The sequence below is a fragment of the Pseudomonas sp. GW821-FHT09D08 genome (genome assembly GCF_059416305.1).
On sequence record NZ_JBWKOX010000005.1, the window covers coordinates 55937 to 110799 of the forward strand.

58 protein-coding genes and 1 tRNA gene (2 of these 59 running past the window's edge) are annotated in these 54863 nt (G+C 62.3%); 44 read left to right on the top strand and 15 right to left on the bottom strand.

Going from position 1 to position 54863, the window contains the following annotated elements; translation table 11 throughout:
* Nucleotides 1–608: the 3' portion of a CaiB/BaiF CoA transferase family protein gene (locus tag AC07OP_RS11700; protein WP_495102832.1), read on the top strand. 568 nt of this gene lie to the left of the window's left edge; only the last 608 of its 1176 coding nucleotides appear in the window; its start codon lies beyond the left edge, outside the window; its stop codon occupies nucleotides 606–608.
* Between the two features lie 27 nt (nucleotides 609–635).
* On the opposite strand, the gene AC07OP_RS11705 is transcribed toward AC07OP_RS11700, so the two are convergent.
* On the bottom strand, nucleotides 636–1130 hold the full coding sequence (locus AC07OP_RS11705; protein ID WP_027606355.1) for a SprT family zinc-dependent metalloprotease: 495 nt from the start codon (nucleotides 1128–1130) through the stop codon (nucleotides 636–638).
* 129 nt (nucleotides 1131–1259) lie between these two features.
* Nucleotides 1260–1862, bottom strand: coding sequence for a Yip1 family protein (locus AC07OP_RS11710; protein ID WP_027606356.1), 603 nt, complete (start codon nucleotides 1860–1862; stop codon nucleotides 1260–1262).
* Between the two features lie 264 nt (nucleotides 1863–2126).
* Between AC07OP_RS11710 and ttcA the strand changes: the two genes are divergently transcribed.
* Both ttcA and AC07OP_RS11720 read left to right on the top strand, forming a co-directional pair.
* The gene (ttcA, locus tag AC07OP_RS11715) at nucleotides 2127–2951 is read left to right on the top strand and encodes a tRNA 2-thiocytidine(32) synthetase TtcA (RefSeq protein ID WP_141606713.1); all 825 of its coding nucleotides are present in this window, start codon (nucleotides 2127–2129) and stop codon (nucleotides 2949–2951) included.
* Between the two features lie 80 nt (nucleotides 2952–3031).
* Complete coding sequence (locus AC07OP_RS11720; protein ID WP_027606358.1) at nucleotides 3032–3703, top strand: DNA-3-methyladenine glycosylase I; 672 nt, start codon at nucleotides 3032–3034, stop codon at nucleotides 3701–3703.
* A gap of 7 nt (nucleotides 3704–3710) precedes the next feature.
* Here AC07OP_RS11720 and AC07OP_RS11725 read toward each other — a convergent pair whose 3' ends face one another.
* From AC07OP_RS11725 to arsC, 3 genes are read right to left on the bottom strand one after another with little or no spacing between them, the layout of a single operon-like run.
* Nucleotides 3711–4118, bottom strand: a complete 408-nt coding sequence (locus AC07OP_RS11725) for a DUF2069 domain-containing protein (RefSeq protein WP_092488786.1) — start codon at nucleotides 4116–4118, stop codon at nucleotides 3711–3713.
* Nucleotides 4102–4716, bottom strand: a complete 615-nt coding sequence (gene wrbA, locus AC07OP_RS11730; RefSeq protein ID WP_495102833.1) for an NAD(P)H:quinone oxidoreductase — start codon at nucleotides 4714–4716, stop codon at nucleotides 4102–4104. The genes AC07OP_RS11725 and wrbA overlap by 17 nt, the downstream gene beginning before the upstream one ends.
* Nucleotides 4713–5066, bottom strand: coding sequence for an arsenate reductase (glutaredoxin) (gene arsC, locus AC07OP_RS11735; RefSeq protein WP_065940055.1), 354 nt, complete (start codon nucleotides 5064–5066; stop codon nucleotides 4713–4715). Before arsC ends, wrbA begins: the two co-directional genes overlap by 4 nt.
* Nucleotides 5067–5181: 115 nt before the next feature.
* On the opposite strand from arsC, the gene AC07OP_RS11740 reads away from it, so the two are divergent.
* Nucleotides 5182–5643 (top strand): TlpA disulfide reductase family protein, encoded by a 462-nt coding sequence (locus AC07OP_RS11740; RefSeq protein WP_032889653.1) that lies wholly within the window; start codon nucleotides 5182–5184, stop codon nucleotides 5641–5643.
* A gap of 140 nt (nucleotides 5644–5783) precedes the next feature.
* Here AC07OP_RS11740 and AC07OP_RS11745 read toward each other — a convergent pair whose 3' ends face one another.
* From AC07OP_RS11745 to AC07OP_RS11760, 4 genes are all read right to left on the bottom strand, one after another.
* Nucleotides 5784–6188: an META domain-containing protein gene (locus tag AC07OP_RS11745; RefSeq protein ID WP_108572692.1), complete on the bottom strand. Its 405-nt coding sequence runs from the start codon at nucleotides 6186–6188 to the stop codon at nucleotides 5784–5786.
* Complete coding sequence (locus AC07OP_RS11750) at nucleotides 6185–6625, bottom strand: hypothetical protein (RefSeq protein WP_495102834.1); 441 nt, start codon at nucleotides 6623–6625, stop codon at nucleotides 6185–6187. Before AC07OP_RS11750 ends, AC07OP_RS11745 begins: the two co-directional genes overlap by 4 nt.
* Nucleotides 6626–6696: 71 nt before the next feature.
* On the bottom strand, nucleotides 6697–7686 hold the full coding sequence (locus tag AC07OP_RS11755) for a 2-hydroxyacid dehydrogenase (protein WP_414887577.1): 990 nt from the start codon (nucleotides 7684–7686) through the stop codon (nucleotides 6697–6699).
* A 23-nt stretch (nucleotides 7687–7709) separates the two neighbouring features.
* Entirely contained in the window at nucleotides 7710–10463 is a 2754-nt protein-coding gene (locus AC07OP_RS11760; RefSeq protein ID WP_065948339.1) for a response regulator, read from the bottom strand.
* A 205-nt stretch (nucleotides 10464–10668) separates the two neighbouring features.
* Here AC07OP_RS11760 and AC07OP_RS11765 point away from each other — a divergent pair, with 205 nt between their 5' ends.
* The gene (locus AC07OP_RS11765; RefSeq protein WP_065940050.1) at nucleotides 10669–11397 is read left to right on the top strand and encodes a response regulator transcription factor; all 729 of its coding nucleotides are present in this window, start codon (nucleotides 10669–10671) and stop codon (nucleotides 11395–11397) included.
* Nucleotides 11387–12754: a sensor histidine kinase gene (locus tag AC07OP_RS11770; protein ID WP_495102835.1), complete on the top strand. Its 1368-nt coding sequence runs from the start codon at nucleotides 11387–11389 to the stop codon at nucleotides 12752–12754. The genes AC07OP_RS11765 and AC07OP_RS11770 overlap by 11 nt, the downstream gene beginning before the upstream one ends.
* 3 nt (nucleotides 12755–12757) lie before the next feature.
* Here AC07OP_RS11770 and AC07OP_RS11775 read toward each other — a convergent pair whose 3' ends face one another.
* On the bottom strand, nucleotides 12758–13273 hold the full coding sequence (locus AC07OP_RS11775; RefSeq protein ID WP_027607322.1) for a DUF2062 domain-containing protein: 516 nt from the start codon (nucleotides 13271–13273) through the stop codon (nucleotides 12758–12760).
* Nucleotides 13274–13408: 135 nt separating this feature from the next.
* Here AC07OP_RS11775 and AC07OP_RS11780 point away from each other — a divergent pair, with 135 nt between their 5' ends.
* The 8 genes from AC07OP_RS11780 to murB all read left to right on the top strand — a co-directional run bounded on the left by AC07OP_RS11780 (nucleotide 13409) and on the right by murB (nucleotide 20264).
* The gene (locus AC07OP_RS11780) at nucleotides 13409–15634 is read left to right on the top strand and encodes a ComEC/Rec2 family competence protein (protein WP_495102836.1); all 2226 of its coding nucleotides are present in this window, start codon (nucleotides 13409–13411) and stop codon (nucleotides 15632–15634) included.
* Nucleotides 15635–15743: 109 nt separating this feature from the next.
* Nucleotides 15744–16379: a MotA/TolQ/ExbB proton channel family protein gene (locus AC07OP_RS11785; RefSeq protein WP_027607320.1), complete on the top strand. Its 636-nt coding sequence runs from the start codon at nucleotides 15744–15746 to the stop codon at nucleotides 16377–16379.
* On the top strand, nucleotides 16376–16804 hold the full coding sequence (locus AC07OP_RS11790) for an ExbD/TolR family protein (protein WP_027607319.1): 429 nt from the start codon (nucleotides 16376–16378) through the stop codon (nucleotides 16802–16804). The genes AC07OP_RS11785 and AC07OP_RS11790 overlap by 4 nt, the downstream gene beginning before the upstream one ends.
* Complete coding sequence (gene lpxK / locus AC07OP_RS11795; RefSeq protein ID WP_495102837.1) at nucleotides 16804–17814, top strand: tetraacyldisaccharide 4'-kinase; 1011 nt, start codon at nucleotides 16804–16806, stop codon at nucleotides 17812–17814. The genes AC07OP_RS11790 and lpxK overlap by 1 nt, the downstream gene beginning before the upstream one ends.
* A gap of 23 nt (nucleotides 17815–17837) precedes the next feature.
* Complete coding sequence (locus AC07OP_RS11800; protein WP_003174668.1) at nucleotides 17838–18023, top strand: Trm112 family protein; 186 nt, start codon at nucleotides 17838–17840, stop codon at nucleotides 18021–18023.
* Entirely contained in the window at nucleotides 18020–18784 is a 765-nt protein-coding gene (gene kdsB, locus AC07OP_RS11805) for a 3-deoxy-manno-octulosonate cytidylyltransferase (protein ID WP_065927093.1), read from the top strand. Before AC07OP_RS11800 ends, kdsB begins: the two co-directional genes overlap by 4 nt.
* Nucleotides 18784–19248: a low molecular weight protein-tyrosine-phosphatase gene (locus tag AC07OP_RS11810; RefSeq protein ID WP_115488830.1), complete on the top strand. Its 465-nt coding sequence runs from the start codon at nucleotides 18784–18786 to the stop codon at nucleotides 19246–19248. The genes kdsB and AC07OP_RS11810 overlap by 1 nt, the downstream gene beginning before the upstream one ends.
* Complete coding sequence (gene murB / locus AC07OP_RS11815; RefSeq protein ID WP_495102838.1) at nucleotides 19245–20264, top strand: UDP-N-acetylmuramate dehydrogenase; 1020 nt, start codon at nucleotides 19245–19247, stop codon at nucleotides 20262–20264. Before AC07OP_RS11810 ends, murB begins: the two co-directional genes overlap by 4 nt.
* Before the next feature lie 63 nt (nucleotides 20265–20327).
* Here murB and AC07OP_RS11820 read toward each other — a convergent pair whose 3' ends face one another.
* A complete protein-coding gene (locus AC07OP_RS11820; RefSeq protein ID WP_115488832.1) occupies nucleotides 20328–20999 on the bottom strand; it encodes a Bax inhibitor-1/YccA family protein in 672 nt (223 codons plus the stop codon).
* 152 nt (nucleotides 21000–21151) lie between these two features.
* Here AC07OP_RS11820 and AC07OP_RS11825 point away from each other — a divergent pair.
* From AC07OP_RS11825 to AC07OP_RS11865, 9 genes are all read left to right on the top strand, one after another.
* A tRNA-Ser gene (locus AC07OP_RS11825) sits at nucleotides 21152–21242 on the top strand.
* A 102-nt stretch (nucleotides 21243–21344) separates the two neighbouring features.
* Nucleotides 21345–21542, top strand: coding sequence for a hypothetical protein (locus AC07OP_RS11830; protein WP_495109909.1), 198 nt, complete (start codon nucleotides 21345–21347; stop codon nucleotides 21540–21542).
* A complete protein-coding gene (locus AC07OP_RS11835; protein WP_495102839.1) occupies nucleotides 21539–22102 on the top strand; it encodes a YuaE family lipoprotein in 564 nt (187 codons plus the stop codon). The genes AC07OP_RS11830 and AC07OP_RS11835 overlap by 4 nt, the downstream gene beginning before the upstream one ends.
* A gap of 342 nt (nucleotides 22103–22444) precedes the next feature.
* Complete coding sequence (locus tag AC07OP_RS11840) at nucleotides 22445–23341, top strand: hypothetical protein (protein ID WP_495102840.1); 897 nt, start codon at nucleotides 22445–22447, stop codon at nucleotides 23339–23341.
* Between the two features lie 30 nt (nucleotides 23342–23371).
* A complete protein-coding gene (locus AC07OP_RS11845; protein ID WP_495102841.1) occupies nucleotides 23372–23656 on the top strand; it encodes a hypothetical protein in 285 nt (94 codons plus the stop codon).
* A 101-nt stretch (nucleotides 23657–23757) separates the two neighbouring features.
* The gene (locus AC07OP_RS11850; protein WP_495102842.1) at nucleotides 23758–24390 is read left to right on the top strand and encodes a hypothetical protein; all 633 of its coding nucleotides are present in this window, start codon (nucleotides 23758–23760) and stop codon (nucleotides 24388–24390) included.
* 501 nt (nucleotides 24391–24891) lie between these two features.
* Entirely contained in the window at nucleotides 24892–25641 is a 750-nt protein-coding gene (locus AC07OP_RS11855) for a hypothetical protein (protein ID WP_115488836.1), read from the top strand.
* A 79-nt stretch (nucleotides 25642–25720) separates the two neighbouring features.
* Nucleotides 25721–26197, top strand: a complete 477-nt coding sequence (locus AC07OP_RS11860; protein ID WP_495102850.1) for a GAF domain-containing protein — start codon at nucleotides 25721–25723, stop codon at nucleotides 26195–26197.
* Between the two features lie 166 nt (nucleotides 26198–26363).
* Nucleotides 26364–26633 carry a hypothetical protein gene (locus AC07OP_RS11865; RefSeq protein ID WP_065941792.1) on the top strand — a complete coding sequence of 90 codons (270 nt, stop codon included), beginning with the start codon at nucleotides 26364–26366 and terminating at the stop codon, nucleotides 26631–26633.
* Nucleotides 26634–26886: 253 nt separating this feature from the next.
* Here AC07OP_RS11865 and AC07OP_RS11870 read toward each other — a convergent pair whose 3' ends face one another.
* The 3 genes from AC07OP_RS11870 to AC07OP_RS11880 form a co-directional block, all read right to left on the bottom strand.
* Nucleotides 26887–27393 (bottom strand): hypothetical protein, encoded by a 507-nt coding sequence (locus AC07OP_RS11870; protein ID WP_495102843.1) that lies wholly within the window; start codon nucleotides 27391–27393, stop codon nucleotides 26887–26889.
* A gap of 64 nt (nucleotides 27394–27457) precedes the next feature.
* Nucleotides 27458–28084 carry a helix-turn-helix domain-containing protein gene (locus AC07OP_RS11875; RefSeq protein ID WP_495102844.1) on the bottom strand — a complete coding sequence of 209 codons (627 nt, stop codon included), beginning with the start codon at nucleotides 28082–28084 and terminating at the stop codon, nucleotides 27458–27460.
* Nucleotides 28085–28088: 4 nt separating this feature from the next.
* Nucleotides 28089–28247 carry a hypothetical protein gene (locus tag AC07OP_RS11880; protein ID WP_495102845.1) on the bottom strand — a complete coding sequence of 53 codons (159 nt, stop codon included), beginning with the start codon at nucleotides 28245–28247 and terminating at the stop codon, nucleotides 28089–28091.
* Between the two features lie 240 nt (nucleotides 28248–28487).
* Here AC07OP_RS11880 and AC07OP_RS11885 point away from each other — a divergent pair, with 240 nt between their 5' ends.
* The 3 genes from AC07OP_RS11885 to AC07OP_RS11895 all read left to right on the top strand — a co-directional run bounded on the left by AC07OP_RS11885 (nucleotide 28488) and on the right by AC07OP_RS11895 (nucleotide 32198).
* Nucleotides 28488–30605 (top strand): TonB-dependent receptor family protein, encoded by a 2118-nt coding sequence (locus AC07OP_RS11885; RefSeq protein WP_495102846.1) that lies wholly within the window; start codon nucleotides 28488–28490, stop codon nucleotides 30603–30605.
* A gap of 121 nt (nucleotides 30606–30726) precedes the next feature.
* Nucleotides 30727–31269 carry a sigma-70 family RNA polymerase sigma factor gene (locus tag AC07OP_RS11890; protein WP_027607302.1) on the top strand — a complete coding sequence of 181 codons (543 nt, stop codon included), beginning with the start codon at nucleotides 30727–30729 and terminating at the stop codon, nucleotides 31267–31269.
* Nucleotides 31266–32198 (top strand): FecR family protein, encoded by a 933-nt coding sequence (locus AC07OP_RS11895; protein ID WP_495102847.1) that lies wholly within the window; start codon nucleotides 31266–31268, stop codon nucleotides 32196–32198. The genes AC07OP_RS11890 and AC07OP_RS11895 overlap by 4 nt, the downstream gene beginning before the upstream one ends.
* On the opposite strand, the gene AC07OP_RS11900 is transcribed toward AC07OP_RS11895, so the two are convergent.
* Complete coding sequence (locus AC07OP_RS11900) at nucleotides 32195–34012, bottom strand: sigma-54-dependent Fis family transcriptional regulator (RefSeq protein ID WP_495102848.1); 1818 nt, start codon at nucleotides 34010–34012, stop codon at nucleotides 32195–32197. The genes AC07OP_RS11895 and AC07OP_RS11900 overlap by 4 nt on opposite strands.
* 263 nt (nucleotides 34013–34275) lie before the next feature.
* On the opposite strand from AC07OP_RS11900, the gene AC07OP_RS11905 reads away from it, so the two are divergent.
* From AC07OP_RS11905 to AC07OP_RS11990, 18 genes are all read left to right on the top strand, one after another.
* A complete protein-coding gene (locus tag AC07OP_RS11905) occupies nucleotides 34276–35370 on the top strand; it encodes an ABC transporter ATP-binding protein (RefSeq protein WP_027607299.1) in 1095 nt (364 codons plus the stop codon).
* On the top strand, nucleotides 35370–36467 hold the full coding sequence (locus AC07OP_RS11910; protein WP_495102849.1) for an ABC transporter ATP-binding protein: 1098 nt from the start codon (nucleotides 35370–35372) through the stop codon (nucleotides 36465–36467). Before AC07OP_RS11905 ends, AC07OP_RS11910 begins: the two co-directional genes overlap by 1 nt.
* Nucleotides 36464–37330, top strand: coding sequence for a carbohydrate ABC transporter permease (locus AC07OP_RS11915; RefSeq protein WP_025858174.1), 867 nt, complete (start codon nucleotides 36464–36466; stop codon nucleotides 37328–37330). Before AC07OP_RS11910 ends, AC07OP_RS11915 begins: the two co-directional genes overlap by 4 nt.
* Nucleotides 37331–37340: 10 nt before the next feature.
* Complete coding sequence (locus tag AC07OP_RS11920; protein ID WP_003174634.1) at nucleotides 37341–38141, top strand: carbohydrate ABC transporter permease; 801 nt, start codon at nucleotides 37341–37343, stop codon at nucleotides 38139–38141.
* A 10-nt stretch (nucleotides 38142–38151) separates the two neighbouring features.
* Complete coding sequence (locus tag AC07OP_RS11925) at nucleotides 38152–38424, top strand: DUF2160 domain-containing protein (protein WP_027607297.1); 273 nt, start codon at nucleotides 38152–38154, stop codon at nucleotides 38422–38424.
* A 162-nt stretch (nucleotides 38425–38586) separates the two neighbouring features.
* On the top strand, nucleotides 38587–40329 hold the full coding sequence (locus AC07OP_RS11930) for an ABC transporter substrate-binding protein (protein ID WP_027607296.1): 1743 nt from the start codon (nucleotides 38587–38589) through the stop codon (nucleotides 40327–40329).
* Between the two features lie 1323 nt (nucleotides 40330–41652).
* Nucleotides 41653–42321: a haloacid dehalogenase type II gene (locus tag AC07OP_RS11935; protein WP_065940281.1), complete on the top strand. Its 669-nt coding sequence runs from the start codon at nucleotides 41653–41655 to the stop codon at nucleotides 42319–42321.
* Between the two features lie 23 nt (nucleotides 42322–42344).
* Nucleotides 42345–43619 (top strand): NAD(P)/FAD-dependent oxidoreductase, encoded by a 1275-nt coding sequence (locus tag AC07OP_RS11940; protein WP_495101804.1) that lies wholly within the window; start codon nucleotides 42345–42347, stop codon nucleotides 43617–43619.
* Nucleotides 43620–43714: 95 nt separating this feature from the next.
* Nucleotides 43715–45352, top strand: coding sequence for an ABC transporter substrate-binding protein (locus AC07OP_RS11945; protein WP_495101803.1), 1638 nt, complete (start codon nucleotides 43715–43717; stop codon nucleotides 45350–45352).
* A 13-nt stretch (nucleotides 45353–45365) separates the two neighbouring features.
* Entirely contained in the window at nucleotides 45366–46322 is a 957-nt protein-coding gene (locus AC07OP_RS11950) for an ABC transporter permease (protein WP_495101802.1), read from the top strand.
* A complete protein-coding gene (locus AC07OP_RS11955; RefSeq protein WP_027607459.1) occupies nucleotides 46319–47194 on the top strand; it encodes an ABC transporter permease in 876 nt (291 codons plus the stop codon). Before AC07OP_RS11950 ends, AC07OP_RS11955 begins: the two co-directional genes overlap by 4 nt.
* Before the next feature lies 1 nt (nucleotide 47195).
* The gene (locus AC07OP_RS11960) at nucleotides 47196–49037 is read left to right on the top strand and encodes an ABC transporter ATP-binding protein (RefSeq protein WP_495101801.1); all 1842 of its coding nucleotides are present in this window, start codon (nucleotides 47196–47198) and stop codon (nucleotides 49035–49037) included.
* Entirely contained in the window at nucleotides 49034–49342 is a 309-nt protein-coding gene (locus AC07OP_RS11965) for a (2Fe-2S)-binding protein (protein WP_065940275.1), read from the top strand. Before AC07OP_RS11960 ends, AC07OP_RS11965 begins: the two co-directional genes overlap by 4 nt.
* The gene (locus AC07OP_RS11970) at nucleotides 49324–50703 is read left to right on the top strand and encodes an FAD/NAD(P)-dependent oxidoreductase (RefSeq protein WP_495101800.1); all 1380 of its coding nucleotides are present in this window, start codon (nucleotides 49324–49326) and stop codon (nucleotides 50701–50703) included. Before AC07OP_RS11965 ends, AC07OP_RS11970 begins: the two co-directional genes overlap by 19 nt.
* Nucleotides 50700–51854 (top strand): NAD(P)/FAD-dependent oxidoreductase, encoded by a 1155-nt coding sequence (locus AC07OP_RS11975; RefSeq protein ID WP_495101799.1) that lies wholly within the window; start codon nucleotides 50700–50702, stop codon nucleotides 51852–51854. The genes AC07OP_RS11970 and AC07OP_RS11975 overlap by 4 nt, the downstream gene beginning before the upstream one ends.
* Nucleotides 51851–53008 (top strand): acetylornithine deacetylase, encoded by a 1158-nt coding sequence (gene argE, locus AC07OP_RS11980; RefSeq protein ID WP_115486991.1) that lies wholly within the window; start codon nucleotides 51851–51853, stop codon nucleotides 53006–53008. The genes AC07OP_RS11975 and argE overlap by 4 nt, the downstream gene beginning before the upstream one ends.
* A gap of 117 nt (nucleotides 53009–53125) precedes the next feature.
* Nucleotides 53126–54586: an NAD-dependent succinate-semialdehyde dehydrogenase gene (locus AC07OP_RS11985; RefSeq protein ID WP_495101798.1), complete on the top strand. Its 1461-nt coding sequence runs from the start codon at nucleotides 53126–53128 to the stop codon at nucleotides 54584–54586.
* A gap of 20 nt (nucleotides 54587–54606) precedes the next feature.
* Nucleotides 54607–54863, top strand: the 5' end (the start) of a protein-coding gene (locus AC07OP_RS11990) for a tartrate dehydrogenase (RefSeq protein ID WP_115486993.1). The gene runs 835 nt beyond the window's last position; 257 of the gene's 1092 nt are visible here — the first part of the coding sequence; its start codon is at nucleotides 54607–54609; its stop codon lies off the right edge, out of view.

A 54863-nucleotide genomic window follows, 5' to 3' on the forward strand; every position in this document is an offset into this window, starting at 1 on the left:
GCGGGGTCGGCCAATACCTGGATGTGAGCATGACCGATTGCTCGTTCAGCCTGAATGCCATGGCCGGCGCGGGTTACCTGGCGTGTGGTGTAGAGCCTGAGCGGGAGAGCCATGTGCTCAATGGCGGAAGTTTCTACGATTACTACCGCTCGCGAGATGGGCGCTGGATGTCGGTCGGCAGCCTGGAACCGGCTTTCATGCAGCAGTTGTGTGAAGCGTTGGGCCGCCCGGAGTTGGCCGCGCAGGGCTTGAAGCCTGAGCAGCAGCCGGCGCTTAGGCAGGCCTTGCAGGTGGAGTTCGAGAAGCGCAGTTTCGAGCAGTTGTGCGAGCTGTTTGCCGGGGCGGATGCCTGCGTGGAGCCGGTGCTGACGCTCAGCGAAGCCGTGGCCCATCCGCAGTTGAAGGCGCGGGTGCTGGTCAGCCAGGTGCCCAGGGGCGATGGCTCGAGCCAGGCGCAGATGGCCTGCCCGTTGAAGTTTTCGGAAGGGTTGCCAGCGCCCCGGCACATTGGCGTCGCCGTGGGCGCGCACAGTGATGAAGTGTTGGCGGAGCTGGGCTTGAGCCCGCAGCGCATCAGCGAACTGCGCAGCTCCAAGGTGATTATGTAGTGGCTGGGCTTGCTCCCGATGAGGCCTTTATTCCACCCTGGTTTCGCCGGTAAACACCAAGGTCTGCCGACACCGCCTGCACAGATACCGCCGCCCCTGAGCCACCATGCCATGGCGTTGCGATGAAAACGGGAAGTCGCTGTCGGCACACGGGCACCGGTAGATATAACGGGTCACCTGGCGACGCTTCACGGCATAGGTGTGGCAGCGGTCCGGCGGCAGTTCGTAGACCCCACGCATGATCAGTTGCCATTCCTCGCCATGGGGCTGGATGCGCTCGCCAAACAATTGGTGGGCAATCAGGTGCGCCACCTCATGGGCCACGGTCTGTTTCAGGAAGTGTTGGCTGTTTTCTCGGTACAACTGTGGGTTGAAGCGCAGCAGGTTCTCGTGCAAATGCGCGACACCGGCCTTCTGACCCCGCAGCTTGAGGCTGACCTGGGGGCGTTTGAAGCTTCGTTTGAAAAAGGATTCGGCTTGCAGGAAACAATCTTCGACGCGGGTATTGAGTTGCTCGGGCATGCTGTACATATCTCCAGAGACGTCCAGTATGCCGCAAAACCGAGTGTTTCCGAATCTGTCAGGCGCCGAATGGTCATCCATCACGCACAAAGCCACCTTGCGGTGGCCTTGCCTTTGCCATTGAACGGGTCAGTTCGTGTAGATCGGCCCCACGCCCAGGCCCCAGACGATCACGGTAAACGCCATGATCGCCACCAGCACCACCAGCCCTACGGCCAGTATCGAACTGGAAAACAGGAAGCCTTCATCCGGGTCGATGCTCATGAAGGTCGGTACGCCGACATACAGCAGGTACACCGTGTAGCAGATCGCCGCAGTGCCCACCACCATGCCCAGCCACATATGCGGGTAGAGCGCCGCCAGCCCGCCGATGAACAGAGGTGTCGCGGTATAGGTGGCAAACGCCACGCACCGCGCCATGCTGGGGTTGGCGTCGTAGGTGCGAGCCATCCAGTGGATGAACGCGCCCATGACCGCGACGCCGCCGAGCATGGCCGCGTAGGACATGAGAGTCATCCACAGCGCACTTTCCTGGGTCAGCATGACCGGGGAGCGGTTGCCGATGACCCAGCCGACCTGGGTGGTGCCGATAAAAGCCGATACGGCGGGGATCGCCGCGAGAATCAAGGTGTGAGTGAGGTACATGTGGCCGATGCTTTCTTCTTTATCGCCACGAATTTCCCGCCATTCCTGGTCGGGATGGGTAAACAGCCCCACGACGTGATGGATCATGCCAGTCACTCCTGTCGTTATTACCATCGCCCCCCATCGGAGCGCCCACGGGCCAAATGGCCACAAAGGTCTGGATATATGTGTGCGACCTCAAGTCGCAGTATAGGAAGGGATGACCGGAATAACCGTAAGGCCTTTAGAGCAAATTGCGCTGTAAACAGGGGGCATAATCGCGGCGGGGTCTTTTACTGTTAGCCCTTTAGCTGTTTTTTTTGCGTAAAATACCCGGCTTTTCGTCACACACCTCCAGCGGATCCAAGCGCCATGGGCACTCTTACGGTCAACCAGAACAAACTGCAAAAACGCCTGCGCCGCCTGGCCGGTGAGGCAGTCGCCGATTTCAACATGATCGAGGACGGCGACAAGGTCATGGTCTGCCTCTCCGGCGGCAAAGACAGCTACACCATGCTCGACGTGCTGCTGCACCTGCAAAAGGTCGCGCCGATCAAGTTCGAGATCGTTGCCGTCAACATGGACCAGAAACAACCGGGCTTCCCCGAGCACGTGCTGCCGGCCTACCTCAAGGCGCTGGGCGTCGAGTACCACATCGTTGAAAAAGACACCTATTCGGTGGTCAAGGAACTGATCCCTGAAGGCAAGACCACCTGCTCGCTATGCTCGCGCCTGCGCCGTGGCACGCTCTACACCTTTGCCGATGAGATCGGGGCGACCAAGATGGCCCTGGGTCATCACCGCGACGATATCGTCGAGACCTTCTTCCTCAATATGTTCTTCAATGGCTCGCTCAAGGCCATGCCGCCCAAGCTGCGTGCCGATGACGGGCGCAACGTGGTGATCCGCCCGCTGGCGTATTGCAACGAGAAGGACATCCAGGCCTATTCCGACTTCAAGCAATTCCCGATCATCCCGTGCAACCTGTGCGGCTCCCAGGAAAACCTGCAGCGCCAGGTGGTCAAGGACATGCTGGTGGATTGGGAGCGCAAGACCCCGGGGCGTACCGAAAGTATTTTCCGCAGCCTGCAGAACGTGCAGCCGTCGCAATTGGCCGACCGCAACCTGTTCGACTTCACCAGCCTGAAAATCGATGAGACTGCCGCGTCGCGTTTCGTCAATGTTGTGAACCTCTGAGCTCATTCAACGCTCTGACACACGGCGCTCGCGGGCGCCGTTTTCAATTCCATTGCCAGCATTCAACAGCAGGAGAGGGCATGCGCGATTACAAGTGGCTGCACGAATATTGTCTGAACCGCTTCGGTTCAGCGGCCGAGCTGGACGCCCACCTGCCGGTGCCCAAGACCCCGGCGCAATTGCGCAAGATCAGTGATGATCGCTACCTGTCGACCTTGGCGCTGCGCGTGTTTCGCGCCGGCTTGAAACACAGCGTGGTGGATGCCAAGTGGCCGGCCTTCGAGCAGGTCTTCTTCGGCTTCGACCCGGAAAAAGTCGTGCTGATGGGTGCCGAGCACCTGGAGCGGCTGATGCAGGACACGCGCATCATTCGTCACCTGGGCAAGCTCAAGAGTGTGCCGCGCAATGCGCAGATGATCCTGGACATCGAGCAGGAAAAAGGCAGCTTCGGCGCATTTATCGCCGACTGGCCGGTGACCGACATCGTCGGGTTATGGAAATACCTGAGCAAGCACGGTCATCAGCTGGGCGGGCTGTCGGCCCCGCGCTTTTTGCGGATGGTGGGCAAGGATACTTTTGTGCCGAGCGATGACGTGGTGGCGGCATTGAATGCGCAGAAGATTGTCGACAAGGCACCCACCAGCCTGCGCGACCTGGCCACGGTGCAGGCTGCGTTCAACCAGTGGCATGCCGAGAGTGGGCGGCCGATGTGCCAGTTGTCGATGATGCTGGCCTATACGGTGAATCACTGACGGGGTTCTAGGGTGTGGCCAGCCGGCGGTTCAACTGGTGCCGCCAGCGCACATACAGCAGCGCCGTGCAAAACACCGCCAGGCTGGCCAGCATCTCCAGCACCCCGAACCACTGCCGGTTCGGGTCATACGCCGCCAGCGCGCCCTTGATGAAATACAGGTTCACCGCAAAGCACATCCATGAATGCCCGCGCGTGCTGCCGATGATCATCCCCGGCGCCAGCACCAGCAGCGGCACCAGTTCGATCAGCAGGATCACCCACGGGCGTGCCCCGTGCAGGTCGGCGACGAACAGGTAGTAGCCGCACAACAAACCCACCAGGGCGAAAAACGCCAGCAGGCTTAACGCGCGTGCCGCCTTGACCCGTGGCTCCAGCCACGCTTGCGGCGGTAGAACCTTAGGCTTCCTGGCCACGGCCGTTCTCCAGCAGCGTGGCGGTCTTGGCCAGGCGCAGGCCCAGGGCCCGGCACAGGGTGATTTCATGCGGGTCGAGCAGGCGCTTGCCATCCGGCCCGGCATGGTGGCTGGCGCCGTACGGTGTGCCGCCGCCCTGTGTGTCGAGCAGTGCCTGTTCGCTGTAGGGCAGGCCAGTGATCAGCATGCCGTGGTGCAACAGCGGCAACAGCATCGACATCAGCGTGGTTTCCTGGCCGCCATGCAGGCTGGCGGTGGAGGTGAACACCCCGGCCGGCTTGCCGACCAGCGCACCGGTGAGCCACAGGTTGCTGGTGCCATCGAGGAAGTACTTGAGCGGCGCGGCCATGTTGCCGAAGCGCGTCGGGCTGCCCAGGGCCAGGCCCGAGCAGTTTTTCAAGTCATCGAGGCTGGCGTACAGCGCGCCTTCGTCCGGGATGCTCGGCGCCACGGCTTCGCATTCGGTGGAGATCGCCGGTACGGTGCGCAGCCGCGCTTCCATGCCGCCTTGCTCGATGCCCCGGGCAATCTGCCGGGCCATTTCGCTCACCGAGCCATTGCGGCTGTAATACAACACCAGCACATACGACGCAGTCACGGCAGGATCTCCAGCACGTTCTCTGGCGGACGGCCAATGATGGCTTTATCGGCGGTTTCCAGGATCGGGCGTTCCATCAGCTTGGGGTGTTCGGCGATCGCGGCGATCAACTGCGCTTCGCTGAGGCTGGCGTCGGCCAGGTTGAGGGCCTTGTATTCGTCTTCGCCGGTGCGCAGCAGTTGGCGGGCGCTGATGCCCAGCTTGGCCAGCAGTGTCTTCAATTGTGCGGCATTCAGCGGGTTTTCCAGGTAACGCACCACGGTGGGGGCGAGGCCTCGGGCTTCCAGCAGTTCGAGCGCACCGCGGGATTTCGAGCAGCGCGGGTTGTGATAAAGCGTCAGATCGGTCATGTGCGGGTCGCATCTTGCGTAAGGTGGCGGGTATTCTACCTGCGCGGCGTCCTGTCCTTAAACCGTAAGAGGCGATAGGTCGCAGCCAACGTTCATTTTTGCGAAGGATTACCCCATGACAAGGCGACTGATCGGTGCATTGGCGATCATCACAACCCTGCTGCTCAGCGGCTGCGGCAATGACTACGGCGTTGACCAGTACGGCCAGAAGGTCGCGGCCGAGCGCCTGGACAAACAGTGGCTGGTGGTCAACTACTGGGCGGAATGGTGTGGCCCGTGCCGTACGGAAATCCCTGAGCTCAACGCCCTGGCGGAACAGTTGAAGGGGCAGGGCGTGGGGGTGTTCGGGGTCAACTTCGACAATGTGCAGGGTGCAGAGCTGAAGGAAGCCAGCGACAAACTGGGGATCAAGTTCACCGTGCTGGCACAGAACCCGGATGGGATCTTCGAGATTCCGCGCAGCGAAGCGTTGCCGGTGACCTATATCATCGATGACAAGGGCAAGGTGCGCGAGCAGTTGATGGGTGAGCAGACGGCGGAAGGGGTGCTGGCCAAGCTCAAGGCCTTGCGCGGCTAGAGTATTGTCCTCGATCAAATGTGGGAGGGGGCTTGCCCCCGATAGCAGTGTGTCAGTCAATACATTTGTGACTGTTACACCGTCATCGGGGGCAAGCCCCCTCCCACATTTAAATCTCACCAATCTGTAGATCGGTGGAATCAGCCCTCTTCGAGCCACAGGCGAATCGGCTTGCCTTCGGCCGGCCAGAAGCGAGTCTGCTCGATCGGCGAGATGTCCCAGCGCTGTACGCCTTGCAGGGCCTGGAAGAAGCGCTGTTCCTGCTCCATCAGGGCCTCGGCGCAGAGCTTGCGGGTGCTGCCGAGCTTGCCGAAGCTGAGTCTGTCGCCCTCAAGGGTGTACGGCGCGAACCAGTGGTTGCAACCGCCGTTGCCGTAGGCACGCCCATCGGCGCCGAGGGTGACGGTCAGGTGTGCGTAATCCATCAACGGCCGCTCACCAATCCACTCCACCACGTAGCTGTGATCCTGCTTGAGCTTGGCCGCGTCACCGGCGCAGCCACTCAGAGCCGCACCGACGGCGGCGAGCAGAAGCAGGCCTTTCATTGCCCGGCCTTCTGACACTTCGGGCAACGGTGCTTGTCGCCTTCGCTGGTCCAGCCCAACTCGGCAATGCGCGCGTTGGCGGCCGGTTGCAGCGGCTCCTTGGTCAGCTTGGTTTCCACCGCGAATTCAAACTCCAGCACGGTGTCGCAGCTGTCGCAGTTGACCTTCCAGGTGTGAATCTCCAGCTCGCCGAACTTCGGCCCGCGGGCCATGGCGACCCACTGGCCGGCAGGGCGGATGGAGTAGCGCGCGTCACCTTCGACGGTAAGGCGCATGGACAAGGTTTTACTGCCGCGCAGGGTGACGATCAGCACGTCGTCATGCTTGATCGAGCCACCGTTGCCGGTGACCTGGTAACGGCCCGGCACCAGGGCACGGCATTCGATCAGGGTGTGTTGCGGGCTCAGCAAGCTGAAGCGGAAATCGTGTTCGGCCATGGATCCTCCAAATAGGCGCGGCATCCTATCACGGGTGCCTGCTGATCATGAGCCTGGTATGTGACCGCTGATCATCCTTCGACGAGGTTCTGCGCCCGGCCATCGGCCCATGCCGCAATATTGGCCAAGGTAGTGCCGGCAATCGCCGCCAGGGCTTCGCGGGTGAGGAACGCCTGGTGTGCGGTGACGATCACGTTGGGGAAGGTCAGCAGGCGCGCGAGCACATCGTCCTGCAAGGGCAGGTCGGAGCGGTCCTCGAAAAACAGCTGGGCTTCCTCCTCGTACACATCCAGCCCCAGGTAGCCGAGCTGGCCGTCCTTGAGTGCTTCGATCAGCGCCGGCGTGTCGACCAGGCCACCGCGACCGGTGTTGATCAGCATGGCGCCGGGTTGCATCCGCGCCAGGGAGTGCGCATTGATCAGGTGCTTGCTGTCGGCGGTCAGCGGGCAGTGCAGGCTGATGATCTGGGCCTGGGCCAAGAGCTCCGGCAGGCTCACATAGTCAGCGCCGAGGGCCTGGACCTGGGGGTTGGGGAACGGGTCGTAGGCGAGCAGCCGGCAACCGAAGCCCGCCATGATCCTGGCGAACGTGGCGCCGATCTGGCCGGTGCCGACCACGCCGACGGTCTTGCCCACCAGGTCGAAGCCGGTGAGGCCATGCAGGCTGAAATCGCCGTCGCGGGTGCGGTTGTAGGCGCGATGCAGGCGGCGGTTGAGGGCGAGGATCAGGGCCACCGCGTGTTCGGCGATCGCATGGGGCGAATAGGCCGGGACGCGCACGATGGTCAGGCCCAGGCGTTTGGCGGCAGGCAGGTCCACATGGTTGTAGCCGGCCGAACGCAACGCGATCAACCGCGTGCCGCCCTTGGCCAGCTGTTCCAGCACCGGGGCACTGAGGTCGTCGTTGATAAAGGCGCAGACCACCTCGTGGTGTTCGGCCAGGGCGACGGTATCGAGGTTGAGCCGGGCGGGTTGGAATTGCAGTTCCAGGCCGCGCGGCAAGGGTTCGCCGAGGAAACTGTCGCGGTCGTAGGTCTGGCTGCTGAAAAGAATCACGCGCATCAAAGGCTTCCTTTTTGATGAATTCAGGCGCTGACCCGCGCTTCACTGGCCAGCCGTGCAATGGCCATGTCCAGCTCGTCCAGCGCGGTCATGGCCTTGGCGTCGTCCTGCTTGAGCAGGGTTTCGGCGCGCTGGCAGGCGGCGCGCAGTTGCGGCACGCCACAGTAGCGGGTGGCGCCGTGCAGGCGGTGGACGCGTTCGATCAGGGCCAGGTTGTCCTTGGCCTCACGGGCGACGTGAATGGCCTGGCGGTCGGCTTCCAGGGAGGCCAGCAGCATGGCCAGCATGTCGGCCGCCAGGTCCATCTTGCCGGCGGCTAGGCGCAGGCCTTCCTCGTGGTCCAGCACCGGCAATTGCACCCCGGGGCCCAGGCCTTCGACGGCGCGCTCCGGCACCTGGTTGCGCAGGGCCAGGCCGGTCCATTTCAGCACTACCTGGGCCAGTTGCCGTTCGCTGATGGGTTTGGTCAGGTAATCGTCCATACCGCTTTGCAGCAAGGCGCGCTTCTCGTTGGCCATGGCATGGGCGGTGAGGGCGACCACCGGCAAGGGCGTGCCATGGCGCTCGCTTTCCCACTGGCGGATCGCCTCGGTGCTCTGACGTCCGTCCATGCCCGGCATCTGCACGTCCATCAGCACCAGGTCGAAGGTGTCCTGTTTCACCGCGTCGACCGCCGCGTAGCCGCTTTCCACTGCACGGACCTGCGCGCCCATGTCTTCCAGCAGGGTCTGCACCAACAGCAGGTTTGCCGGGTTGTCGTCGACACACAGCACACGCGGCGCACGGCTGGACAACGGCTCGCCCGGTTCACTGCGGGACGGCCGCGGGCTGATCAGGTCGGACAGCGCACGGCGCAGCTTGCGGGTACACGCCGGCTTGGCCTGCAACTGGCTGTTGGGGTTGGGTACCGACTCGTTGAACAGCATCTGTTCGGTGGTGGGGCACAGCACCAGCACCTTGCAACCCAGGTGTTCGAGGTCCCACAGGTGCTGGTTGAGGCGCTCGGGCGGAATATCGTTGGCGGTCACGCCGAGTACCGCGAGGTCGATAGCCTGCTCGGTCTGGTGAGCGCTGGTGATGCCGTTGGTCAGGCTTTCCAGGGTATTGAACGGCGTTACTTCCAGGCCGCAGTCTTCCAATTGGTGCTGCAGGGCCTGGCGCGCCAGGTCGTGGTTTTCCAGTACCGCCACGCGATGGCCCAGCAACGGCGCGCAGGGCAGGTCTTCGACGTCGTCGCGGGTCTTGGGCAGGTTCAGGCTGATCCAGAATTCAGAACCTTCGCCCGGCGTGCTGTCGACGCCGATTTCACCGCCCATTTGTTCGATCAGGCGCTTGGAAATCACCAGGCCCAGCCCCGTGCCGCCGGGCTGGCGCGACAGTGAATTGTCGGCCTGGCTGAACGCCTGGAACAACGCCCGCACGTCCTGGCTGGACAGGCCGATGCCGGTGTCCTGCACGCTGATGCGCAGTTGCACGCTGTCTTCCTGCTCGTCCTCGATCATCGCCCGGGCCACGATGGTGCCTTCGCGGGTGAACTTGATCGCATTGCTGATCAGGTTGGTGAGGATCTGCTTGAGCCGCAGCGGGTCGCCCACCAGCGCCAGCGGCGTGTCGCGGTACACCAGGCTGACCAGTTCCAGTTGCTTGGCATGGGCGGCGGGAGCGAGGATGGTGAGGGTGTCTTGCAGCAGATCCCGCAGGTTGAAGGGAATGCTGTCGAGCACCAGCTTGCCGGCCTCGATCTTCGAGAAATCGAGGATTTCGTTGATGATGCCCAGCAGGTTGTCGGCGGATTTTTCGATGGTGCCCAGGTAGTCAAGCTGGCGCGGGGTCAGCTCGCTTTTTTGCAGCAGGTGGGTAAAACCGAGTATGCCGTTGAGCGGCGTGCGGATTTCATGGCTCATGTTCGCCAGGAACTCGGACTTGATGCGGCTGGCCTCCAGGGCCTCCTTGCGCGCCAGGTCCAGCTCGATGTTCTGGATCTCGATGGTTTCCAGGTTCTGGCGCACGTCTTCGGTGGCCTGGTCGATGCTGTGCTGCAGTTCTTCCCGGGCATTTTGCAGGGTTTCGGCCATGCGGTTGATGCCCGATGCGAGTTGATCCAGCTCCTGGCTGCCCAAGGGTGGCAGGCGGGTTTCCAGGTTGCCGTCCTTGAGTTGGGCCACCGCTTGCTTGATCAGGCCAATCGGCGCGTTGATCGTACGGCTGATGCGCAAGGCCAGGGCCGCGGTGCAGATCAGGCCGATGGCAATCAACAGCAGGCTGGCGAACAGGCTGCGATAACCGCGCAGCAACATACCGTTGTGGGACAACTCCACCTCAACCCAGCCGAGCAGGCGATCGGCTTCATCGGGGATCAAATCGCCCGCCAGGTTGCGATGGCGACCAAACACCGGCAGCAGGTAGCGTGTGGCGTCGTTGCCGGTGCGTTGCAGCAGGTGGGAGCTGTTGCCGACCGGCGGCTGGTTGAGCATGGTCGGGCCGGCGTGGGCCAGGGGCGTGCGGTCCGGCGCGAGGAACGCCACGGTGCGCACGTCCGTCTGTTCCAGGGATTGGGTGGCGATACGCTCCAGCAGGTCGGTATTCCTGCTGCCCATGGCCGGAGCCACCAGGGGCGCCAGCTGCTCGGCGATCATTTCGCCGCGTTGCAGCAGTTGGGCCTGCAACTCCGAGAGCTGCATCCAGGTGAAGTACCCTCCCAACAACAAGGCCATCAGGCTGGTCGGTAATAAGGTCAGCAACAGTACGCGGCCTTTTATCCCCATTCTTTTAAGCACGCCACTCTCCTGCTACCACACTGATATCAATCTTCCGCGCCGGCATCCGGCCCGCGCCACCTGCGCAGTGTAGCCATTTGCGCGGCCTGGAATCTTGCAAATTAATGACAGAGGGCAATCTTCGGGCCGTTGGGCACTGTGTGGCGATTGCCTGCGGCGGGGTTATCTTGAATAATCAGTGATTGAGAATGACTTGCAGACGCTAATGAATCCCGCGGCAGTTGGCCTACCCCGTATCCTCACAATTGAAGATGACCCCGTGCTGGGTGCCTATGTGCATGAGCATTTGGGGCGCTGTGGCTTCCAGGTCACCTGGTGCCAGAACGGTCAGCAGGGCCTGGAGATGGCGCGCGACCAGGCATTCGACGTGGTGTTGATGGATATTCTGCTGCCGGGCCTGGATGGCTTGTCGATCCTCACCCATCTGCGCCGGAGCCATTCGATTCCCGTGATCCTGATGTCGGCCCTGGGCGCTGAAACCGATCGCGTCAGCGGTTTTCGCCTGGGGGCCGATGATTACCTGCCCAAGCCCTTCAGCATGGTTGAGCTGCGCGTGCGTATCGAAGCCATCCTGCGTCGGGTGGCCCTGGATCGGCGCCCGTTGCCGACGCTTGCGCCCGTGCGCGAGGACACCCGCACGCTGCGTTTCGATGATGAGCTGTGCGATGTTTTTCATCAAGGCCACTGGGCGGGCCTGACCCGCAGCGAATATCGCCTGCTGGAAACCCTGCACCGCAACGCTGAAGAAGTCCTCAGCAAAGCCTTCCTCTACCAGCACGTGTTGCAACGGGGTTATGCGCCCCATGATCGCAGCCTCGACATGCATATCAGCCAGATCCGCCGCAAGCTCAAGGCCATCGGCTACACCGAGCGTGAGGTGCGCACGGTGTGGGGCAAGGGCTATGTGCTGAGCGGTCACGACGATGGGCTTTGAGGCATCGCTGAAACGGCTGCCGGGCAGGCACTCGTTATTCTGGAAGCTCGCCTGCCTGCTGATCGCCTTCTGTTTGCTGATGATCTGGCTCAGTTGGTCCTGGGGTCGGTACATGGAGCAAAAGAACGCCTACCTGTCCGATGAGGCCAGGAGCACCTTGAGTGGTTATGCGGCAGGCGCCGAGCAGGCCTGGAACCAGGGCGGCAATGCCGGCGTCGATGCGTGGCTGCAGGCAATGGGCAAGCGCGAAAGCACATGGATCGGGGTGATCGGCAATGACTTGCAGTCGTTGAGCAGCTACCCGCTGACCGACACGGAAAGCCAGCGCCTGACCTTCCTGCGGGGCCTGGACTGGCCGGTCAGTCGCCACGTCAAGGGGTTGCCGTGGTTGAAGATCCCGTTTGCGGTGGACCCGGGCGCCGGTTCGCTGGTGATTGAACTGCCGCAGCGCTTTATGCCGGGGCGCTACCAACTGTTCTGGCGGGTGGTGACCAACGGCGTGATTCCCGGCCTCTTTACCTTATTGCTGTGCATCGGTCTCTATCGGCTGCTGATCATGCCCCTCAATCAACTGCGCGAGCAGGCCAACGCATGGCGTGCCGATCAGTTGAATACGCGGATGTCCCACGACGCCACCAGCCGCCAGGACGAATTGGGCGAGCTGGGGCGCGCGTTTGATCATATGTCCGAGCGCTTGCAGGGTACCGTGATGCTGCAACAGCAGCTGTTAAGGGACATGTCCCATGAACTGCGCACGCCCTTGAGCCGTTTGCGGGTGGCTTGTGACAGTGAGCAGGATCTTGCGCGCCTGCGTGAGCGGCTGGGTCGGGAGATCGACGCCATGCAGCGCCTGGTGGAAGACAGCCTGCAACTGGCCTGGCTGGATACCGAGCGGGCGCCGCTGCCCAAAGAAGATATTCAGGTGCAAGCGCTGTGGGACATGCTGCGCGAGAACGCGTGCTTTGAAAGCGGTTGGCCGGCATCGCGGCTGCCCTGCCTTCTGGGCGCCGACAGTTGGGTGAGGGGCAACCTGAATGCCCTGGCCCAGGCCCTGGAGAATATCCTGCGCAACGCCATACGCCATTCCCCGGCGGAGGGGGGCGTGTGCCTGGATGGCTGCCGCGAGGGGGAGTATTGGCACCTTTGGTTGGAAGACCAGGGCGGGGGAATCGATGAGCAGGATCTGGAGCGAATCTTTGCGCCGTTTACGCGGCTGGACGGTTCGAGGCCCGGCGATGGTGGCTTCGGGCTGGGCCTGAGCATCGCGCGTAATGCCGTGCAACGCCAGGACGGCAGCCTGTGGGCGGAAAATACCGGCCAGGGCCTGCGTGTGCACCTGCGGTTGCCGGCGCGATAGGTCTCAGCCTCGGCGCTGCTTGCGCTTTTTCCATTGGTGCGCGACCCACCAGCGCCAATACCCCATGGTCAGGCAGTAGGCCAATGCGCCCAGCACCAGCCCCAACACCACCGAACCCAGCAGGAAGGGTTGCCACAGCGTGCTCAACTGGCCGCTGATCCACTCCCAGGTCAGGTCGTCGGGCAGGCTGCGCGGTGGCACATTCATCAGCCAGGCGCCGGTCATGTAGGTGCAGATGAACACCACCGGCATGGTGATCGGGTTGGTCAGCCATACCAGGCTGATAGCGATGGGCATATTGCCGCGCACGGTGATCGCCAGCACTGCCGCCAGCAGCATCTGCAACGGGATCGGGATAAACGCCGCGAACAAACCTACGGCCATGGCGCGTGCCACGGAGTGCCGGTTCAGGTGCCAGAGGTTCGGGTCGTGCAGCAACGTGCCAAGAAACTGTAATGACTTGTGTTCCCTGATACTGGTGGGGTCGGGCATGTACCGTTTGAATAAGCGCCGAGGCATAGGGGGTCCAGGTCAGTTCGAGGGGCAAGTATGCCCGCATTCTATAAACAGAAAATTCAGACTTTGTGACAAAACATCATAGGACACGCTGGGCCCTCGTCTAAGACTGAGTGGATCACTTGAAAAGGAGGGTTCATGAAGACAGGGATGTTCGCGCTCGCGCTGGGGTTGCTTGCCTTGCGCTTTCTACCGGCGCTGCCGCCGACGGGATGGCTGATAGCCATGCTGGTGCTGGCATTGATGCTATTGCCCTTTCGTACGTCGCCACTGGCATTTTTCCTGTTGGGCTTGAGCTGGGCCTGCATCAGTGCGCAGTGGGCGCTGGATGATCGACTACGGCCGGTGCTGGATGGCCAGACGCGATGGCTGGAAGGCCGTGTAACCGGGTTACCGCAGCAGACAGAGACGGGCGTGCGTTTTGAGCTGGCCGACAGCCAGGCGCGCAACGCCCGGTTGCCCAAGCGCATCCGGGTGTTTTGGCACGGCGGGCCGCCGGTACGCAGTGGCGAGCGCTGGCGTATGGCCGTGACGCTGAAACGGCCTGCCGGGCTGCTCAATTTTCATGGTTTCGATCAGGAGGCCTGGCTGCTGGCCCAGCGCATTGGCGCCACCGGCTCGGTGAAGGATGGTGAGCGCCTGGCGCCGGCGCGTCATGCCTGGCGTGACACTGTTCGCCAACGCCTGATGGCGGTGGACGCCCACGGCCGCGAGGCGGGCCTGGCGGCTTTGGTGCTGGGGGATGGCTCCGGGCTGGCGGCCGAAGACTGGCAGGTGTTGCAGGACACTGGCACGGTGCACCTGCTGGTGATTTCCGGCCAGCACATTGGCTTGCTTGCGGGGTTGATCTACGGGTTGGTCGCGCTACTTGCACGCTACGGCTGCTGGCCCCGTACCTGGCCGTGGCTGCCGTGGGCGTGCGGCCTGGCGTTTGCCGCCGCGCTGGGGTACGGCCTGCTGGCAGGGTTTGGCGTGCCGGTGCAACGGGCCTGCGTCATGGTGGGGCTGGTGTTGGTGTGGCGCCTGCGCTTTCGTCATCTGGGGTTCTGGTGGCCGTTGTTGCTGGCACTCAATGGCGTGCTGATCCTGGAGCCACTGGCCAGCCTGCAACCGGGATTCTGGCTGTCCTTCATGGCTGTCGCAGTGCTGGTCCTGGGATTTGGTGGGCGCTTGGGGCCGTGGAGTGTCTGGCAGGCATGGACACGTCCCCAGTGCTTGATTGCCGTTGGTCTGTTTCCTGTGTTGCTGGTGCTCGGCTTGCCCGTCAGCGTCAGTGCGCCGCTGGCCAACCTGGTTGCCGTGCCGTGGATCAGCCTGGTGGTGTTGCCCCTGGCCTTGCTGGGGAGCGCATTGTTGCCGCTGCCGTATGCCGGGGAGGGTTTGTTGTGGCTGGCGGGCGGGGCGCTTGACGGGTTGTTCCGGGGCTTGGCATGGCTCGCTGGGCAAATGCCTGCCTGGATACCGGCCGAGGTGCCCCTGGGTTACTGGCTGATCAGCCTGGTCGGCGCGGTGCTGTTACTGCTGCCCAAAGGCGTGCCGTTTCGGCCACTGGGCTGGCCGCTGCTGTTGTTGGCCGTGTTTCCACCCCGCGAGCTCGTGCCCCATGGGCGGGTGGAGGTGGTGCAGCTGGATGTCGGGCAAGGTCAGGCCTTGATCCTGCGTACCCGCCATCACACGTTGCTCTACGATGCCGGCCCGCGTTCGGGGACGGTTGACCTCGGTGCCCGCGTGGTAGTGCCTGCGTTGAAAAAGCTCGGCGTCGGGACGCTGGATATGATGCTGCTGAGCCACGCCGACGCCGATCATGCCGGTGGGGCGTCGGCTGTGGCCCGAGGGTTGCCGATCCGGCGTGTCGTGGGCGGTGAAACCGAGGGGTTGCCCGCGTTTCTCGCCACCCAGCCCTGTGTCAGCGGCGAACGGTGGGAGTGGGACGGTGTGGCATTCGAGCTGTGGCAGTGGCCTGATGCGATTGATGGTAACCCCAAGTCCTGTGTTCTGCAGGTCCAGGCCAATGGTGAGCGGCTGCTGCTCACGGGGGATATTGATCGGGCTGCCGAGCGAGCATTTCTCGCGTCTTCGTTGGCCGTGCGCACCGATTGGCTGCAATCCCCTCACCATGGCAGCCGCAGTTCGTCGTCGTGGCCTTTTCTACAGCGGCTGGCGCCCACGTCGGTGCTGATTTCCCGTGGGCGTGGCAATGCGTTCGGCCATCCTCACCCGCAGGTGGTGGAGCGCTACCAGCGACTGGGCAGCCAGATATACGACAGTGCCGAGCAGGGCGCGGTGCGTGTGCAATTAGGGGCTTTCCAGCCACCGACTGTTGCGCGTAGTCAACGCCGTTTTTGGCGCGAAACGTTACCCTGAGCCGGCCATGCCAAAGACTGGCGCCTGGGACAGGCGGGTCCATGGCCGACGAACCCCGCCGCCGAACCTATATGGTAAAGTGGCGCACTTTTTCGAGGGGACATTCACTGTGTGGGAATTGGTCAAATCTGGCGGCTGGATGATGTTGCCGATCATCCTGAGCTCCATCGCCGCACTCGGCATCGTTGCCGAACGTTTGTGGACCCTGCGCGCCAGTCGCGTCACCCCCGAGCATCTGCTGGGGCAGGTCTGGAGCTGGATCAAGAACAAGCAGCTGGACAAGGACAAACTCAAGGAACTGCGCGCCAACTCGCCGCTGGGTGAGATCCTCGCCGCCGGCCTGGCCAATTCCAAGCATGGTCGCGAGATCATGAAAGAATGCATCGAAGAGGCCGCCGCCCGGGTTATCCATGAACTTGAGCGCTATATCAACGCCCTCGGCACCATCGCAGCCATGGCGCCGTTGCTCGGCTTGCTGGGGACGGTACTGGGCATGATCGATATTTTCAGTTCTTTCATGGGCTCGGGCATGACCACCAACGCGGCCGTGCTGGCCGGCGGTATCTCCAAGGCCCTGATTACCACGGCGGCGGGCCTGATGGTCGGTATTCCTTCGGTGTTCTTCCACCGTTTCCTGCAGCGGCGCATCGATGAACTGGTGGTCGGTATGGAGCAGGAAGCCATCAAGCTGGTGGAAGTGGTGCAGGGTGACCGTGATGTGGACCTGGTTGGGGGCAAAGCGTGAAATTTCGCCGCAAGCAACGGGAAAATGTCGACATCAACCTCGCGTCGTTGATCGACGTGGTGTTTATCCTGCTGCTGTTTTTTGTCGTCACCACCACCTTCACCCGGCAGACCGAACTGCGTGTCGACCTGCCGGAAGCCGTGAGTGGTTCGCCGGCCGAAGACCAGGAAGTCAAGCAACTGGACATCGCCATCAGCGCCGACGGGGCGTTTTCGGTGAATAACCAGGTACTCGAGAAAAACGACCTCGCCAGCCTCATGGCGGCCCTGGAGAAAGAGTCCGGCGGCGATACCAAGATGCCGTTGTCCATCAGTGCCGATGGCAAGACCCAGCACCAGGCCGTGATCACGGCGATGGACGCCGCCGGCAAGCTCGGTTTCAGCCATCTGCGCATGAGCACTGTCGAGGCGGCGAGCCAACCCTGATGGCCATGTCCGATCGTTTGCTCAAGGCTTGGTATGAGGGCCATCCGGCGCTCGCGTTGTTGCGTCCGCTGGAATCGTTGTATCGCCGGGTGGTGCAGCGCAAGCGTGCGCGGTTCCTGGCGGGAGAGGGCGAGATCTATCAATCGCCGGTGCCGGTGGTGGTGGTCGGTAATATCACCGTGGGCGGCACCGGCAAGACGCCGTTGATCCTGTGGTTGATCGAACACTGTCGGCGCAGTGGCCTGCGCGTCGGTGTGGTCAGTCGCGGCTATGGTGCCAAGCCACCGCAGTTGCCCTGGCGCGTCGAGGCCAGCCACAGCGCCACGGTGGCGGGTGACGAGCCTTTGCTGATCGTGCAGCGCTGCGGTGTGCCCCTGATGATCGATCCCGACCGCAGTCGTGCGGTGCAGGCCCTGCTTGCCAGCGAGGCCCTCGACCTGATCCTCTCCGACGACGGCCTGCAACACTACCGCCTGGCCCGTGACCTGGAACTGGTGCTGATCGACGCCGCCCGGGGTCTGGGCAATCGCCGTTGTCTGCCGGCGGGGCCATTGCGCGAACCGGTTGAGCGTTTGCACAGTGTGGATGCACTGCTCTACAACGGTGCCGGCTCGGATCGCGACGATGGATTTGCGTTTCGCCTGCAACCCACCGCGCTGGTCAACCTGCACAGCGGTGAGCGCCAGTCGGTGGCGTACTTTCCTGAGGGGCAGCAGGTACATGCGGTCGCCGGTATCGGTAATCCACAACGTTTCTTCAACACCCTTGAAACGCTACACTGGCAGCCGATTCCCCATGTTTTTGCCGACCACGCGCCCTACAGCGCCGAGGTCTTGAATTTTACCCCGTCATTGCCACTGGTCATGACCGAGAAGGACGCGGTGAAGTGCCGCGCCTTTGCCCAGCCCGACTGGTGGTACCTTGCGGTGGATGCGGTGCCGTCGCCGGCGTTCGTCGCCTGGTTCGACACGCAGCTGATGCGCCTGCTGCCCGCCCGTCTTTTGCCTTAAACGCTTTTTTCCAGGAAACACTCATGGACACCAAACTGCTCGACATCCTCGCTTGCCCGATCTGCAAAGGCCCGCTCAAGCTCAGCGCCGATAAAACCGAGCTGATCAGCAAGGGCGCCGGCCTGGCGTACCCGATCCGTGATGGCATCCCGGTGATGCTGGAAAGCGAAGCCCGCACCCTGACCACCGACGAGCGCCTGGATAAATGACCACAGCCTTTACCGTTGTCATTCCTTCCCGCTACGCCTCGACACGCCTGCCGGGCAAGCCGCTGCAACTGATCGGCAGCAAGCCGATGATCCAGCTGGTGTGGGAACAGGCCTGCAAAAGCAGCGCTGAGCGTGTCGTGGTGGCCACTGATGACCCGCGCATCATCGAGGCCTGCAAAGGGTTCGGCGCCGAAGCGGTGCTGACCCGTGAAGATCACAACTCCGGCACTGACCGCCTGGCCGAAGTGGCCACGCAGTTGGGCCTGGCGCCAGACGCCATCGTGGTCAATGTACAAGGCGACGAACCGTTGATCCCGCCGGGCGTGATCGACCAGGTGGCCGCCAACCTGGCTGCCCATGGTGAAGCGCGTATGGCGACCCTGGCCGAGCCGATTGAAGACATCGACACCCTGTTCAATCCGAACGTGGTCAAGGTGGTCAGTGATGTCAACGGCCTGGCGCTGACCTTCAGCCGTTCGACCTTGCCCTGGGCGCGCGACGCCTTCGCCAGGAACCCTGACCTGTTGCCGGAAGGCGTGCCGTACCGTCGCCATATCGGCATCTACGCCTATCGTGCCGGTTTTCTGCATGACTTCGTCAGCTGGGGTCCGTGCTGGTTGGAAAATACCGAATCCCTGGAGCAACTCCGAGCCCTTTGGCACGGCGTACGCATCCACGTGGGCGATGCTCTGGAAGCACCGCCTGCGGGTGTCGATACCCCGGAAGACCTTGAGCGCGTCCGTCGCCTGCTGGGGGCCTGATGGAGGTTCTGTTTGTCTGCCTGGGCAATATCTGCCGCTCGCCCACCGCTGAGGGCGTACTGCGCCATAAATTGCGCGAAGCCGGGTTGGCGGGGCAGGTCGACGTAGCGTCCGCCGGCACCGGCGAATGGCATATCGGCAACCCGCCGGACCAGCGCAGCCAACGTGCGGCACTGGTGCGCGGCTACGATTTGTCGGCCCAGCGGGCCCGGCAGGTCTCCCGCGCCGACTTTGCACGCTACGACCTGATCCTGGCCATGGATCACAGCAACCTGCGCAACCTCAAGGCCATGCAGCCCGGCCAGGGCAAGGCGGAGCTGGACCTGTTCCTGCGGCGCTATGAGGCTGAAGTGGACGAGGTGCCGGATCCCTACTATGAAGGCGAACAAGGCTTCGAACGGGTCCTGGACTTGATCGAGCAGGCGTGTGATTTACTGGTGATCGAATTGAAGGGACGGTTATGACCTTGCAAGTGCGGGCGCAGGTGTCGCTCAAGCCATTCAACAGCTTTGGCATTGATGTGCGTGCCCAACTCTTCGCCGAGGCCCGCAGTGACGCCGATGTGCGCGAGGCACTGGCCTATGCGTCGACCCAGGCGTTGCCCTTGCTGGTGATCGGCGGTGGCAGCAACTTGCTGCTGACCCAGGACATTCCTGCCCTGGTGTTGCGCATGGCCACCCAGGGCATTCGGGTGCTACAGGATGATGGCATGCAGGTGGTGGTCGAAGCCGAAGCCGGCGAAGCCTGGCACCCGTTTGTACTGTGGACCCTGGAACAGGGCTTCTGCGGCCTGGAAAACCTCAGCCTGATCCCCGGCACCGTCGGTGCTGCCCCCATGCAGAACATCGGCGCCTACGGCGTGGAAATCAAGGACGTCTTTGTCGGCTTGACCGCCCTCGATCGCCAGACCGGCGAGTTGCGCGATTTCAGCCTGGAAGAATGCAACTTTGCCTACCGCGACAGCCTGTTCAAGCACGAAACCGGGCGCTGGCTGATCCTGCGGGTACGCTTTGCCCTGAGCCGCGCCAGCCACCTCAAGCTCGACTACGGCCCAGTGCAGCAGCGCCTGGCAGGGCAGGGGATCACCGAGGCGACACCGAGCGATGTCAGTCGCGCGATTTGCAGCATCCGTAGCGAAAAATTGCCCGACCCGGCAGTGCTTGGCAATGCCGGCAGCTTCTTCAAGAACCCGCTGGTGTCCAAGGCCCTGGCTGAAGAGTTACAGGCGCAGTATCCGGACCTGGTGGCTTACTCGCAGGCGGATGGGCAGATGAAGCTGGCCGCTGGCTGGCTGATCGACAAGGCCGGCTGGAAGGGCTTTCGTGACGGCGACGCCGGCGTGCATGCCCTGCAGGCGCTGGTGCTGGTCAACTATGGCGGCGCCACAGGCCACGATATTGCCAACCTGGCCCAACGTATCCAGCGGGATATCGCCCAGCGTTTCAAGGTCGAGCTGGAAATGGAACCCAACCAGTACTGATACCCCGAAAACAAAAATGCCCCGCATCTGTCGATACGGGGCATTTTTTATGCAGCGAGTAAATCAGTCGTCGCGGCTCATGATGCCGAAGATCTGCAACAGGCTGATAAACAGGTTGTAGATCGACACATACAGGCTGACGGTCGCCATGATGTAGTTGCGCTCACCGCCGTGGATGATGGCGCTGGTCTGGAACAGGATGCACACGGAGGAGAACAGCACAAAACCCGCGCTGATCGCCAGTTGCAGGCCGCTGATCTGGAAGAACATGCCCGCCACCACCGCCGCCAGCAACACGAAGAAGCCTGCGGTGATGAAACCACCCAGGAAGCTCATGTCCTTGCGGGTGATCAGCACGTAGGCCGACAGACCACCGAACACCAGGGCGGTCATGGCAAACGCCGAGCTGACCACTTCCGCACCGCCGGCCATGCCGAGGTAACGGTTGAGGATCGGGCCGAGGATAAAGCCCATGAAGCCGGTCAAGGCAAACGCCGACACCAGGCCCCAGGCCGAGTCACGCAGCTTGTTGGTCAGGAAGAACAGGCCATAGAAACCGATCAGTACGACAAAGATATTCGGGTAGCCGACGTGCATCTGCTGGGCCACGAACGCCATTAAGCCGCTGAATGCGAGGGTAAGGGCGAGCAGTCCATAGGTGTTGCGCAACACGCGGCTGACTTCAAGCTGCTCAGCCTGCGCGTTACCATTCACTGCGTAATTCTGTTCGCGCATGGCGACACTCCTTCGGTTTTGAAACGTTCAGTCGCAAAGATCATAACAGACGCTCTGTAACAAGCGATGGCGAGAGTTTGACAGTGTGTTTCATTCGGGTATTATGGCGCCCGCTGAGACAGGATGGGCTATCCTAATCCTGTGATGCACAAGGGAAATTGGCAGAGTGGTTGAATGCACCGGTCTTGAAAACCGGCGAACGTTAATAGCGTTCCCAGGGTTCGAATCCCTGGTTTCCCGCCAAGATTCAAACGAAAGCCCCGCGATTGCGGGGCTTTTGTGTTTCTGGGGTTTGGCGATCTTCTGCTTACTGTGCCCTGTAGCAGACTCGTGCAGCTAATACTGATGATTGCCGATGCAGCCCGGGACCTGAATCAAGCAACTGAAGCCACTTCCACTGGCTCATTAAATTCGTGGTTTTTCCAGCCAGCTTTTGCTCGTCATCTTTTTATTTTTTTACTACTATCGTTCATCTGCGCACTCAAGGAAGAGAGGCTGAGCGCCTTGAGGCTGGTAGAAAAATTACACTCGATGATTGAATGAGTTACTACTTTTACCCAGAACCTAACGACTCAGCCATCCGTAATTACCTCTTGGTGGAACCGATGGATAAAATGTGTGGCATCGTTGTAGTGGTAGGGCTTGCCCTCTCTGGATGCGCTACGAAAACTCCCGAAAAACCTGATGTGACTCCACCTCCTGCCGTCGTCCAGGAAGCACCGCCTGAAGTCGCACCTTCGACCCCAGAAAAGTGGACTGTGCGATATGAGGCTGCACCTGCGAACGCCAGTGTTGACGCCCCGAAAGCAGCTTCTCCGGAGGCGGCTCAGTCAGAATCAGAAACAAACTTGAACCAAAATCGCGCTGAGCAATGCCGTAAAGAATTGGATGTTTTAAAGGTCTACAACAAAGCGTCTTACGATAAATACGAGGCGCAATACCAGGCCATTGCTGCCAAGACTGCCAAATACATGGAAATTAAAGACTCATTGGGTCCCGATTTAAACTACATGGTTATGCCGGCTTATCAATTTCAAATTCGTGAGTTCTGCTTCCGAGTTAAGACCCGTCTGTCGGAGCTTGTGCTTCGCCAAGCCCGATAATGATTCCGCGTCCGGGGACGTCTTTTGCCCGCTAGGGAAACGCTGAAAAAGACTTCCATCTCGGGTGAAACAAGCGCTGCATTGTCCGAAAGATGACGAGGGTCCCAGGCGTGGTTTCCCGCCAGGACTTAAACGAAAGCCCCGCCTTAGCGGGGCTTTCGTGTTTCCGGCCCCAATGTCGCGAACGTTGTGAACCCGTTGGCATTAACCCATATGCGCAGGGAACGATGTTAATGGGCCATGTTCCAACCTGCCGTGCCAAGCCTGCCCAGTGGGGGCACGGCTCAATCGGCTCCGCGTAAACCGCGGCGCGCGCTACCCCATTACAAGGACGCAAGCGTTATGCAGTCATCCCCCTCCCAAGCGCCTTCCGCCACCGGCGAACTGATCGCCAGTTTCCGTCACGGCAAGGGTTTTCTGATTTTCAGTGTGATATTTGGCGTTGTGTTGTTAGGTCTCGCCGGGTTTGTGTTGTATCTGGGCACGATCCTGCCACCGGGCAATGAAGGGCCGGTCAGCCTCCAGACGTCCCGTGGCATGGCCTTCAACTTCAGCAGCCCCCATACCTTGATTTACGCCACCAGCGCTTTGCTGGCGGTTCTCGGGCTGGGTGTATTTGCCGCTTACGCCTGGCACAGGAAACTGCGTGCGCCGCTTTACGACGTGTATGAACATGGTATCGAGCGCATCATCAACGATCAGCGCGAATACACCGCCTTTGCCGAGATTGATGACCTGTATCTGTTTGGCTCCGGGCAAACCGTGCTGACCGGCATGATCACCAACCTGGCCTACCGTCGTAATGCCAGCGAGCCGTTTCATCGAGTGATCGAGAGCCTCAAGGGCTTTCACGATTTCCAGCAGTTGGTCCGTGAGCTGCACGTACGTGCACGTCTGCCGGGGGTGCTGGCGACGCTGGAGGCGGGTGGGGCGGTCAGGTTCAATTGCATCAGCTCCGGGCAGGTCTGGGGCAAGCGCGTCAGCGGCAACTTCCTCAAAGTCACCACGACGCCGATTGTGGTGAGCCAGGATCTCCTCGAATACCAAGGGTGCAAGGTGCCGATGTCGTCGCTGCGTACCGTCGACCTCAACGCCTGGACCGAAAAGGTGGTGATCAAGGACGAGAGCGGCAAACCCGTGTTGTCGACCATCGCCACCGGCATTCTGAGCCACGACCTGTTCCTCAACACACTCGATGCCGTGTTTGCGGCTGAAGAGCAAGCACGCGAGCCGGCTTGAGCCAATCGTGTCATTCATGAGGATTAAACGATGATCTATCGCGGCGCAGGCTGGCTGACACTGTTCACGCCGGTGGCCATGGTGTTGTTGCTGATGGGGGTGTGGCCCGACCCCAGTGTCAAACCCGGCAATACCTCACTGATGCAACTGTTGATGGGGGTGGGGATTGGCTCGGCCATCAACACCGTGCTGGGCTTTGTCCTGAATCGGCAGGTGCATGAAGATGGCGTGCACCATCACTTCTTTTTCATGCCCATGCAGTGGCCGGCGCTGGCGATCATGATTGTCTGCGCGGTGATTGCCCTGCTCAAGTAAGGCTGCCCGTAGGCGGGCGTCCAACTAACGGTTTGAGGGGAATGCGAAGGTTCCTGGCTTTTCGCCCATTATTGAACGCTGCAACCCCTGGAGCCTGCTGGATGAACCGTCAAGACCCACCTCACCGCGTCGCCACGCTTCCTGGAGCGCCAAGCACTGGAAACCCTGTCGCGCACCCACCCACCTGGTATTACGGCCCTGATCTACCGAGCGTTGGCGGCAGTGGTCGGGGGATCCTGGGGTTCTACATTGCGCTACTGATGCTGTTGCCGGGCTACGGGCTGGTGATGTTGCTCCTGGCTGGGCTCGGAGCGCTGCAGGGCGCGCCGGCCAGCGCTGAATCGAGTTTTACGACGTCGACGCTCATCCTGTTCATGCTCGGTACCGCATTGCTCATCGGTGCGATGTTTGCCTGGATGGCCTCTACGCCTCATGTGGAGGCCTTTACGTTCGATGAAAACCAGCAACTGCTTAGCCTCACGGTTATCCGTCGTGGCCGCGGGCCCTACGAAGTGCGCGTGCCATTCAGCAACATCATTTACGTCTGCCCCTATGTCCTCGCCCGGTTTGATCGCTATGGGCATTTCCACCTCGTGGGTCAGGGACCCAAGGACAAGGTTTTCGAATATCAGTTGGGTGAGGGTATCTCTCTGGACGAAATGGCGTTCCACGCTGAATGGTTGCGGGGAATGATAGGGGCGCGGATGCACGAGCTGGTGAATCTGGATAAATGAAACATTCGCGTTAATACCAGACGCGTAGTGTCGGGCCGTCCGCGCTTGAAACCCGCGCGAACGCTACTGCGGCAGCAATGGCATTTAAGTTGATGGGCCCAAATACAGGGCGAAAACTGCCCCAGCCACACTCGCAGCTGATCTTAAAGGCAGTGACCCATGGCTCAGCAGAAAAGCTGAGCCACCGATAGCAGGCAAATCACCTGGACAAAAATCTGAGCTCGAATGGGATGTTTCATCTGTGCGACCCTCCTGTACAGCTGCGGGGGAGAAGTGCCGTACGCGATGTAGATCCTCCCTGGATCGCCAACAACACTCGCAACTGTTCCATTGAGTATAGGCCCTGAAACGAATCTTTCACGATTGGGCCGATTCAGCGCCCGGCATGCTCTGCTTACAACTATCTGCCCAGCCCATCGCACTTTTTTTCATTTCTCCAATCTATCTTTGTCCCAGCCCTGCCGATTTCCCGCGCGGGCAAAAGAACCAGATCGGGTGCCGATGGCTCGCACGTTACTTTTATTCAAGACTCGACAAGTGCGTCGGCCACTGTGGCTGGCCGTGGTGTTAATGCTCTGCGCCAGTGGCTGTACCCAGCAGCAGGGACGCGACATCGCCAAGCAGTTCAGTAACGGCAAACCCGATGAATTCTTCCAGACCAGTGTCGATCGCATGGCAACCCTGGGCATGCGCGACAACTTGCAAAGCCTGTATTTGCTCATGAACAAGCTCTACCTGCGCAACCCCAACCAGTGGCGCCAGTCGGGTTATCCGGATGCGGTGAGCGCTGCGCGGGAGATCCGCCTGGCCATTGAGCAGCGCCGCTCGTTGCCCGCACTCGGGGAGCGTCGCGACCTGGCGGCGCTGAGTTACTCCTTGAGCCCCGAGTTTCAGGGCGATCGGGTCGGGGCGTTTATCTATGCCATCGGCAGCATGATCGTGACCGCCCACGGTGGGCGTACCGAGTTCTACATTACCGACTCGATCAACCCGCAGTTCGTCAGCAACGCCGCGCGCAATATCGAGAAGGCCACCTGGCTGCTCAGCAAGCGCCAGGATGCAAATGGCGTCCTGCTCCTGTTTTCCAACGAGATCTCGGAGGAGGGCAGCAACCTGAGTTTCGCCGTCGAGTTCGGCAAGATTGTTGCGCGCCTTGACCTGTTGACCCAGATGCTCGACGAGCGCTACCGCCGTATTGGGCTTAACTATGCACAAAGCCTGTTGCTGATGAATTTCCTGCCCGTGCAGTAATGCATTTCGTCGGCAGTGAGTTAAGCCGTACCACCGATGGCCGATGCAATGATGACGCCTGTGACTTGAGGAGAGTGTTATCAAACATCTAACGGTTGAAGAGTTGGACGCCATTACGGAGATTGAAACCACGTCCAACATTTTGCGACTCACCACGCGTTTGACTGGAATGCGGTTTTCCGCCATTTCCAAGATGACCGAGAGTCACTGGGTGGCCTGTGCCGTGCACGATGAGTTGCATTTCGGGCTGGAGGTGGGCGACGAGTTGCGGGTCGAAGCCACCCTATGCAACCAGGCACGCGCCAATCGCAAGTCGATCATCATCGAGCACGCCAGCAAGGATCCGGTGTTCTGGGAGCATCCGTTGCCCAGGGCCCATGGGTTTGAGAGTTATATCTCGTTGCCCATTGTGTTTTCGGATGGCACCGTCTTCGGCACTTTGTGCGCCCTGGATGTGTTGCCCAAGCAGCTTGAGAACCCACAGATGTTCGAAATCCTGAGCATATTTACGCGGCTTATCGGCACCACCTTGGAGTTGCAACGCAGCCGGGCATGAGCCGAGCTTATTTTGCCGGCGGCAAGCCTTTTAAGCGTTGAATGTGGCCTTGGGGAGTGCTGTTTCTCTTTCTGCTGTAGGAATTTGCCTATCTTGCATCCCGATGCTTGAAACACCTGTCTGTGCACAATAGCCTCGGATTTTTCTGAAAAAACGAGGCCCTACCTTGGGTAAGCGAAAAACGGCTTGGCCGACGGACCGCGAAATACGCCTGCGCTTTATCCTCTTCGCTGTGATCGACGCTGCCAGCGTTCAGGGCGTTCCCTCCGAGTTGTTGCTGCCCGCGCATAAACTGCTGCGAGACTCGCCGACAGAAGCGCAGTTGCTCGCCGCTCTGGATGAAATTCTTGCCGCTGATGAAATGCATGGGTTCAGGTTGCCACCGGGGTCGGAGGCCGATGAATTGATGCAGTCGCTGGAGAAGCCCGACGGCTAGGGGCATCCGTTAGACCGTTTATTTCCTTAAGGTTGGACGAGATTCCTCAATCGAATATCCATGACGTCCATTCACGCCAGGGAACGGATGCAAGTAACGCAATAGCGTCCGATTCATTGTCATCGCACCTGTTGCAGCTGTCTTGTTCGACCAAGCGTCCCCGGGAGCATCCATTCCTGCTGCTCTGCCGGCGTCTTGCGCAGCCCTCCGGCCTCTCTAGAATCGGCGCCAGAACCTAGCCATTTCCTGTCGATTACGGAGTTTCGAACATGATGAATGCAATGCAGATGCCGATGAACACCTCCATGCCAATGATGCCGATGATGGGCATGCCGATGATGATGGCAACCATGAAATGCGAAATGGCCGCTGACGCCATGATGTGCACCCTGAAGCCGGCAGCCGGCATGGACATGGCCCAGTTCAAGATCAATGCCGAAATGATGGCGATGATGATGAACTGCGGCATGCCAATGATGATGCAGTGCGCCAACCTGTCGATGATGTGCATGTCGGCTGACGCCATGGCCATGATGACCGGCATGAACATGATGCCGATGATGGGCATGCCCATGCCGATGATGAAGTGCGTCATGGAATGCACCATGATGGCCGACGGCATGATGTGCAAAATGATGCCGATGCCGGGCATGAGCATGGACATAATGAACAACTGCTGCATGCTCATGAACAAAATGATGAACGACTGCGCCATGCCCATGATGATGAGCTGCAACGGCATGCCGATGATGTGCTGCACCTGCTGACAGGTCCCGCGCGATGAAAAAACGCCCCGATAAGTCGGGGCGTTTTTTTTGCCGTGATTAATCCAGCCGCTCGGGGTAGGTGATCACCAGGAACGCCACGGCTTCGCTGTCCGCCGGGTTGCGGTAGCGGTGGGGCTGGTCGGCGTAGAACAGGATTGAATCGCCGGTGGACAGCAGGTAGCGCTCGTCATTGACGCTGACTTCCAGCACGCCTTGGGCCACCACCAGGTTTTCCTGGATGCCCGGGCCGTGGCCCTGGGACACTTCCTCGCCGAGTGCCCGCAGGCGAATCTCGTAGAATTCGGACTGGCGTGCCGTATCGTAGGGAAACAATGCGCGGCTGATAAACGCGCCATCGGCACTCACCAGGCGCTTGCTCTGCTGCGCCGGCAACACTTCCACCCCTTCGAACGCGCGATCTTCCAGGAACGCCGCCACCGACACCTTCAAGCCCTTGGCAATTTTGCACAACACCTTGATCGACGGCACGCTGCGCCCGGATTCGATCTGCGCCAGCATTGCCCGGCTCACGCCGCAGGCGCGTGCCAGGGCGTCCAGTGACAAGTGCCGTTTGCTGCGCAGGCGTTGCAGGTTATGCGCCACGCACAAGCTGATCACATCGTCATCGGTGCTGGGCTTGGGCAGCGGTTCGGGCGGTTCGGGAATCACATGCAGGAAATTCATAGGCCTACGCCCGGCGTGTATCGCTGGGCGTTGCGGCGTGGGTGGTAAACACCGCCAACCCTGCGCGCGCCGCGTACATCGCCCACATCAACTCGGCCGCTGCACGTGCCTGGCGGCGTTTGCGGTGGAGGGTAAAGTTGATGACGGTGGCGGATGCAGGCATGGGAGGCGATCTCGTAGGTGACTCGATGGCTCCACAGTAATGGGTACTGGTTATTTCTTTAAATACTGAGTTTGCATGTATTAATTCGATTTTGGACTTAAAAAATAAATCCGGTCCGACGCTGTTGTGGGAAGGGTCTGGTCCGTTATCAAGGCGTGACTTGGCGGGCATCGTTGTCTTCCCATCACTGTTCGCGTGACGGCCCAGCCTTTCACGCCCCCGAATTCCAAGGATCCGCCCATGCTGCTGCGCCCACCTCCGTTCCTGTTCGCCGCCCTGACCTTTAGCTCGCTGGTGCATGCCGAAGACCTGCAATTGGCACCGGTCGAAGTCACCACGCCCGAGGCCGGCGCCGGCGAAGTGGCCCAGGCGCAGCTCAAGAGCGTGCCCGGCGCCACCAATTACATCGACATGAGCAGCGTGCAGCAGGGGCGGGTGAGCACCAACGAAGACGTGTTCAAGTATCAGCCGGGTGTGTATGCCAAGGCGGCGAATAACGAAGGGGTGAAGCTGTCCATTCGCGGTTCGGGCCTGAACCGCAGCCCAGGCGCCCATGCTTCAGGGCTGTACGAAATGTTCGATGGCTTGCCGCTGACCGGCCCCGGCGGCACCCCTTATGAACTCAAGGACCCGCTGTGGCAAAGCCGCGTCGAGGTATTGCGCGGCGCCAACGGTTTTGATCAAGGCGCGTTGGCCCTGGGCGGCGCGGTCAACTACGTGACCCATACCGGCTACGATGCGCCCAAGCTGCAAGTGCGCTACGAAGCCGGCAGCCGTGGCTATGCCCAGCGCGAGATCAGTTCGGGCCAGGTGCTGGGGGATGCCGACTACTACATCAGCCTCACCGACTCGGAATCCGACGGCTACCAGCGCCAGAGCGCCGCCACCGGCAAGGGCATGGCCGCCAACTTCGGCTACCGCTTCAACCCGGACCTGGAAACCCGTTTCTATTTCCGCTACCGCGAAACCACCAACGACACCCCCGGCAAACTCACCCGCGCCCAGATCAGCCACGACCCGCGCGCCGCCAACAGTCTCAACGCTGCCCGCGATTCCAAGCGCCTGCAACCAGGCTCCACCTGGATCGCCAACAAGACCACCTTGCAGTTGGACGACAATTCGCGCCTGGAAGTCGGGCTGGCCTATCACGATTACCCGATGGACCTGCGCGAAGGCACCAACCGTCTCAAGGTGGCCTACACCGATATCAGCAGCACCCTGAATTACATCCGCCAGGACACGCTGTTCGGCCACGACAGCAAAACCACCCTCGGCCTGCGCACCACCCAGGCGATGCCCAACAACGGCACATCGGAATACGTGCGCACGCCAGCTGGCAACACCGCAACCTACGCCCCCGGCACCAAGACCCGCGACTATAGCTACCTGGGCTCCGACACCGTGCTGCATATCGGCAACGACCTGGAACTGGTCCAGGACCTGTGGCTGACCACCGGCCTGGCCGCGATCTACACCCGCCGTGAGACCCAGGTCACCTATCCCGAAGGCCAAGCGCCGCTCAGCCAGCATGACTGGGACTACGCGCCGCGCATCGGCCTGCGCTATGACTTCACCCCGCAATTGCAGGTGTACGGCAACTTGAGCCGCTCGGTCGAGCCGCCGCATGCGTGGTCGATGATCTGGGGTTCCAACAAGTACTTTCCAGCGGGCAGCGGCCCGGCCACTGGATTACAGCGCGAAGGCGTCAGCCTGAAAAACCAGACTGCCACCACCCTGGAAATCGGTGGCCGTGGCGAAGCATGGCTCGGCCAGTGGGACCTGGCGCTGTACCGCTCCGAAGTGCGCCATGAACTGCTCACCGTGGAAACCCAGGCCCAGACCTCGACCAGCAATGCCATCGTCGCCGAATCCAACGCCAGCCCCACCGTGCACCAGGGCGTGGAACTGGGCCTGCTCAGCCCGCTGTGGGACGGTGGCCGCAGCGGTAAGCTCGACCTGCGCCAAGCCTATACCTTCAGCGACTTCCACTACCGCGACGACGACCGTTTCGGCGGCAACCGCTTGCCGGGCATCCCCCAGCACTACTATCAGGCGCAACTGCGCTATAGCCACCCGACGGGTTTTTACACCGGCCTCAATACCGAGTATTCCTCACGGGTGGCGGTGGACTACGCCAATTCCTATTACGCCGCGTCCTACACCCTTCTGGGCGCGACCTTCGGCTACGACGCACCCAAGCAGGACTGGCAAGCCTGGGTCGACCTGCGCAACCTCACCAACCGTCGCTACGCCAACACCGTCACGCCGGGCTACGACGACAAGGGCCTGGATGTCGCACGCTCAACCCCGGCCGACGGCCGCGGAATCTACACCGGTGTCTCATGGAGCTGGCGCTAAGCCGCAGCTATCCAGCCCCCTGTGGCGAGCGGGCTGCGACGGGGAGGGCCTTGCTCCTACACCGTTTTACTGGCATTGTTTGCGCAATTGGTAACTCTTCCCATTTGAGACTCTTTTGCGCATGCATGACATTCCGGCCGCGCTGGGCGATTCAGTGCGTCAGCAGACCCTTACGGCGATGTACCGCGAGCACCACGGCTGGTTGCAGGGCTGGCTGCGCAGAAAACTGGGATGTTCCCAGCACGCCGCCGACCTGGCCCACGATGCCTTCATCCGTGTGCTGATGCTGGCCGAGCCGCAAAATATCCAGGAGCCCCGGGCATTCCTGGCCACCACCGCAGGGCGTTTGCTGATCGATGGCGCCCGGCGTCGACGCATTGAAAAAGCCTACATGGAAGCCCTGGTGATCCAGAGTGAGGACGCCGGCATGCCCGATCCGGCCGCGATCCATGTGGCCCTGCAAGCCCTGGAACGCATCGCCGAAATGCTTGCCGGCTTGCCCGCCAAGGCTCGCGAAGCCTTCCTGTTGAGTCGCCTCGACGGGCTGACCTACAGCGAAATCGCCACGCGCCTGGAGGTGTCCGCCAGCACTGTCAAAAACTACATCTCCAGCGCCCTGGTGCACTGTTACCACAGCCTGCACGCGGCAGACCCGCTGGCATGAGTTCCGAACAGATCATCCAGCAAGCGGCGAATTGGCTGACCCGCCTGCACGACGAAGAGGTCAGCGACGCCGAGCGTCAGGCCTTCAACGCCTGGTGCCAGGCCGACCCTCGCCACGCCGTCGCCATCGAGCGCATGCGCGCGCTGTGGGGCAGCCTCGACACCTTGCCTGCACAACCCGCACGCGTGGCCCTGAACCGCGCATTTGCCCCGCGTCGCGCGCGCGGTGCCCAGGCGATGGGCGTGCTCGGCGTATTACTCTGCGGCTGGCTGGGCCTTACGCACCTGCCGGTGTGGATGGCCGACCAGCGCACCGGCGTGGGCGAGCGGCGCCAGATCGCCCTTGAAGACGGCAGCCAGTTGCAACTCAACAGCAACTCGGCGGTGGACGTGAAATTCGACGGTCACCAACGGGTGATCGAACTGCTGCAAGGCGAACTCTGGGTCGACGTGGCCAAGGATGCGCAACGGCCCTTCGTGGTGCGTACCGACCAAGGCACGGCGACGGCACTGGGCACGCGTTATTTGGTCAAGCGCGCGCCAGACGGCACGACGGTGGTGACGGTGATCGAGTCCATCGTGGCGGTCAAAGGGGACAGCAGCGAAGGGGTCAAGGTCACCGCCGGCCAGCGTTCGATCCTCGACCATGGTCGCGCCCAACCGCCCCAGGCCACCGACGACACCGACCCGGACGCCTGGACCCGTGGCCTGCTCAAGGTCAACGACCAACCCCTGAGCGAAGTGCTGCAAACCCTGGCCAGCTACCGCCACGGCCTACTGCGCTTCGACCCCCAGGCCTTGCAGAACCTGCGGGTGACTGGGGTGTTCAAGCTGGATGACACGGCGGCGGCGCTGTCGACCCTGGCGGATAACCTGCCGATCCAGGTGGAGTACTTCACCGACCTGCTGGTGGTGGTCAAGCCGCGCTAGCGTTCGTTCTGGCGCAGGCGCTTGTACAGGGTGTTGCGGCTCACGCCCAGCTCCCGCGCCAGGTGGGAAATATTCCCGCCGGCGGCCTTCAAGCGCTGGGTCAGGTCGATGCTGGCATCCAGGTGTTCACTGGCGGGCAGTGGCGCCGTCAGGTTCAAATCGACAAAAAAATCGTCCGGCAGATGCTCCGGACGGATCGGCTGTTCCTCGGCCATCGCCAGCGCCACCTGCAGCACGCTGCTCACCTGGCGCAGGTTGCCGGGCCACGGGTGCTGTTCGAACAGTGCCAGCACCTCGGCGCTGAGCCCGGCCCATTGGCTTGGCTCCCGGTGTTGCTGCCACAGCTGCTGGAACAGCGCCCGCTTGTCGCTGCGCTCGCGTAACGGCGGCAATTCAAGGGTCAGGCCGCCGATGCGGTAGTACAAGTCCTCGCGAAAGCGCCCGGCCTGGACCTGCTCGCGCAAGGCTCGGTTAGTGGCCGAGATGATGCGCAAATCCACCGGGAACAACTCGCTGCTGCCCACCGGCTGCACACAACGCTCCTGCAATACCCGCAGCAGGCGCGCTTGCGTCGGCAGCGGCATATCGCCGATTTCATCGAGGAACAGCGTGCCCTTGTCGGCCTTGCGGATCAGGCCGATGCTGCCTTTCTGGTTGGCGCCGGTGAACGCGCCTTTTTCGTAGCCGAACAGTTCCGATTCCACCAGCTCGGCGGGAATCGCCGCACAGTTCACCGCGATAAACGCCTGCTGGCTGCGGGAACTGGCCTGGTGCAGGGCCTTGACGAAGACTTCCTTGCCCACCCCGGTTTCCCCGTGGATCAGCAGCGGGATGTCCTTCTCCAGCAGGCGCTCGGCCTGGCGCACGGCTTTTTCCACGCGCACATCACCAAAGTGCAAGGTCTTCAGGCCAATCGCGGCGGGCTTTGGCGCAACGGGCTCGCTGAACACGCGGGCCTGCACCGGCATCTGCTTCGGCCGCTTCAGCAGGCACTGGAAGCGATTGCGTCCCGCTGCCTGCAACGAAAAGGGCAGGCCCTCCGGTTGATTGAGCAACTCCAGCAACGACACCTTGAACAAACTGTCGATCATCACCCGCGACAGACTGATGCCCAGCAGGTTGTCGGCCCGGCGGTTGGCCGAGAGCACCTGGCCGCTCTCATCGAAGATCAGCAGGCCCGCCCATTGGCTGTCGAGGTTGCTCAGGCCGGTGTTGAAGGTCAGCTGGAAGTGTTCGCCGCGAAACAGGTTGAGGATCAGCCGGTTTTCCACGGTCTGGCTCATCATCTTGACCATGCCCAGGGTGTGGGAGGGCGGCAGGTAGCTGTCACTGGAGACATCCAGCACCGCGATGATTTCGCGCCGGGCATCGAAGATCGGCGCTGCCGAGCCGGTCATGAAACGGTTGGCCTTGAGGAAGTGTTCGTCATGTTCGATATGCACCGCCTGGGCACAGGCCAGTGCGGTGCCGATGGCATTGGTGCCGCTGGAACGCTCCATCCAACTGGCGCCGGCGCTGAACCCCCGGGCCAGCTTGGGCTCGATAAAGCGCTGGGTGCCCCAACTGGTCAATACCTGGCCCTGGTTGTCGGCCAGCATGATCAGGCAGTTGGAATTGCTCAGGATGTTTTCGTAGTAGGGCAGGACTTCCTGGTGCGTGGTCTGCACCAGGGAATGCTGGCTTTCCAGCAATTGGCTGATGCCCTCGGCGGGCAGTTGATCGAAGCTGGGCGTGCTCTGGTGGTCCAGGCCGAAGGCGCGGCAACGGCGCCAGGATTCCTGGATAAGGGTGTCGTGAGCCAGGGGTTCGGCCATGGGGCGACCTTCTTTTTATTGTTTTGGGGTCTTGCACAATCAACGGATGCAACGAAGTCAATCGGGTTCAAAGAGTGTTGTTCATAACTGTTCATTGTCAACCCCCGGATTGTTCAGTTGTTCAGCCAGACCTGTTCATTTCTGTTCGCTCCTGAACATCACGTTCAACCCATTTCCTTGCGGATCAAGCACCTGCCGTTTTTGGCATGAAACTCGCTCTGACGACTGGCCAGATTCATTCCAATAATAAAAAAGGTCGTGTCATGTCATTGACCCTGGAACATGTCTCCCGCGTCGTCGAAGGCCAAACCTGGATCGACGACGCCAACCTGCGCTTCGAAGCCGGCTCCTTCAACGTCCTGCTGGGCCGCACCCTGTCCGGCAAGACCAGCCTGATGCGCCTGATGGCGGGCCTGGACAAGCCCGACAGCGGGCGCATCCTGATGAACGGCGTGGATGTCACCCACAAACCAGTGCGCCTGCGCAACGTGTCGATGGTGTATCAGCAGTTCATCAACTACCCGACCATGACCGTGTTCGAAAACATCGCCTCGCCGTTGCGCCAGGCCGGTGTGTCTAACGAGCTGATCCAGAGCAAGGTGCTGGAAACCGCGCGGATGCTGCGCATCGAGAAATTCCTGCAACGTCACCCGCTGGAGTTGTCCGGGGGCCAGCAGCAACGCACGGCCATGGCCCGCGCGTTGGTGAAAGATGCCGAACTGATCCTGTTCGACGAGCCGCTGGTGAACCTGGACTACAAACTGCGCGAAGAGCTGCGTCAGGAAATGCGCGAGCTGTTCAAGGCGCGGCACACCATTGCCATCTACGCCACCACCGAGCCCAACGAGGCCCTGGCCCTGGGTGGCACCACCACCATTCTTCACGAAGGCCGGGTGATCCAGAGCGGCAAGGCTGCCGAGGTGTATCACCAGCCCCAGACCGTGTTGGCCGCCGAGCTGTTTTCCGAGCCGCCGATCAACCTGATGCCGGGGCGTATCAGCGGTAACGAGGTGAGCTTCGCCAATTTCGTGCACTTCCCGCTGAACGTCGACCTGCGCCCCATCGGCGAAGGCGAATTCCGCTTTGGTGTGCGCCCCAGCCATATCAGCCTGGTGCCGAGTAACGACGACGACCTCGAACTGGCGGTGACCGTGGAAGTCGCCGAGATCAGCGGCTCGGAAACCTTCCTGCATGTGCGCAGCGAGCACTTCCTGCTGGTGCTGCACCTGCCGGGGGTACATGAGTACGACGTCGACGCGCCGATTCGTGTGTACATCCCCACCCATAAACTGTTTGTGTTCGATGGCCAGGGCCGTTTGGTCCAGGCCCCCGGGCGCCGCGTCGCGAGGGTTGCCTGATGGCCGAGATCCATTTGCAGAACCTGGCGCACAGCTACAGTCCCACGCCGAGCGGCCCTGAGGACTACGCTATCCGGGCAATGAATCACGTGTGGGAGCAGGGCGGTGCCTACGCCTTGCTCGGGCCGTCGGGCTGCGGCAAGTCGACGTTGCTCAACATCATCTCCGGCCTGCTCAGCCCGTCCGAAGGGCAGGTGCTGTTCGATAGCAAAGTGGTCAATGACCTCACCCCGGAAAAACGCAACATCGCCCAGGTGTTCCAGTTCCCGGTGGTGTACGACACCATGACCGTGTTCGATAACCTGGCCTTTCCCCTGCGAAACCAGGGCATGGCCGAGGCGAAAATTCACAGCAAGGTGCAGGAAATCGCCGAAGTCCTCGACCTGCAAAACCTGCTGAGCAAAAAAGCCCGCAACCTCACCGCCGACGAAAAACAGAAAGTCTCCATGGGCCGTGGCCTGGTGCGTGACGATGTGTCGGCCATTCTCTTTGACGAACCGCTGACGGTGATCGACCCGCACCTCAAGTGGAAGCTGCGGCGCAAGCTCAAGCAGATCCACGAGCAGTTCAATATCACCATGGTCTACGTCACCCATGACCAGCTTGAGGCCTCGACCTTCGCCGACAAGATCGCGGTGATGTACGGCGGGCAGATCGTGCAGTTCGGCACGCCCCGTGAGTTGTTCGAGCGGCCCAGCCACACCTTTGTCGGCTATTTCATCGGTAGCCCTGGGATGAATCTGATCGAAGTGCACGCCGAGGCCGGTGGTGTGCGCTTTGCCAGCACGCTTCTGCCGTTGTCCGAGGCCTTGCAGCAACGCATTGCCGGCAGCGACTACAAGACGCTGCAGGTGGGGATCCGCCCGGAATTCATTCACGTGTGGGACGAGTACAACCCTGACGCCCTGCAAGCCGATGTCACTCACCTCGAAGACCTCGGCACCTACAAGATCATGACCCTCAACCTTGACGGCGCCACCCTCAAGGTGCGCCTGGCCGAAGACAAACCGGTGCCCGAGGGCAGGGCGTCCATCAGCTTTCCCGCGCAGTGGCTGATGGTGTATGCCGACGACTACCTGCTGGAGGTGCAGCCATGAACAAGGTGCAGAACAACAAGGCCTGGTGGCTGGTGTTACCGGTGTTCCTGCTGGTGGCATTCAGTGCGGTGATCCCGATGATGACGGTGGTCAACTATTCGGTGCAGGACATCTTCGACCAGTCCAGCCGCTACTTTGTCGGCGCCGACTGGTACAAGCAGGTGCTGCTCGACCCGCGCCTGCATGACTCGCTGCTGCGCCAGTTCATCTATTCGGCCTGCGTGCTGCTGATCGAAATTCCCCTGGGCATCGCCATCGCCCTGACCATGCCGACCAAGGGCCGCTGGTCGTCGCTGGTGCTGATCATCCTCGCCATTCCGCTGCTGATTCCGTGGAACGTGGTGGGCACCATCTGGCAGATCTTCGGCCGCGCCGATATCGGCCTCTTGGGCTACAGCCTCAACGCCCTGGGCATCAGCTACAACTACGCGGCCAACACCATGGACGCCTGGGTCACCGTGCTGGTGATGGACGTGTGGCACTGGACCTCACTGGTGGCGCTGCTGTGCTACTCCGGGTTGCGGGCGATCCCGGATGTGTACTACCAGGCCGCACGTATCGATCGGGCTTCGGCGTGGGCGGTGTTCCGGCATATCCAGTTGCCGAAGATGAAAAGCGTGCTGCTGATCGCGGTGATGCTGCGCTTCATGGACAGCTTCATGATCTACACCGAGCCCTTCGTCCTCACGGGCGGCGGGCCGGGTAATGCCACGACGTTCCTCAGTCAGACGCTGACCCAGATGGCCGTAGGCCAATTCGACCTGGGCCCGGCGGCGGCGTTTTCCCTGGTGTACTTCCTGATCATCCTGTTGGTGTCCTGGCTGTTTTACACCGCCATGACCCACTCCGACGCCAACCGCTGAGGCCGCCAACATGAGCAAGCGCAAGGTTATTCCGCTGCTGATCTACATCCTGTTCCTGCTGGTGCCGATCTACTGGCTGCTGAACATGTCCTTCAAGAGCAACACCGAAATCCTCGGCGGGCTGACCCTGTTTCCGCAGGATTTCACCCTGGCCAACTACAAGGTGATCTTCACCGACCCGAGCTGGTACACCGGTTACCTCAACTCACTGTACTACGTGAGCCTGAACACGGTGATTTCCTTGAGCGTGGCGTTGCCGGCAGCCTATGCCTTCTCGCGCTACCGCTTCCTGGGCGACAAGCACCTGTTCTTCTGGCTGCTGACCAACCGCATGGCGCCACCGGCGGTGTTCCTGCTGCCGTTTTTCCAGCTGTATTCGTCCATCGGCCTGTTCGACACGCACATCGCCGTGGCCCTGGCCCACTGCCTGTTCAACGTACCGCTGGCGGTGTGGATCCTGGAGGGCTTCATGTCCGGGGTGCCGAAGGAAATCGACGAAACCGCCTACATCGACGGCTATAGTTTTCCCAAGTTCTTCGTGAAGATTTTTATCCCGCTGATCGGCTCCGGCATCGGTGTGACCGCGTTTTTCTGCTTCATGTTTTCCTGGGTCGAGCTGCTGCTGGCGCGCACCCTGACCTCGGTCAACGCCAAGCCCATCGCCGCGGTGATGACCCGTACGGTGTCGGCCTCGGGTATCGATTGGGGCGTGCTGGCAGCGGCGGGGGTGTTGACCATCCTGCCCGGCATGCTGGTGATCTGGTTTGTTCGCAACCACGTGGCCAAGGGCTTTGCCCTGGGCCGGGTCTGAGGAGTCGATGATGGAATGGATGGCCTGGACCACCCCCACAGCACTGTTCTTTGGCGGCATTGCCCTGATTCTGGCGGGCATGACCACCTGGGAGCTGCGCTCGCCGAGCATCCCGCGGCGCGGCGTCCTGCCGATCAGCACCACCCGTGGTGATCGCTTGTTTATCGGTCTTCTCGGCAGCGCCTACCTGCATTTGCTGGTGATCGGCGTTACCGACTGGAGCATCTGGGTAGCGTCCGCGCTCTCCCTGGTATGGCTGTTGAGTGTGATGCGTTGGGGCTAGTGCCCCGACACCTTGTAGGAGCGAGCTTGCTCGCGAAAATCGCCAACGATAACGCGGGCATTCTGGATGTACGCGGTGTCCTCGGGTTTTTCGCGAGCAAGCTCGCTCCTACAGGGGGTTGTGGCGTTTGTAGTCCTTTTTGAAATTAACCAGGAGGTCTCTATGTTGAATAAGAACAATAAGCTGCGACATAGCATTTCATTGGCCGCCGTACTGGCCCTCAGCGGTTTGAGCGCTTCGGCCTGGGCTGATGCGTATGAAGATGCGGCGAAGAAATGGATCGGCAGCGAGTTCAAGCCGTCGACCCTCACGGCCGACCAGCAGCTTGAGGAGTTGAAGTGGTTTATCAAGGCCGCCGAACCGTTCCGTGGGATGAAGATCAACGTGGTGTCGGAAACCCTCACCACCCACGAGTACGAATCCAAGGTGCTGGCCAAGGCCTTCAGCGAAATCACCGGCATCAAGCTGACCCACGACCTGCTGCAGGAAGGCGACGTGGTGGAGAAACTGCAAACCCAGATGCAGTCCGACAAGAATATCTATGACGGCTGGGTCAACGATTCCGACTTGATCGGTACGCACTTTCGCTATGGCAAGACCGAATCCATCACCGACCTGATGGCCAACGAAGGCAAGGCCTTCACCTCGCCGACCCTGGATATCAAGGACTTTATCGGCATCTCCTTCACCACCGCGCCGGACGGCAAGATCTACCAGCTGCCCGACCAGCAGTTCGCCAACCTCTACTGGTTCCGCGCCGACTGGTTCGAGCGGCCGGAGCTGAAAGCCAAGTTCAAGGAAAAATACGGCTATGACCTCGGCGTGCCGGTGAACTGGTCGGCCTATGAAGATATCGCCAAATTCTTCAGCGAAGACGTCAAGGAAATCGATGGCAAGCGCATCTATGGGCACATGGACTACGGCAAGAAAGACCCGTCCCTGGGCTGGCGCTTCACTGATGCCTGGTTCTCCATGGCCGGCGGCGGCGACAAGGGCCTGCCCAACGGCTTGCCGGTGGACGAGTGGGGCATCCGCGTGGAGGACTGCCACCCGGTGGGCTCCAGCGTCACGCGTGGCGGCGACACCAACGGCCCGGCGGCGGTGTTCGCCACGCAGAAATACGTGGACTGGATGAAAGCCTATGCGCCACCGGAAGCGGCGGGCATGACCTTCTCCGAATCCGGCCCGGTGCCGTCCCAGGGCAACATCGCCCAGCAGATCTTCTGGTACACCGCGTTTACCGCCGACATGACCAAGCCGGGCCTGCCGGTGGTGAACGCCGACGGCACGCCGAAATGGCGCATGGCGCCGTCGCCGGTCGGACCGTATTGGGAAAAAGGCATGAAGAAGGGGTACCAGGACGTAGGTTCCTGGACCTTCCTCAAGTCCACCCCGGAGAAACAGAAACTCGCGGCCTGGCTCTACGCGCAGTTCGTCACCTCGAAAACCGTGTCCCTGAAGAAAACCATCGTCGGCCTGACGCCGATTCGTGAGTCCGACATCAACTCCCAGGCCATGACCGACATGGCGCCGAAACTCGGTGGCCTGGTGGAGTTCTACCGCAGCCCGGCGCGGGTCGAGTGGACCCCGACCGGCACCAACGTGCCGGACTACCCACGCCTGGCGCAACTGTGGTGGAGCAATATCGCCGCCGCCGCCAGCGGCGAGAAAACCCCGCAACAGGCCCTCGACAACCTGGCCAAGGAGCAGGACGCGATCATGACGCGCCTGGAGCGCTCCAAGGTGCAACCGGTGTGCGGCCCGAAAATGAACCCCGAGCGTGACGCGCAATACTGGTTCGACCAGCCGGGCGCGCCGAAACCGAAACTGGCCAACGAGAAACCGAAAGGCGAGACCGTGGCCTATGGCGATCTGCTCAAGCAGTGGGAGGCAGCGCGTAAGTAAACGTGCCGGGGCGTGAACCACAAGACGGCACCCAGGTGCCGTTTTGTTTTGGTGCAAACATGAAGGCGCAGCTCTGTGACCGATGGCGCGCGGTGGTCAGGTAATCCTGAGTATGGGTGTCTACACAATTTTCATTGGTCTGTGGCGAGGAAGCTTGCTTCCGTGGCGGCCTTCGGGCCGACCATGTATTTGGAGTTGACCGAGTACATATCCGTTGCTGCGGTCACGGCTGCCTATGGTTCCGCTCTTACAGCGGGTCACTTTTGGAAAGACCCAAAAGTAACCAAAAGGTCTTCGCCCCACCACTCGGCACCTCGCCTAGGCTCGGTGTGCCCTCACTCCGGCTTTGGAGCGTGGGCCGCCGTCATGGGCCATCCCTGGCCCAGGACGGCTAACCCGGCGTCCTGCCGGGTTACCCACGCTCCAAAGCCTACGTTCGGCCAGCGTGTTTAACGGGGCGATTTGAAATCAAAAGCCAAAGCGCGGCGGCCTTAGAGCCGACCGGAGTTGGGTCTGGTGTACTGGGTTAAAAATGTGGGAGGGGCGGTGCGACGATTCGACTTGCCCCCGATTGCAGTGGGTCAGTACCAAATCCATCAACTGACACTCCCTCATCGGGGCAAGCCCCCTCCCACATTTGGATCTCCACATATCAGCTAGAACTCGGTCTGCTTCTGCTCTGCTTTTGCTCTGGCTTTTGATCTTGATCCTAGGCGCCCCGTTAACCATGCTGGCCGAACGCAGGCTTGAATCCGTGGGTAACCCGGCTTGAATCCGTGGGCCGCCGTCCTGGGCCAGGGATGGCCCATGACGGCGGCCCACGGATTCAAGCCGGAGTGAGGGCATACCGAGCCTAGGCGAGGTACCGAGCGGTGGGGCAAGAGCCCTTTTGGTTACTTTTGGGGCTCTTTTCCAAAAGTGACCCGCCGTAAGGGCGGAACCCATAGCCGCCGTTACCGCAGCAACGGATATGTACTCGGTCAAACCCAACGACATGGTCGGCCCGAAGGCCGCCACGGAACCCAGCTCCCTCCCACCGTTCAACCCGCCACACTTTCTGCCGCCCCCACCCCCGTGCTTAAGCCTCTGCACCCCGAAAAGCCCCCTAAAAGCGCACAAACACTGGCCCTGCCCAAGCCTGGCGCGCACCGCAAAGTCTGCTGAGCCCGGCCACCAAAACGGTGGTTTGTATTGAGCGCAGGTCTTTTTAGACGGCATATGCTGATTTCACAGTGGTGTAATGAACCTGTGCTGCAACGAGGCCAACGCGCCGCCAGGGCAGCGAACGCTTGTCACACTCAACGAACTCCAGGACCGCACTCAATGAGCTTTCTTCGTCCCAAATTCATTACGTTCGACTGCTACGGTACGCTGACCAACTTCCATATGGGCACCATGACCCGCGAGCTGTTCGCCGATCGCATCACGCCCGAGCAGATGGACCAGTTCGTCAAGGATTTCTCGGCCTACCGCCTCGACCAGGTCATGGGCGACTGGCGCCCCTACGATGAAATCCTCAAGACCGCCCTGGCCCGTACCTGCAAACGCTGGGGTATCGACTATCGCGAGGAAGGCCAGCTGTATTACGACGCCGTGCCGACCTGGGGCCCCCATGCGGACGTGCCGGCCGGGCTGTCGAAGATTGCCGACAAGATCCCCCTGGTGATCTTCTCCAATGCCAGCGACAGCCAGATCATGTCCAACGTCGACAAGCTCGGCGCGCCGTTCCACAAGGTGTTCACCGCCGAGCAGGCCCAGGCCTACAAGCCGCGCCTGGCCGCGTTTGAATTCATGCTCGACAACCTCGGCTGCGGCCCGGAAGACATCTTGCATGTGTCGTCCAGCTTCCGTTACGACCTGATGCCGGCCCATGACATGAAGATCAAAAACAAAGCCTTCGTTGCCCGTGGCCACGAAGTGCCGGGCAACGCGTTCTACGGTTACCAGCAGATCACCGACATCGGTGGGCTGCCGGCGCTGGTCGGTCTGTAATCGCACACCTCTGAGGGCAAGACATGGGCAGCGAATCCTATTGGCTCGACACCGCACCGGCGTTTACCGGTGCCCGGCTGGGTGATTTGCCCGGCCAGGTCGATGTGGCTGTGGTCGGCGGTGGGTTCACCGGCCTGGCGGCAGCGCGGGCGTTGGCGCTCAAGGGCGCCAGCGTGGTGGTGCTCGACGCCGGGCGGGTGATCGGTGAGGCCTCGGGGCGCAACGGTGGGCAGTGCAATACCGGGGTGGCCCAGGATTACGCCGGGTTGCACGCCAGCCTCGGTGCCGCCAGGGCGCGCGCCTACTACAAGGCCTATGAAAGTGCCGTGCAGACGGTGGTGTCACTGGTCGAGCAGGAAGGGATCACCTGCGACCTGGTGCGCAACGGCAAGCTCAAGCTGGCGGCCAAGCCGATGCACTACGAAGGCCTGGCCCGCACCTGCGAGCTGATCCGCCAGGAGGTGGATGCCGAGGTCGAGCTGCTCAGTGCCGAACAGACCCGTGCTGAGGTCAATTCGGCGCAGTTTCATGGCGGCCTGCTGCAGCGCAACGGCGTGCAGATGCACGTCGGCCGCTTCGGGGTCGGCCTGGCCGAAGCGGCGGTGCGGCGCGGCGCGATGATTTACGAGCACACCCAGGTCAAGGATTGGCAGGCCCAGGCCGGCGGCTACCAGGTCAACACCGCCAAGGGTTCACTGCACGCCGGGCAAGTCCTGCTGGCAACCGGTGCCTGCCAGCATGGCGACCTGGGTTGGTACCGTCGCAGGATTGTGCCGGTGGGCAGTTTTGTCATCGCCACCGAAGTCTTGTCCCAGACGCTGATCGACCAGTTGCTGCCGCAACATCGCGCCTATGTGACCAGCCGCATGATCGGCAACTACTTTCGCCTGACCCCGGACAACCGCCTGCTGTTTGGCGGGCGTGCGCGGTTTGCCATGTCCGACAGCGTCTCCGACGCCAAGAGCGGCAAGGTACTGCAAGCGGCGATGCTGAACATGTTCCCGCAGTTGGCGCACGTGAAGATCGACTACTGCTGGGGTGGCCTGGTGGACATGACGTCCGACCGCCTGCCCCGCGCCGGCCAGCATGGCGGCGTGTTCCACTCCATGGGCTACAGCGGCCATGGCGTGCAGATGTCGGTGCACATGGGCCAGGTGATGGCCGAGGTCATGGCCGGCAATACCGCGGCCAACCCCTGGCGCGAACTGGAATGGCCGGCGATTCCCGGGCATTTCGGCAAGCCGTGGTTCCTGCCGTTCGTGGGGGCTTACTACCGCTTCCAGGACTATTTGCACTGAGTTGCCGTTGTTGCGTCACCGTCGTTTGTGTTTCCAGGACGCTCCGGACATCCGTGAGCACTCGATTCTTCCGATTATCGACAGGTAGCCTTGCTATGACTGACAACAAAAACACCCCCGAACTCATCTCCGGCCAGGACAGCCTGCGGGTGTTCGAACGTCTCAATCGTGGCATGTCGCGCCGCAACGCCCTGCAAATGCTCGGTGTGGCCGGTGTCGCCGCCGCCGGTGCGGGCAGCCTGTTCGGTGCCGCCGGCAAGCTGTTCGCCGACGAGGCCGCCGTGGCCGGCAAAGGCAAGCCAGGCGGCAGGATCCGCGTGGCCGGCATGTCCAGCTCCACCGCAGATACCCTCGACCCGGCCAAGGGCGCGCTGTCCACCGACTATGTGCGCCACTACATGTTCTACAACGGCCTGACCCGCTTCGATAAGCACCTGGTGCCGCAACTGGAACTGGCCGAGCGCATCGACAACACCGACGCCACCGTCTGGACCATTACCCTGCGCAAGGACGTGACCTTCCACAACGGCAAGGCCCTGACCGCCGCCGACGTGGTGTTCTCCCTGAATCGCCACAAAGACCCGCTGACCGGTTCCAAGGTCATGCCGCTGATGGAGCAGTTCGCCGAGATCAAGGCCAGCGGGCCGAACGAAGTGCAGATCCGCCTCAGCGCGGCCAACGCCGAATTGCCGTCGATCCTCGCGGTGTCACACCTGTTGATCGTCCCCGAGGGCACCAGCGACTTCAGTAAAGGCATCGGCACCGGACCGTTCACCGTGGGCGAGTTCAAGCCCGGCGTGCGTTCGATTGCGGTGCGCAACAAGAACTACTGGAAACCGGGCCTGCCGTACCTCGATGAGATCGAGTTCATCGCGATTGCCGACGAGCCATCGCGGGTCAATGCACTGCTGTCGGGCGACGTGCACATGATCAACGAGGTCAACCCGCGCTCCACCACGCGCATCAAGGCCAGCGCCAAGCATCGCGTGGTCGACGCACCGTCGGGCAACTACACTGACCTGATCATTCGCCAGGACCAACTGCCCGGCAAAAGCCCGGAATTCACCCAGGCCATGAAGCTGCTGCTCGACCGTGAACAGGTCAAGTCCGCGGTGTTCCGTGGCTTTGCGGTGGTGGGCAACGACCACCCGATTGCGCCGGGTTCGCGCTACTTCAACACCGACTTGCCGCAGACGGTCTACGACCCGGAAAAAGCCAGGTTCCTGCTGAAGAAAGCCGGCATGGAAAGCATCACCATGCCCGTGATGGCCTCGCCTGCCGCCACCGGCTCGGTGGACATCGCCGTGCTGTTGCAGCAGTCGGCCAAGCAGGCCGGGCTCAAGCTCGACGTGAACCGCCTGCCGAGCGACGGCTACTGGTCCAACCACTGGATGAAGCACCCGCTGAGCTTCGGCAACATCAACCCCCGGCCGAATGCCGACGTGATGTTCTCGCAGTTCTTCCAGTCCAAGGCGCCGTGGAACGAGTCCGGCTGGCAGAACGAGCAATTCGACCAGTTGCTGATGCTGGCCCGTGGCGAAACCGACGACGCCAAGCGCGCCAAAATGTATGGCGACATGCAGGTCCTGGTGCACGACCACTGCGGCATCGGCGTGCCGGTGTTCATCAGCAATATCGACGGCGTCGACCAGCGTATCAAAGGCTACGACAGCAACCCACTGGGCGGTTTCATGGGCTACATGTTTGCCGAGCAGGTGTGGTTGGACGCTTGAGGAGGGTGGTGGGATGAATAGCAATACACTGTGGTTGATCGGCCGGCGCTTCGGCGCCGGGGCCTTGACCTTGTTGATCGTGTCCATGGTCGTGTTCGCGATCACGGCGGTACTGCCGGGGGACGCGGCGCAACAATCCCTGGGCCAGTTCGCGACCCCTGAACAGGTGGCGGCCCTGCGCCTGAAACTGGGGTTGGACCAGCCCGGTGTGTTGCGGTACCTGCACTGGTTGATGAGCCTGCTCAGCGGCGACATGGGCGTATCGGTCTCCAACGCCATGCCGGTGGGTGAACTGATGGCGGGCCGGGTGCCCAACACCCTGATGCTGGCGGGCGCCACCGCGCTGGTCTCGGTGCCGGTGGCACTGGTGCTCGGCATCGGCTCGGCGATGGGCCGGGGCGGGCGCATCGACAGCTGCCTGAGCTTTATCACCCTGGCGATGGTCGCGGTGCCGGAATTCCTGGTGGCGACCCTGGCGGTGCTGATCTTTGCGGTCAACCTCGGTTGGTTGTCGGCTCTCTCGTATGCCAGCGACATCAGTTCACCGCTGCAATTTCTGCGCACCTATGCCTTGCCGGTGATGACGCTGTGCTGCGTGATCGTTGCGCAAATGGCGCGCATGACCCGCGCCGCCGTGATCGACCAGCTCGACAGTCCCTATGTGGAAATGGCCCACCTCAAGGGCGTCAGCCCGATCCGCATCGTGCTGCGCCATGCCTTGCCCAATGCGATCGGGCCGATTGCCAATGCCATTGCCCTGAGCCTGTCGTACCTGTTGGGCGGGGTGGTGATCGTCGAAACCATTTTCAACTACCCCGGCATTGCCAGTTTGATGGTCGATGCCGTGACCAACCGCGACATGGCGCTGGTGCAGGCGTGCACCATGTTGTTCTGCGCGGCGTACCTGGGCCTGGTGCTGCTCGCCGACCTGTGCGCGATCCTGTCCAATCCGAGGCTGAGAAACCAATGAACAACCTCATTGCGAAATCCAAGCCTGTCTCCTCCGCCCTGGCACTCGCCAAGGTGTCCAGCGGCCCGTCGTGGCTGGGGCTGCTGGGCGGCGTGGTGTGTGTCGCCTGGCTGCTGGTGGCGCTGCTCGGCCCGTGGCTGGCGCCCCATCCGGTGGGGGAGGTGGTGTCCGATAACATCTTCGAAGGCTTCAGCCTCGCGCATCCATTCGGCACCGATTACCTGGGCCGCGACATGCTCAGCCGGGTGCTGGTGGGCGCGCGCTTTACTGTCGGGCTGGCGCTGGTGGCGGCGTTGCTGGCCAGCACCTTCGGCACCGGCTGCGCGCTGTTGTCGGTGGTCTCGCCCAAGTGGCTGGACGAAATCATCAGCCGCATCATGGACGCCTTTATTTCGATCCCGAGCAAAATGCTCGCGCTGATCATGGTCTCGGCGTTTGGCTCATCGGTGACATTGCTGATCTGTACGGCCGTGATCAGTTATATCCCCGGCTCCTTCCGCGTCGCCCGCAGCATGGCGGTCAACATTGAAGCCCTGGAGTACGTGCAGGTCGCGCGTACCCGTGGCGAGCGCCGGCTGTACGTGGCGTGCGTGGAGATCCTGCCGAACATGCTCAACCCGGTCCTGACCGACCTGGGGCTGCGTTTCGGCTACATCGTGCTGTTGCTCAGCGGCATGAGTTTTCTTGGCCTGGGCGTGCAACCGCCGGATGCCGACCTCGGCTCGCTGGTGCGGGAAAACATCGGTGGCCTTAACCAGGGCGCGCTGGCCATCATCCTTCCGGCGCTGGCCATCGGCACGCTGACCATCGGCGTGAATCTGCTGATCGACTATCTGTCCTCGCGACGCAGTCGACGCACGGGAGGCCATTGAAATGACTGAATTGATTCGCGTCGAAGACCTGCGCGTGGTCGCCTGTGGCGAACGCGGTGAGGTGGAAATCGTCAAGGGCGTGAGCTTTGCCCTGAAACAAGGTGAAGTGCTGGCGTTGATCGGCGAGTCCGGCTCGGGCAAGACCACTATCGCCCTGGCCTTGCTGGGGTATGCACGGCGCGGGTGTCGGCTGTCCGGCGGTGTGGTGCAGGTCGGCGAGCACGACATGCTCGCCCTGGGCGAACACCAACTGCAAGGCCTGCGCGGCAACCGTGTGTCCTATATCGCGCAAAGTGCCGCCGCCGCGTTCAACCCGGCGAAAAGACTCATCGACCAGGTCATCGAAGGCGCACTGATCCATGGCCTGGGTACTCGGGCCGAGCTGTACGCCAAGGCTATCGGCCTGTTCCGCGACCTGGCGCTGCCAGGCCCGGAACGCATCGGCCAACGCTACCCGCACCAGGTCTCCGGCGGGCAACTGCAACGGGTGATGGCGGCGATGGCGCTGATCAGCGATCCGCTGCTGGTGGTGCTCGACGAGCCGACCACCGCCCTGGACGTGACCACCCAGATCGACGTGCTGCGTGCCTTCAAACGCGTGGTGCGCGAGCGCGGTGCCACGGCGGTGTACGTGTCCCACGACCTCGCGGTGGTGGCGCAAATGGCCGACCAGATCGTGGTGCTCAACGGCGGGCAAATCCTCGAACAGAGCGCCACGGCGCCGCTGCTCAATGCCCCGGCTCACGCCTATACCCGCAGCCTGCTAGCCGCCGCACGGCCCGACAGCAGCATTCGCCCGCCCTGCGGCGTCGCCGGGGAGGTACCGCTGCTGACCATCACCGGCCTCACCGCCGGCTACGGCAACAAGAACCTGCACGGCATGCCGTCGATTCGGGTATTGGAAGACATCGACCTCACCGTGCGCCGTGGCCAGGCCATCGGCGTGATCGGCGAGTCGGGCTCGGGCAAGTCCACCCTGGCCCGGGTGGTGGCGGGGTTGCTGACCCCGGCCCTCGGCGGCCTGGCCTTCGATGGGCAACCCTTGGGCGGCAGCCTCGCCGAGCGCACCCCGGAACAATTCCGGCGGATCCAGATGGTGTTCCAGAACGCCGACACCGCGCTCAACCCGATGCACAGCGTGGCGGCCATCATCGGTCGGCCGTTGAAAATGTATTTCGGCCTCAAGGGCGCGGCGCTGCAAGCCCGGATCGGTGAACTGCTCGACCTGGTGCGCCTGCCCCGGGACCTCGCCGAACGGCGCCCGAATGAGCTGTCCGGCGGGCAAAAGCAGCGGGTCAACCTGGCCCGCGCGCTGGCGGCCAAGCCCGACCTGATCCTCTGCGACGAAGTGACCTCGGCCCTCGACACCGTGGTGGGTGCGGCGATTCTCGAACTGCTGCGCGACCTGCGCCAGCAACTGGGGGTGTCGTACCTGTTTATCAGCCATGACATTTCCACCGTGCGCGCGCTGTGCGATGACATCGTGGTGATGTACAGCGGCCGCAAGGTCCAGGCCGGCAGTCGCCAGGCGTTTGCCGAGCCGCCGTTCCATCCTTACACCGACCTGTTGATTCACTCGGTGCCCGAGTTGCGCCAGGGCTGGCTGGAAACCTGCGGTACTGCAGGCGACACGCTGCCGGCGCTCGGCGAGCGGGCCAATGGGGCGGAACTGTGCACCTTCCTCAATCGCTGCCCGGTGCGCGTCGACGGCCTGTGCAACCGCACCGCGCCGCCGCGCCGTCGCCTTGACGACGGTGGTGAAATCCTTTGCCACCACGACAGCGCCCACTTGCTGGATACCCAGCAGGGCGTCAACACCCTCACTGTGGGAGCCTATGCATGAACGCGCGTTTTGTGAGGCTGGCCGAACAGGGCCGGCCGACGGTCAGCCTGACCGTGGATGGCGCCGCCGTCCAAGCCCTGCAGGGCGACACCCTGATGGTTGCGCTGCTGACCCAGGGCAACGCGCTGCGCCAGTCGGAATTCGACAGCGGCCGCCGTGCCGGTTTCTGCCTGATGGGCGCGTGCCAGGATTGCTGGGTGTGGACCCGCAGCGGCGAACGCCTGCGCGCCTGCTCCAATGAAGTCCGTGACGGGCTGGATATCGTTACCACACAACCGGAGGCGACATGGCCACTGCACGGGTAGTTATTGTGGGCGCCGGACCGGCCGGGGTGCGCTGCGCCGAAACCCTGCTGGCGGCCGGGATCAAACCGATCCTGATCGATGAAAACCGCCGCGACGGGGGCCAGATCTACCGGCGTCAGCCAGAAGGCTTCACCCGCGACTACGCGACCCTGTACGGCAGCGAGGCCGCCAAGGCCCAGGCGCTGCACCAGAGTTTCGACCGCCTGCGCGACGCCATCGACTACCGCCCCGACACCCTGGTGTGGAACCTCACGCCGGGGCAACTGTGCTGCGTGAGCCAGGGCCGCCACACCACGGTGGATTACGATGCACTGATCCTCTGCACCGGCGCCACCGACCGCCTGATGCCCATCGAGGGCTGGCAACTGGCGGGCACCTACAGCCTGGGCGGGGCGCAGATCGCCTTGAAAAACCAGGCCGTGTCCATCGGCCATCGCGTGGTGTTCATGGGCAGCGGGCCGTTGCTGTACCTGGTCGCCAGCCAGTACGTGAAGGCCGGCGCCGACGTGGCGGCGGTGCTCGACACCTCAGCCTTGAGCCTGCGCCTGAAAGCCTTGCCCAAACTGCTGGCGCGGCCTGGCGTGCTGTTCACCGGGATCACCCTGTTGGCGCAACTGTACCGCGCCAAGGTGGCGGTGCACCTCGGGGTCAAGCCGCTGCAAGTGATGGGCGACGCGGCCAATGGCGTGAGCGGTGTGCGCTTCGCCACCGGCAACGGGCAGGCCGTCACGGTGCAGGCCGATGCCGTTGCGCTGGGTTACCACCTGCGCCCGGAAACCCAGCTGGGTGACCTGGCCGGCTGTCGCATGGCGTTCGATGAGGCATCGAGCCAATGGTGGCTGGCCACGGATGACGCTGGACGCACCTCGGTCAAGGGCGTGTACGCGGCCGGTGACGGCGCGAAAATTCGCGGCGCCGATGCTGCCGAGCATGCCGGGCGCCTGGTGGCGCTGGTGCTGCTGGAAGACCTGCAACAACCGGTCGACGCCGGCCTGCGGGATGAACAACAGCAGGCCCTGGCGGTGATGGATCAATTCCGCCTGGGCCTGGCCCAGGCGTTCCCGTGGCCGAGCGAACAGGCCAAGGCGTTGCCGGACAGCGCCATCGTGTGCCGCTGCGAGATGATCAGCGCCGGCGAGTTACGCCGCACGGTGAAAGAGAAGGGCGCCTGCGAAGTCAATCGCGCCAAGGCGTTCAGCCGCGTGGGCATGGGCCGTTGCCAGGGGCGTTACTGCTCCCAGGCCGGGGCTGAAGTGATCGCCGCCGCTGCCGGCGTGCCGGTGCAGGCGGTCGGGCGCCAGCGCGGCCAGGCGCCGGTCAAACCGTTGTCGATGCTGATCACCGAGGAGGTCTCGTCATGAGCGTGCAAAAAGCCGATGTGGTGATTGTCGGCGGGGGGCTGATGGGCTCGGCGACCGCGTTTTTTCTGCGCCGTCGCGGGCAGTCGGTGATCCTGCTGGAGCGCGACCAGATCGGCCAGTACGCCAGTGGCGTCAACTTCGGCAATGTACGCCGGCAAGGGCGTTTCCTCGGCCAACTGGCCCTGGCCAACCGCTCGTGGGCGCTGTGGAAGCGCCTGCCGGAACTGATCGACGATGATCTGGAATTCATCCCCAGCGGGCATATGCGCGTGTGTTACCGCGAAGATGAAATCGCCGAGCTGGAGGCCTACGCCGCCGCACCCGAAGCGCAACAACTGGACCTGAAGATTTATCGCGGTGCCGAACTGCATCAACGCTTCGGCTTCCTCGGCCCGGACGTCAAGGGCGGCTCCTACGCGCCCCACGATGGCCATGCCAACCCGCGCCTGGCCGCACCGGCGTTTGCCCGCGCCGCCCGGCGCCTGGGCGCGCAGATCGAAGAGCGCACCGAAGTGGCCGAGGTGCAGAAAGTCGGCGCCGACTTTCAGGTCACCACCACCGATGGCCGACAGTTCCACGCCGCGCAACTGTTGATCACCGCCGGCGCCTGGGGCCAGAAGCTCTCGGCGCAGTTCGGCGAACCGGTGCCGCTGGACACCCACGGCCCGCAAATGGCCGTCACCGAGCCGGTGCCGTATGCCTTGCCCACGGTGATCGGCGTGTACACCAAGGTGCCCGAAGAGGTGATTTACTTCCGCCAGATTCCCCGGGGCAATATCGTCATCGGCGGCGGCTACCGCAGCAAGCCGGACATGCTCAACCGCCGCGCCTATGTGGAACCGCGCAGTATCCTCAACCAGGTCAGCCAGATGCGCCGCCTGCTGCCGGGTGTCGGCAACCTGAACATCATCCGCGTGTGGAGCGGCATCGAAGGCTACCTGCCGGACTCGCTGCCGGTGATGGGCCCCAGTGGCAGCGTCGACGGGCTGTTCTATGCCTTCGGGTTCTGCGGCCACGGTTTCCAGCTGGGCCCGGGCGTCGGCGATGTGATGGCCGAGCTGCTCGCCACCGGCAGCACCAGCACCCCGATCGAGCCGTTCTCCATCACCCGGTTCGCCCCATCTGCCGAGCAACGGAGCCAGGCCTCATGAAACCCCGCGTATTGGAGATTCTGAAACAGCTGATGGCCTTCGACACCGTGTCATCGGCGTCGAACATGGCCTTGATCGAGTATGTGCGCGACCTGCTGCTGAGCAAGGGCATCGACTCGCTGATCGTCAAGGACCCCAGCGGCAAGAAAGCCAACCTGTTCGCCAGCACCGGGCCCAAGGAACAGCCCGGCGTGCTGCTGTCCGGGCACACCGACGTGGTGCCGGCGGCGGGGCAGGCCTGGACCTTTCCCGCCTTTGCCGCCACCGTGCAGGACGGGCGCATTTATGGGCGCGGCAGCTGCGACATGAAGGGCTTTATCGCCCTGGCCATCGACGCCATGCTGGATGCCGCCGACCACACGTTGAACCGCCCGCTGCAACTGGCCCTGTCCCATGACGAAGAAATCGGCTGCGTCGGCGTGCGGCGCTTGCTCGACGTGCTGCACCTGGCGCCGGTGCGGCCGTTTCTGTGTGTGATCGGTGAGCCGACCAACATGCAGTTTGTCCTCGGCCACAAGGGCAAGGGCTCCTACCGCACGTACTGCCGAGGCCAGGAGGCGCATTCATCCCTGGCGCCGCGCTCGGTCAACGCCATCCACGTGGCCTGTGACTTTATCGCCGCCCTGCGTGACAGTCAGCAGCAGTTGCAACGCCATGGCGCCCAGGACAACGACTATGACGTGCCCTACAGCACCGTGCATGTCGGCCAGATTATCGGCGGCAAGGCGCTGAATATCGTGCCCAACCTGTGCACCCTGGACTTCGAAGTGCGCAACCTGCCGGCCGACGACCTGGACGCGTTCCTGGAGCAGATGCGCGAGCGCGCCGAGGTGATCGTGCGTGAGGCGCAGAAGCTGTCCAGCGTGGCGGCCATCGAGATCGAAACGATCAACGTCTATCCTGGCCTCGACACCCATCCCAGCGTCGAGGCGGTGCGCTTTCTCAAGCAATTCGCCGCGCCGGGCACCGGCACTTCCAAGGTCTCGTTCGGCACCGAAGGCGGCCTGTTCAAGCAGCGTCTGGACGTGCCGGTGGTGGTGTGCGGGCCGGGCTCCATCGAGCAGGCGCACAAGCCCGACGAGTTTATCGAGATCAGCCAGATGGACGCCGGCGAGCGCTTTTTGCAAGGCTTGCTCGGTTCGCTGACGGCCTAGCAGAGCCTGCCGTCCTGGGCGCAATTTCAGCACGCCACGCTGCTTTAACCGCGCTTTCGGCATCCTCGTTTGCGGTACCTCCCTAGACTGGAGCGTGTCTCGGATCAGGACTCGACCATGCTCAAGAATCGCTTGCAAGACCCCAGCCTGCTGGCTGAACTCGCCTACGTAGATGGCCAGTGGATCGCTGCCGACGGCGGCGCCACCCTGGACATCCGCGACCCGGCCACCGGCCACGTGATTGCCCAGGTGCCGGCCATGGACGCGGTGGACACCCGCCGCGCCATCGAAGCCGCCGAGCGTGCCTGGCCTGCCTGGCGCGCACGCCCGGCTGCCGAACGTGCGGCGCTGCTGGAGCGCTGGTACCAGGCGATGATCGACAACCTCGATGACCTGGCGCTGATCATGACCTGCGAGCAGGGCAAACCCCTGAACGAAGCCCGTGGCGAAGTGCGCTACGGTGCCGGTTTCGTCAAATGGTTCGCCGAGGAAGCGCGCCGGGTCTACGGCGAAACCATGCCCGCGCCCAGCGGTGATCGGCGTTTGCTGACCCTCAAGCAACCGGTGGGCGTATGCGCCGCCATCACCCCATGGAATTTCCCCAACGCGATGATCACGCGCAAATGCGCACCGGCGCTGGCCGCCGGTTGCCCGATCATCGTCAAACCCTCGGACCTCACGCCGCTGTCGGCCCTGGCCCTGGCGGTGCTGGCCGAGCGCGTCGGCATTCCGGCCGGGGTGTTCAATGTGATCACCGGCTTACCCGCCGGCATTGGTGAAGAGCTGACCGGCAACCCGGCGGTGCGCAAGATTTCCTTTACCGGCTCCACCGCGGTCGGCCGCCTGTTGATGCGCCAGAGCGCCGAGCACATCAAGCGCTTGAGCCTGGAACTGGGCGGCAATGCGCCGTTTATCGTGTTCGACGACGCCGACCTCGAACAGGCGGTGGCCGGGGTGATGCTCAGCAAGTTTCGCAACGCCGGGCAAACCTGCGTGTGCGCCAACCGTATCCTGGTGCAGGACGGTATCTACGCGCGTTTCGCGGCGCGGCTGGTGGAAGAGGTGGGCAAGCTCAAGGTCGGCAACGGCCTGGACGACGGCGTGACTATCGGCCCGCTGATCAACCCCGCAGCGGTGAGTAAAGTCGCGCGGCATATCGACGACGCCCTGAGCCAGGGCGCCCGGCTGCTGTGCGGCGCCGTCCCCGGCGGCGACAGCCAGTTCGTGCAGCCCACGGTACTCGGCGATACCCACGCCGGGATGTTGCTGGCCAATGAAGAAACCTTCGGCCCGGTGGCACCGCTGATGCGCTTTACCGACGAAGCCCAGGCCCTCGCCCTGGCCAACGCTACCCCGTATGGCCTGGGCGCCTACTATTTCACCCAGGACCTGCAGCGCTCCTGGCGTTTTGGCGAGGCCCTGGAGTTCGGCATGGTCGGGCTCAACACCGGGATCATCTCGATGGAAGTCGCGCCGTTCGGCGGCATCAAGCAATCGGGACTGGGACGCGAGGGCAGCAAGTACGGCCTGGACGAATACCTTGAAGTCAAAGCCTTCCATATCGGCGGCTTGAACTGAATTTTTGCGAGGCATGCACCATGAGCAAGGCATTCAGAATCGCCGCGATTGCCGGCGATGGCATCGGCAAGGAAGTCCTGCCCGAAGGGCTGCGGGTACTGGAACAGGCTGCCAGGATCTGGGACCTGGACCTGAGCATCGAAGTGCTCGACTGGGCCCACTGCGATTACTACCTGGAACACGGGCAGATGATGCCCGAGGACTGGTTCGAGCAGCTCAAGGGCTTTGACGCGATCTACTTCGGCGCCGTGGGCTGGCCCGACAAAGTCCCGGACCA

Excerpts from the sequence above, each read along its gene's own strand:
- AC07OP_RS11845 (WP_495102841.1), top strand. The coding sequence starts at position 23,372 with ATGATCTATCGCGGCGCAGGCTGGCTGACACTGTTCACGCCGGTGGCC.
- AC07OP_RS11800 (WP_003174668.1), top strand. The coding sequence starts at position 17,838 with ATGGACACCAAACTGCTCGACATCCTCGCTTGCCCGATCTGCAAAGGC.
- AC07OP_RS11755 (WP_414887577.1), bottom strand. The coding sequence starts at position 7,686 with ATGCGCGTGATTCTTTTCAGCAGCCAGACCTACGACCGCGACAGTTTC.
- AC07OP_RS11850 (WP_495102842.1), top strand. The coding sequence starts at position 23,758 with ATGAACCGTCAAGACCCACCTCACCGCGTCGCCACGCTTCCTGGAGCG.
- AC07OP_RS11780 (WP_495102836.1), top strand. The coding sequence starts at position 13,409 with ATGAAGACAGGGATGTTCGCGCTCGCGCTGGGGTTGCTTGCCTTGCGC.
- AC07OP_RS11925 (WP_027607297.1), top strand. The coding sequence starts at position 38,152 with ATGGAATGGATGGCCTGGACCACCCCCACAGCACTGTTCTTTGGCGGC.
- AC07OP_RS11810 (WP_115488830.1), top strand. The coding sequence starts at position 18,784 with ATGGAGGTTCTGTTTGTCTGCCTGGGCAATATCTGCCGCTCGCCCACC.
- AC07OP_RS11750 (WP_495102834.1), bottom strand. The coding sequence starts at position 6,625 with ATGGCCGAACACGATTTCCGCTTCAGCTTGCTGAGCCCGCAACACACC.
- AC07OP_RS11770 (WP_495102835.1), top strand. The coding sequence starts at position 11,387 with ATGGGCTTTGAGGCATCGCTGAAACGGCTGCCGGGCAGGCACTCGTTA.
- AC07OP_RS11775 (WP_027607322.1), bottom strand. The coding sequence starts at position 13,273 with ATGCCTCGGCGCTTATTCAAACGGTACATGCCCGACCCCACCAGTATC.
- AC07OP_RS11835 (WP_495102839.1), top strand. The coding sequence starts at position 21,539 with ATGAGTTACTACTTTTACCCAGAACCTAACGACTCAGCCATCCGTAAT.
- AC07OP_RS11720 (WP_027606358.1), top strand. The coding sequence starts at position 3,032 with ATGCGCGATTACAAGTGGCTGCACGAATATTGTCTGAACCGCTTCGGT.
- AC07OP_RS11955 (WP_027607459.1), top strand. The coding sequence starts at position 46,319 with ATGAACAACCTCATTGCGAAATCCAAGCCTGTCTCCTCCGCCCTGGCA.
- AC07OP_RS11915 (WP_025858174.1), top strand. The coding sequence starts at position 36,464 with ATGAACAAGGTGCAGAACAACAAGGCCTGGTGGCTGGTGTTACCGGTG.
- AC07OP_RS11855 (WP_115488836.1), top strand. The coding sequence starts at position 24,892 with ATGGCTCGCACGTTACTTTTATTCAAGACTCGACAAGTGCGTCGGCCA.
- AC07OP_RS11940 (WP_495101804.1), top strand. The coding sequence starts at position 42,345 with ATGGGCAGCGAATCCTATTGGCTCGACACCGCACCGGCGTTTACCGGT.
- AC07OP_RS11765 (WP_065940050.1), top strand. The coding sequence starts at position 10,669 with ATGAATCCCGCGGCAGTTGGCCTACCCCGTATCCTCACAATTGAAGAT.
- AC07OP_RS11875 (WP_495102844.1), bottom strand. The coding sequence starts at position 28,084 with ATGAATTTCCTGCATGTGATTCCCGAACCGCCCGAACCGCTGCCCAAG.
- AC07OP_RS11880 (WP_495102845.1), bottom strand. The coding sequence starts at position 28,247 with ATGCCTGCATCCGCCACCGTCATCAACTTTACCCTCCACCGCAAACGC.
- AC07OP_RS11705 (WP_027606355.1), bottom strand. The coding sequence starts at position 1,130 with ATGCCCGAGCAACTCAATACCCGCGTCGAAGATTGTTTCCTGCAAGCC.
- kdsB (WP_065927093.1), top strand. The coding sequence starts at position 18,020 with ATGACCACAGCCTTTACCGTTGTCATTCCTTCCCGCTACGCCTCGACA.
- AC07OP_RS11975 (WP_495101799.1), top strand. The coding sequence starts at position 50,700 with ATGAGCGTGCAAAAAGCCGATGTGGTGATTGTCGGCGGGGGGCTGATG.
- AC07OP_RS11830 (WP_495109909.1), top strand. The coding sequence starts at position 21,345 with ATGATTGCCGATGCAGCCCGGGACCTGAATCAAGCAACTGAAGCCACT.
- AC07OP_RS11905 (WP_027607299.1), top strand. The coding sequence starts at position 34,276 with ATGTCATTGACCCTGGAACATGTCTCCCGCGTCGTCGAAGGCCAAACC.
- AC07OP_RS11985 (WP_495101798.1), top strand. The coding sequence starts at position 53,126 with ATGCTCAAGAATCGCTTGCAAGACCCCAGCCTGCTGGCTGAACTCGCC.
- AC07OP_RS11895 (WP_495102847.1), top strand. The coding sequence starts at position 31,266 with ATGAGTTCCGAACAGATCATCCAGCAAGCGGCGAATTGGCTGACCCGC.
- AC07OP_RS11740 (WP_032889653.1), top strand. The coding sequence starts at position 5,182 with ATGACAAGGCGACTGATCGGTGCATTGGCGATCATCACAACCCTGCTG.
- AC07OP_RS11840 (WP_495102840.1), top strand. The coding sequence starts at position 22,445 with ATGCAGTCATCCCCCTCCCAAGCGCCTTCCGCCACCGGCGAACTGATC.
- AC07OP_RS11710 (WP_027606356.1), bottom strand. The coding sequence starts at position 1,862 with ATGATCCATCACGTCGTGGGGCTGTTTACCCATCCCGACCAGGAATGG.
- AC07OP_RS11965 (WP_065940275.1), top strand. The coding sequence starts at position 49,034 with ATGAACGCGCGTTTTGTGAGGCTGGCCGAACAGGGCCGGCCGACGGTC.
- AC07OP_RS11745 (WP_108572692.1), bottom strand. The coding sequence starts at position 6,188 with ATGAAAGGCCTGCTTCTGCTCGCCGCCGTCGGTGCGGCTCTGAGTGGC.
- argE (WP_115486991.1), top strand. The coding sequence starts at position 51,851 with ATGAAACCCCGCGTATTGGAGATTCTGAAACAGCTGATGGCCTTCGAC.
- AC07OP_RS11885 (WP_495102846.1), top strand. The coding sequence starts at position 28,488 with ATGCTGCTGCGCCCACCTCCGTTCCTGTTCGCCGCCCTGACCTTTAGC.
- murB (WP_495102838.1), top strand. The coding sequence starts at position 19,245 with ATGACCTTGCAAGTGCGGGCGCAGGTGTCGCTCAAGCCATTCAACAGC.
- AC07OP_RS11910 (WP_495102849.1), top strand. The coding sequence starts at position 35,370 with ATGGCCGAGATCCATTTGCAGAACCTGGCGCACAGCTACAGTCCCACG.
- AC07OP_RS11970 (WP_495101800.1), top strand. The coding sequence starts at position 49,324 with ATGGCCACTGCACGGGTAGTTATTGTGGGCGCCGGACCGGCCGGGGTG.
- AC07OP_RS11935 (WP_065940281.1), top strand. The coding sequence starts at position 41,653 with ATGAGCTTTCTTCGTCCCAAATTCATTACGTTCGACTGCTACGGTACG.
- AC07OP_RS11820 (WP_115488832.1), bottom strand. The coding sequence starts at position 20,999 with ATGCGCGAACAGAATTACGCAGTGAATGGTAACGCGCAGGCTGAGCAG.
- AC07OP_RS11950 (WP_495101802.1), top strand. The coding sequence starts at position 45,366 with ATGAATAGCAATACACTGTGGTTGATCGGCCGGCGCTTCGGCGCCGGG.
- AC07OP_RS11900 (WP_495102848.1), bottom strand. The coding sequence starts at position 34,012 with ATGGCCGAACCCCTGGCTCACGACACCCTTATCCAGGAATCCTGGCGC.
- arsC (WP_065940055.1), bottom strand. The coding sequence starts at position 5,066 with ATGACCGATCTGACGCTTTATCACAACCCGCGCTGCTCGAAATCCCGC.
- AC07OP_RS11890 (WP_027607302.1), top strand. The coding sequence starts at position 30,727 with ATGCATGACATTCCGGCCGCGCTGGGCGATTCAGTGCGTCAGCAGACC.
- AC07OP_RS11920 (WP_003174634.1), top strand. The coding sequence starts at position 37,341 with ATGAGCAAGCGCAAGGTTATTCCGCTGCTGATCTACATCCTGTTCCTG.
- AC07OP_RS11930 (WP_027607296.1), top strand. The coding sequence starts at position 38,587 with ATGTTGAATAAGAACAATAAGCTGCGACATAGCATTTCATTGGCCGCC.
- ttcA (WP_141606713.1), top strand. The coding sequence starts at position 2,127 with ATGGGCACTCTTACGGTCAACCAGAACAAACTGCAAAAACGCCTGCGC.
- AC07OP_RS11945 (WP_495101803.1), top strand. The coding sequence starts at position 43,715 with ATGACTGACAACAAAAACACCCCCGAACTCATCTCCGGCCAGGACAGC.
- AC07OP_RS11960 (WP_495101801.1), top strand. The coding sequence starts at position 47,196 with ATGACTGAATTGATTCGCGTCGAAGACCTGCGCGTGGTCGCCTGTGGC.
- lpxK (WP_495102837.1), top strand. The coding sequence starts at position 16,804 with ATGGCCATGTCCGATCGTTTGCTCAAGGCTTGGTATGAGGGCCATCCG.